The sequence below is a fragment of the Bacteroides sp. HMSC067B03 genome, from assembly GCF_001811315.1.
Classification (GTDB): Bacteria; Bacteroidota; Bacteroidia; order Bacteroidales; family Bacteroidaceae; genus Bacteroides; species Bacteroides faecis.
The window spans coordinates 93,844-151,514 of sequence record NZ_KV804301.1; the positions used below are offsets into that span (position 1 = coordinate 93,844).

The 57,671-nt window shown below is 40.7% G+C and carries 40 protein-coding genes, 1 tRNA gene and 1 pseudogene (1 of these 42 running past the window's edge); 20 read left to right on the plus strand and 22 right to left on the minus strand.

The window, feature by feature from the left end; translation table 11 throughout:
* Positions 1–364: 364 nt before the first annotated feature.
* The 5 genes from HMPREF2794_RS06080 to HMPREF2794_RS06100 all read right to left on the minus strand — a co-directional run bounded on the left by HMPREF2794_RS06080 (position 365) and on the right by HMPREF2794_RS06100 (position 9,132).
* Entirely contained in the window at positions 365–1,546 is a 1,182-nt protein-coding gene (locus HMPREF2794_RS06080) for a DUF1735 and LamG domain-containing protein (RefSeq protein WP_008761679.1), read from the minus strand.
* Positions 1,547–1,564: 18 nt separating this feature from the next.
* On the minus strand, positions 1,565–2,659 hold the full coding sequence (locus HMPREF2794_RS06085; RefSeq protein ID WP_054960643.1) for an endo-beta-N-acetylglucosaminidase family protein: 1,095 nt from the start codon (positions 2,657–2,659) through the stop codon (positions 1,565–1,567).
* A gap of 31 nt (positions 2,660–2,690) precedes the next feature.
* On the minus strand, positions 2,691–4,331 hold the full coding sequence (locus HMPREF2794_RS06090; RefSeq protein WP_010537893.1) for a SusD/RagB family nutrient-binding outer membrane lipoprotein: 1,641 nt from the start codon (positions 4,329–4,331) through the stop codon (positions 2,691–2,693).
* A gap of 20 nt (positions 4,332–4,351) precedes the next feature.
* The gene (locus HMPREF2794_RS06095) at positions 4,352–7,144 is read right to left on the minus strand and encodes a SusC/RagA family TonB-linked outer membrane protein (protein WP_083312018.1); all 2,793 of its coding nucleotides are present in this window, start codon (positions 7,142–7,144) and stop codon (positions 4,352–4,354) included.
* Positions 7,145–7,890: 746 nt separating this feature from the next.
* On the minus strand, positions 7,891–9,132 hold the full coding sequence (locus HMPREF2794_RS06100) for a site-specific integrase (RefSeq protein ID WP_070751155.1): 1,242 nt from the start codon (positions 9,130–9,132) through the stop codon (positions 7,891–7,893).
* Positions 9,133–9,500: 368 nt separating this feature from the next.
* Between HMPREF2794_RS06100 and HMPREF2794_RS06105 the strand changes: the two genes are divergently transcribed.
* The 6 genes from HMPREF2794_RS06105 (at position 9,501) to HMPREF2794_RS06130 (ending at position 20,076) form a co-directional block, all read left to right on the plus strand.
* Complete coding sequence (locus HMPREF2794_RS06105) at positions 9,501–12,803, plus strand: SusC/RagA family TonB-linked outer membrane protein (RefSeq protein ID WP_070751156.1); 3,303 nt, start codon at positions 9,501–9,503, stop codon at positions 12,801–12,803.
* Positions 12,804–12,821: 18 nt separating this feature from the next.
* On the plus strand, positions 12,822–14,363 hold the full coding sequence (locus HMPREF2794_RS06110) for a SusD/RagB family nutrient-binding outer membrane lipoprotein (RefSeq protein ID WP_070751157.1): 1,542 nt from the start codon (positions 12,822–12,824) through the stop codon (positions 14,361–14,363).
* Positions 14,364–14,387: 24 nt separating this feature from the next.
* The gene (locus HMPREF2794_RS06115; protein WP_022301083.1) at positions 14,388–15,515 is read left to right on the plus strand and encodes a glycoside hydrolase family 18; all 1,128 of its coding nucleotides are present in this window, start codon (positions 14,388–14,390) and stop codon (positions 15,513–15,515) included.
* Positions 15,516–15,521: 6 nt separating this feature from the next.
* Positions 15,522–16,703, plus strand: coding sequence for a DUF1735 and LamG domain-containing protein (locus HMPREF2794_RS06120; RefSeq protein WP_010537889.1), 1,182 nt, complete (start codon positions 15,522–15,524; stop codon positions 16,701–16,703).
* Between the two features lie 16 nt (positions 16,704–16,719).
* Positions 16,720–17,628, plus strand: a complete 909-nt coding sequence (locus HMPREF2794_RS06125) for a DUF4999 domain-containing protein (RefSeq protein WP_070751158.1) — start codon at positions 16,720–16,722, stop codon at positions 17,626–17,628.
* A 126-nt stretch (positions 17,629–17,754) separates the two neighbouring features.
* The gene (locus HMPREF2794_RS06130) at positions 17,755–20,076 is read left to right on the plus strand and encodes a glycoside hydrolase family 20 protein (protein WP_070751159.1); all 2,322 of its coding nucleotides are present in this window, start codon (positions 17,755–17,757) and stop codon (positions 20,074–20,076) included.
* A 103-nt stretch (positions 20,077–20,179) separates the two neighbouring features.
* On the opposite strand, the gene HMPREF2794_RS06135 is transcribed toward HMPREF2794_RS06130, so the two are convergent.
* Complete coding sequence (locus HMPREF2794_RS06135) at positions 20,180–21,172, minus strand: FecR family protein (protein WP_070751160.1); 993 nt, start codon at positions 21,170–21,172, stop codon at positions 20,180–20,182.
* Positions 21,173–21,335: 163 nt separating this feature from the next.
* Between HMPREF2794_RS06135 and HMPREF2794_RS06140 the strand changes: the two genes are divergently transcribed.
* Genes HMPREF2794_RS06140 through HMPREF2794_RS06160 form a run of 5 tightly spaced genes read left to right on the plus strand, consistent with a single transcriptional unit; the run spans position 21,336 to position 29,455 of the window.
* The gene (locus tag HMPREF2794_RS06140; protein WP_010537885.1) at positions 21,336–21,944 is read left to right on the plus strand and encodes an RNA polymerase sigma-70 factor; all 609 of its coding nucleotides are present in this window, start codon (positions 21,336–21,338) and stop codon (positions 21,942–21,944) included.
* A gap of 19 nt (positions 21,945–21,963) precedes the next feature.
* Positions 21,964–25,137 carry a UvrD-helicase domain-containing protein gene (locus HMPREF2794_RS06145; RefSeq protein ID WP_070751161.1) on the plus strand — a complete coding sequence of 1,058 codons (3,174 nt, stop codon included), beginning with the start codon at positions 21,964–21,966 and terminating at the stop codon, positions 25,135–25,137.
* Positions 25,137–25,763 carry a radical SAM protein gene (locus HMPREF2794_RS06150; protein WP_010537883.1) on the plus strand — a complete coding sequence of 209 codons (627 nt, stop codon included), beginning with the start codon at positions 25,137–25,139 and terminating at the stop codon, positions 25,761–25,763. Before HMPREF2794_RS06145 ends, HMPREF2794_RS06150 begins: the two co-directional genes overlap by 1 nt.
* Positions 25,760–26,557, plus strand: a complete 798-nt coding sequence (locus HMPREF2794_RS06155) for an energy transducer TonB (protein WP_070751162.1) — start codon at positions 25,760–25,762, stop codon at positions 26,555–26,557. Before HMPREF2794_RS06150 ends, HMPREF2794_RS06155 begins: the two co-directional genes overlap by 4 nt.
* A 33-nt stretch (positions 26,558–26,590) precedes the next feature.
* Positions 26,591–29,455, plus strand: a complete 2,865-nt coding sequence (locus HMPREF2794_RS06160; protein ID WP_070751163.1) for a PD-(D/E)XK nuclease family protein — start codon at positions 26,591–26,593, stop codon at positions 29,453–29,455.
* Positions 29,456–29,838: 383 nt separating this feature from the next.
* Here the strand turns inward: HMPREF2794_RS06160 and HMPREF2794_RS06165 are convergent, their stop codons facing one another.
* Together HMPREF2794_RS06165 and HMPREF2794_RS06170 are read right to left on the minus strand one after the other, a co-directional pair.
* Positions 29,839–30,972: an ATP-binding response regulator gene (locus HMPREF2794_RS06165; protein WP_010537880.1), complete on the minus strand. Its 1,134-nt coding sequence runs from the start codon at positions 30,970–30,972 to the stop codon at positions 29,839–29,841.
* Positions 30,973–30,994: 22 nt separating this feature from the next.
* The gene (locus HMPREF2794_RS06170) at positions 30,995–31,924 is read right to left on the minus strand and encodes a UDP-glucuronic acid decarboxylase family protein (RefSeq protein WP_022301079.1); all 930 of its coding nucleotides are present in this window, start codon (positions 31,922–31,924) and stop codon (positions 30,995–30,997) included.
* A gap of 204 nt (positions 31,925–32,128) precedes the next feature.
* Here HMPREF2794_RS06170 and HMPREF2794_RS06175 point away from each other — a divergent pair, with 204 nt between their 5' ends.
* On the plus strand, positions 32,129–33,088 hold the full coding sequence (locus tag HMPREF2794_RS06175; protein WP_055270691.1) for a hypothetical protein: 960 nt from the start codon (positions 32,129–32,131) through the stop codon (positions 33,086–33,088).
* 239 nt (positions 33,089–33,327) lie between these two features.
* Positions 33,328–34,287 carry a helix-turn-helix domain-containing protein gene (locus HMPREF2794_RS06180; protein ID WP_070751164.1) on the plus strand — a complete coding sequence of 320 codons (960 nt, stop codon included), beginning with the start codon at positions 33,328–33,330 and terminating at the stop codon, positions 34,285–34,287.
* A 106-nt stretch (positions 34,288–34,393) separates the two neighbouring features.
* On the opposite strand, the gene HMPREF2794_RS06185 is transcribed toward HMPREF2794_RS06180, so the two are convergent.
* The 11 genes and pseudogenes from HMPREF2794_RS06185 to HMPREF2794_RS06235 all read right to left on the minus strand — a co-directional run bounded on the left by HMPREF2794_RS06185 (position 34,394) and on the right by HMPREF2794_RS06235 (position 47,797).
* Positions 34,394–35,347, minus strand: a complete 954-nt coding sequence (locus HMPREF2794_RS06185) for a FimB/Mfa2 family fimbrial subunit (RefSeq protein ID WP_070751165.1) — start codon at positions 35,345–35,347, stop codon at positions 34,394–34,396.
* A 220-nt stretch (positions 35,348–35,567) separates the two neighbouring features.
* Entirely contained in the window at positions 35,568–37,265 is a 1,698-nt protein-coding gene (locus tag HMPREF2794_RS06190) for an Mfa1 family fimbria major subunit (RefSeq protein WP_070751166.1), read from the minus strand.
* Positions 37,266–37,301: 36 nt separating this feature from the next.
* Complete coding sequence (locus HMPREF2794_RS06195) at positions 37,302–38,825, minus strand: DUF3868 domain-containing protein (protein ID WP_172680464.1); 1,524 nt, start codon at positions 38,823–38,825, stop codon at positions 37,302–37,304.
* Between the two features lie 6 nt (positions 38,826–38,831).
* Positions 38,832–39,404 (minus strand): DUF3575 domain-containing protein, encoded by a 573-nt coding sequence (locus HMPREF2794_RS06200; protein ID WP_022301077.1) that lies wholly within the window; start codon positions 39,402–39,404, stop codon positions 38,832–38,834.
* Between the two features lie 19 nt (positions 39,405–39,423).
* Positions 39,424–41,250 carry a hypothetical protein gene (locus HMPREF2794_RS06205; RefSeq protein WP_010537872.1) on the minus strand — a complete coding sequence of 609 codons (1,827 nt, stop codon included), beginning with the start codon at positions 41,248–41,250 and terminating at the stop codon, positions 39,424–39,426.
* Positions 41,247–44,078 (minus strand): hypothetical protein, encoded by a 2,832-nt coding sequence (locus HMPREF2794_RS06210; RefSeq protein ID WP_010537871.1) that lies wholly within the window; start codon positions 44,076–44,078, stop codon positions 41,247–41,249. Before HMPREF2794_RS06210 ends, HMPREF2794_RS06205 begins: the two co-directional genes overlap by 4 nt.
* Before the next feature lie 338 nt (positions 44,079–44,416).
* Positions 44,417–44,959, minus strand: coding sequence for an IbrB-like domain-containing protein (locus HMPREF2794_RS06215; RefSeq protein WP_010537870.1), 543 nt, complete (start codon positions 44,957–44,959; stop codon positions 44,417–44,419).
* Entirely contained in the window at positions 44,956–46,260 is a 1,305-nt protein-coding gene (locus HMPREF2794_RS06220; protein ID WP_070612404.1) for a DUF3440 domain-containing protein, read from the minus strand. Before HMPREF2794_RS06220 ends, HMPREF2794_RS06215 begins: the two co-directional genes overlap by 4 nt.
* Positions 46,261–46,263: 3 nt before the next feature.
* Positions 46,264–46,671, minus strand: coding sequence for a hypothetical protein (locus tag HMPREF2794_RS06225; protein WP_029425534.1), 408 nt, complete (start codon positions 46,669–46,671; stop codon positions 46,264–46,266).
* A 662-nt stretch (positions 46,672–47,333) separates the two neighbouring features.
* Positions 47,334–47,486, minus strand: a pseudogene (locus HMPREF2794_RS28410) (Arm DNA-binding domain-containing protein); the annotation flags it as partial.
* Between the two features lie 237 nt (positions 47,487–47,723).
* A tRNA-Asp gene (locus HMPREF2794_RS06235) sits at positions 47,724–47,797 on the minus strand.
* Positions 47,798–47,955: 158 nt separating this feature from the next.
* Between HMPREF2794_RS06235 and HMPREF2794_RS06240 the strand changes: the two genes are divergently transcribed.
* Both HMPREF2794_RS06240 and HMPREF2794_RS06245 read left to right on the plus strand, forming a co-directional pair.
* Positions 47,956–49,272 carry an aminotransferase class I/II-fold pyridoxal phosphate-dependent enzyme gene (locus HMPREF2794_RS06240; RefSeq protein ID WP_070751167.1) on the plus strand — a complete coding sequence of 439 codons (1,317 nt, stop codon included), beginning with the start codon at positions 47,956–47,958 and terminating at the stop codon, positions 49,270–49,272.
* Positions 49,273–49,420: 148 nt separating this feature from the next.
* The gene (locus HMPREF2794_RS06245) at positions 49,421–50,011 is read left to right on the plus strand and encodes a YqgE/AlgH family protein (RefSeq protein ID WP_010537865.1); all 591 of its coding nucleotides are present in this window, start codon (positions 49,421–49,423) and stop codon (positions 50,009–50,011) included.
* Here the strand turns inward: HMPREF2794_RS06245 and HMPREF2794_RS06250 are convergent.
* The 3 genes from HMPREF2794_RS06250 to recR are packed head-to-tail and all read right to left on the minus strand — an operon-like array spanning position 50,008 to position 51,657.
* On the minus strand, positions 50,008–50,547 hold the full coding sequence (locus tag HMPREF2794_RS06250; RefSeq protein WP_010537864.1) for a GNAT family N-acetyltransferase: 540 nt from the start codon (positions 50,545–50,547) through the stop codon (positions 50,008–50,010). The two genes, HMPREF2794_RS06245 and HMPREF2794_RS06250, sit on opposite strands and share 4 nt — an antisense overlap.
* 6 nt (positions 50,548–50,553) lie before the next feature.
* The gene (locus HMPREF2794_RS06255; RefSeq protein WP_010537863.1) at positions 50,554–51,003 is read right to left on the minus strand and encodes a hypothetical protein; all 450 of its coding nucleotides are present in this window, start codon (positions 51,001–51,003) and stop codon (positions 50,554–50,556) included.
* A gap of 36 nt (positions 51,004–51,039) precedes the next feature.
* Positions 51,040–51,657: a recombination mediator RecR gene (recR, locus tag HMPREF2794_RS06260; RefSeq protein WP_022301075.1), complete on the minus strand. Its 618-nt coding sequence runs from the start codon at positions 51,655–51,657 to the stop codon at positions 51,040–51,042.
* A gap of 144 nt (positions 51,658–51,801) precedes the next feature.
* Here recR and HMPREF2794_RS06265 point away from each other — a divergent pair, with 144 nt between their 5' ends.
* From HMPREF2794_RS06265 to HMPREF2794_RS06285, 5 genes are all read left to right on the plus strand, one after another.
* Positions 51,802–53,256, plus strand: a complete 1,455-nt coding sequence (locus HMPREF2794_RS06265; protein WP_010537861.1) for a sodium:solute symporter — start codon at positions 51,802–51,804, stop codon at positions 53,254–53,256.
* Between the two features lie 124 nt (positions 53,257–53,380).
* Entirely contained in the window at positions 53,381–53,989 is a 609-nt protein-coding gene (gene yihA, locus HMPREF2794_RS06270; RefSeq protein ID WP_010537860.1) for a ribosome biogenesis GTP-binding protein YihA/YsxC, read from the plus strand.
* Positions 53,990–53,995: 6 nt separating this feature from the next.
* Positions 53,996–54,595 (plus strand): DUF4923 family protein, encoded by a 600-nt coding sequence (locus tag HMPREF2794_RS06275; RefSeq protein WP_010537859.1) that lies wholly within the window; start codon positions 53,996–53,998, stop codon positions 54,593–54,595.
* Between the two features lie 688 nt (positions 54,596–55,283).
* Positions 55,284–55,691 carry a DUF1573 domain-containing protein gene (locus tag HMPREF2794_RS06280; protein WP_010537858.1) on the plus strand — a complete coding sequence of 136 codons (408 nt, stop codon included), beginning with the start codon at positions 55,284–55,286 and terminating at the stop codon, positions 55,689–55,691.
* Between the two features lie 97 nt (positions 55,692–55,788).
* A protein-coding gene (locus tag HMPREF2794_RS06285; protein WP_010537857.1) for an OPT family oligopeptide transporter crosses the window boundary here: on the plus strand, positions 55,789–57,671 show its 5' portion. 106 nt of this gene lie beyond the right edge of the window; only the first 1,883 of its 1,989 coding nucleotides appear in the window; its start codon is at positions 55,789–55,791; the stop codon falls past the right edge of the window.

Genomic DNA, 57,671 nt, shown 5'->3' on the forward strand with positions numbered 1-57,671 from the left:
CCTTTACTTGCTGTACATTATAACTCAACGCTTTTTGTTCACGTTTGATACCCAACGCAGTAACTACTACTTCGTCTAATGTCTGAGTATCTTCTCCCATCACAACCTTTAGGGGTTGGGCGTTAGCAAGCGTGATTGATTGGGAGATATGCGGAGTAGTATGAGAGAAGAACATCTCATACTAAATATAACCATTAATATTTGTATTTGATAATTCATATATTTGTGTAAATATATGAATTGTTGAGTGGATAGTTCTGTCTCTTTATTTATGTTGTTATTATTTACAATGTATAGTAAAAACAAAGGCTGCCTCATTCCAAAGGCAGCCTTTTCTATATGTACAATTTATTGTAGTTTGTTGCTATTCTTGCGGTGGGAATATAAACCCGTTCCCTTTGTTATCATCAAAAGAATAACTTGATGGCTTGGGTAAATTCTTACCATTCTTACTCCAGTCCCAAAGCAGAGTCTCATCCTCTGTAATTTCTCCGGTAGCACTATCCCTCTTCTTCCCATTCAATGGATAATAAAGCAGTAAATTGTCATCGTCAGGATTTACCATCTTCCATATATTCGAAGCTATCTCTTGCGAAGTTCTGGCCGTTTTCCAAAAACGAACCTCACGAATCAGCTCGTTTGAACCACCAATCCAAAAGCCAATCAATCCATAAGGACCTGTTCTGATTTCCCGGTCAGCAACCAGCACTCCGTTCACGTATACATAATTCTTTTGACCATCATATACGAAAGCTAACATATACCAAGTGTCAGGCTGTGCAGAGAATTTGTCAGCGGGAACATCAATCTGAGAGCTTCCCGTCTTAATTTGTAATTGATTAGGGTTAATAGTTACATCACCGAAACGAGTATAAATCTCATCCATAGGACCAGCATTGGCAACCAATTTAGTTCCACAAATAGAACGATTGTTACTTTTGTAACTAGCCCTATTGACCATAACTTCCATTGTCCATTGATCAACTTTGAAATCGTTAGGGAACATTTTATCATCCTCGCTCCCCGAACCACTTCCACTTGTACTTATCCGGAGCGCTTTTGTATTCACTCTTTGCTCAAGTACAAGTAAAGTCTCTTCTTGCCCTCTGATAATATTCACGTCACCTCCTGTAATACGTATAGGCAAAGCATAGTTACCTTCTAGTGAGAATTTTACATTCTTCAAAGAAATAGGAACATCCATCATTGCATAAAGAGGCATAAATGTTATTTTCTGTGAGATCTCATACATCTCTTTAGGAAGTACTATATAGTTAGTTCCATTTTTAGCATTATAAGCATCTAACTGAGCTTGATTACCAGCCTCCAATGTAACTTTTATTTCTTTAGTATCTTGAACAGCTAAAGCTACTTGCAACCCTTTAATTTCCACATCTTTGCCTTCTTCCACAAAGCTTTGTAATACGCCGTTATTAGCTATATATACTCCTTGCTCACTTTGAAAATCATCCAAAGGATTTTTATATAACTCATTTTGACAACCTGTTAAGAATAACAGAACAGCTAAATAAATATTCTTTTTCATAATAGTCATTCTTTAATATTAATCGAACTTACCAGGATATACCTGATTACCAAAATACAAGGCTTTTCTCAACCATTTGTAAGGAGGGTCATTCGGGTAGTCATACTCCATATGATAAGTACCTATACCACCTATTCTCTTACCACTGGGCAAATCGAGTGTTGCATAGTCAAGAATCTGATTCCCTTCCATACTGTTCAATTCAGGACGCACACTTGTATAATAAGTTATACCACCAGTTTTCCACCCTTGTTCAAATTCTACGGTAATAATTGTTTTACGCTCCCAATCGTCCAGATTCGGTTTATTTATTTTATGAATTACAGAACTAGTACTTGATTCCCAATATGCTTGATAGATATAATGATCAACCAATTTTGAAGTTTCTGTAGATAAGAGATCCGGCTGACCATCCATAACTAACATTCTTCCAGCAGGACGTAGACGGGCACTTAAAGTTTCAATGAAAACCTGCATCTTATTATTGCCGCTAGGACTGATTGTCTGGTAGTTTGCTAAAGTTCCGGAATGTCCATATCCAGGTTCGTAGTCAATATCAAAACCATCAAGATTGTACTTTTCAATACTATCACAAATAGCATTTGCATATGCTTTTACTCCTTCAATGAAGTTTCCTTGTCCCTTTTCTTCTACCCAATATTGCGTTGCATTCAATCCTTTAGGAGTCAACTGATCTCCCAAATCTTGAATAATCCAACATAATAATGCCTTTCCTCCTTTTACTTCTTGGAAGAATTTCAAATCTGCTTTCTGTTCATCAGAAAGGTAACCTCTTGTTCCCCAAAGAGATACAAAATCTACACTATCGGGTAACATCTTCAAATAATTTTGAGCGTTGTTTCCTTTTCCAGTCCAGTTACCAAACCAACCAAAGCCTTTCACATGAGGAGTTTTTCTATATTCTCTTATTTGAGCGAAATATTCACGCATGGTCGGTGTAAGATCTTCTTCGGTTTGGGCTTCTATTAGGGGAATCAGACGGTGCATTCCTTCTTGATTCTCAAAAACCTCTCTTTCTTCAGATGTCCAGTCAGAACAGCTTAGTATACTTAAGGCAGATATACCTATACACAAATACTTTAATAATTTCATAATTTTCTTTTCTTAACAATGAATATCATTATTACTGATTAGGTTGTTTGGGCCTGTTTGAACGTACCCACCATAATTTAGTAGCTCCTATATCTCCACCTCCCAGCAATGTTGGAATTTCAGCCATATTAGGATTGGAATTATAGGCTGTAGGAGCAAATCTAAAGCGTTCAGGAACTCTGCAATCTTCTATTGAGGCGCCAATTCTTCCAGGAGCAGCTTCATCCATAGGTTTCATTAAATATGGGAAACCGGTTCTGCGATATTCGGTCCAAGCTTCCACAGCGTTCGGATATAGTGCCAGATATTTTTGCGTAATAATTTTCTGTAACTGTTCTTCTTGCTTACTCAAATTTCCTGTGTAATCATCCCATTTGGGTGAAGTATTTCCAATGCTTAAATCATGGTTATAAGTGCCATATTTGTAATTACTACCAGTGAGTCCGGTTGGTTTACCTGTTCCTGACAGGTATGTGGCAACTCCACTGACTCCTTGCTCTTGAAATGAAATATTTATTCCTTGTTCATAGAACGTTCTGGGGTCACCACCTATCAAATTGTAGAGAGCAGCTTCTGCTTTCAGAAAATAAGTTTCGGATGCTCTGAACCAATATAAAGGAGAATTGGAGTCTACTTTCGGACGCGATGCAAATTTTGCAGAATATGAGGTTTCCGATTTAGATTTACTATTCGTCGGTGCAACCGGAAAATAACCTGTTTGCGCCCAACTGCCAGATCCATATGTTCCTTCAGTAAAATATGCACTTAACCTAGGGTCTTTATATCCGTCCAAATATCCCCAAATAGTGGCGCCCATTCTTGTTTCGTTATATTCATTGACAGATGCTAACATTGAATTCAGCAATGGCATTTTGTCTGAACTTTTGATCTTTGCTTCACTTGAAATATCTTCGATAACACCGCCATTTTTAGGATCTAATGCTTTCGTAATATATTCTTTAGCCAAAGTCTCATCTATAAAATGTACTCTGACAGCTATTCTCAACATTAATGAGTTAGCCAGTTTTACCCAGTTTTGAACATTGCCATTGTATATCAAATCGTACTGGCCCATCACACTATAAGATATTGTGTTCAGCAATTCTACTGATTTTGACAAATCAGCCAGCATGCTTCTGTAAACAACTTCCTGGCTGTCGAATTTTGGCGCAATACTTCCATCACCTGCTGAGTTATAAGCAATAGGACCAAAAACGTCTGTAGCTCGCAACCATGCTATATTTCTGACAATATTAGCAATCTCCAATATAGCTTGTTCTGATGGGGAATCCGAATCTTTAGCGATTTCATATATTTCATTCCAGGGCAAAAAGATTTGCGAGTAAAAGTTCTGATATGCATAATTCATTCTACTATCTGTAAAATTCCAATTAGCCTCATTATTAAATCCCCAATTATTATTATTGCCAAAATAACCAATATAGTTACCGGAAGATATCAAATCAGTATTTTGTAAATCATTTCCAGGTCCAGTTGTCAAACTAGGTGAACCTATAGGGATCACTCTTTGCTGCATATTCATGAAACGGGCACCATATTTAAGAGGACCTAATTCCCCATCGGAGACACCGTAAGGATTGGTATTGACAGCTTCATAATCACAAGCTGACATAGAACAAAGTGCCAAAAGCAGAATTATATATTTTTTCATATTCAATTCCTTTATTTATTTTAGAATCCAAATTTCAAACTCAATCCATAAGTAGACTGGCTGGGTAACATAAAATAATCGTATCCTTGACCAAAAGTACCAGTGGAAGCTGTTAGTTCAGGATCATAAGGGGCCTTATTGTATATCATCCATAAATTAGTACCGTATACTGACAAGCTCAAATTATTAACAGTTCCTTTAAACCATTTATTGGGGAAAGTATAAGTTAGTCTGGCTTCCTGCAATCTCACATTAGTTGCTGAGTATGTATAGTAGGCATCCAAATTAGAAACTGCATCATAATAAGTTTTTGGATCAACTTTGAAATATCCTAATGATACACCACCTGCATCACGTGCATCTGCTGATGCTTCAGATACTCCATATCTGTCTAACATAGCTTGTGTTTTAGATATTACGATTCCTCCAATACGAGCTGTGAACAACAAGTTAAGATTAAATCCTTTGTAACTAAATCCATGCTGCCATCCCAAATTCCATTTAGGATTCACGCTACCAAGCTTGTAGGGTGTGGTGGCTTCTGTAGTTAATGCTTGACCTGGCTGATAGTCTACATAATTATCACCATCTCTTTTTAGCCATTCATTTGCATATACAGTACCAATTTCTCCTCCTTCTCTCAAACGGAAACGCCCAACCTGAATATCCGTTAAATCTATCAAGGTATTTGTTACCGGATTCAAGACATCGCGTGCCAATTGGATAATTTTATTTTTATTTGTCGTTGCAGTGAACGTTGTACTATAATTAAAATTACCAAATTTCTTGTCAAATCCTAAACTTAATTCAAGTCCTCTATTCTGGACATTACCAGCTTGTACAAACATATATTCAAAATTACTACCCAATGTAGCTTTCAGTAACTGATTATATGTATTTGAATGATAATACGTAACTCCGAAAGTTATTGTATTATTAAACCATTTGGAATCAAGACCTACTTCATAAGAACGAGTTCTTTCAGCTTTCAGATTGGAAATCGGATAATATTTAAAAGGTTTAAAGGTTCCTCCTTCAAGTTCGTGAGTGAGTGTTCCGGGAGTTAATCCTGTATAAGGGATCGGCGAACCTACCTCTGTATATGAAGCTCTGACTTTCAGGAAACCTAAAGTTGGCTCTAATTTTTCTTTAATATTATTGGGTAACAGTTCAGTAATGATGGCAGACAAACCAACTGAAGGATAGAAAATCCACGGATCATCACTGTTTACCAATTGAGAAGGCTTATCGGCTCTCCCTGTCAAGGTTAGGTATAAGGCCGAATTCCATGATACCTCAGCAGAAGCAAATACAGCAAAATTTCTCCTGCGACTGTCTCCACCGGTTTGACTTGCGGTGCTCTGCGTCGGGTCTATATTGCTATATACAAATTTATTCGGTACTAATAGTAACTGTCCTCCATATCCACGTCCTTTTGTATCATATTCTTCGAAAGAAGTTCCTGCATTAATCGTAGCATGATAGATTTCAGCAAACTGTTTATCGAAGTTTACCATTATATCTGCATATTTCTGTCGAAACGTCTCGTTAGAGTATGTATAGCGTCCGTTTGTACTAGCATATGTGTTTATGGTAGATGCATAACGTTTATCTTCCTTTTCAGTATAGGTATTATCTAAACGTACACGACCTGCCACATTCAAATAGTTGGTAATATCGTACTTTAAAGAGGCATATAACATATAACGGTCTTTTACTTCCGGACGAATGTTACGATAGGCAATCCAATATGGATTTTGTATATCCATACCAAAATCTCCGGGACTCCATTGCTGTTGAGAATATCCGAGTTCACTATTATAGCGTTCAAAATACTTCTCTTTCTCAAAATCTTCACCGCGCGGATATAAGTATGCGCCAACAATTGGATTAAAATAAGTTCCATAAGAAATCATATTGTTATAATACTCACGTATATAACTTGCAGATGCATCTAATGTCAGCTTATCATTCAAGAATTTAGCAGTATTTCTCAATGTCACATTGTAACGGTGGTACTTGTTATTGGGGACAATACCATCAGAATTTACAGCAGCAATCGAAAAATAAGTCTGATTCTTATCGTTTCCGGTTGAAAGATTAAATGAATTATTAAAGGTTGTCCCTAATTCAAAGAAGTCTTTAGGATCATACGATGATTGATTTTCCAGTTTATCTCCCCACGAATAATAGTTTCCTGATATTCCATATCTATTTTGGAATTTAGGCATTGTGAGCGGTGTCATAAACTCTACTGAAGAAGATACATCTATACGCATTTTTCCAGCTTCGCCTTTCTTCGTATTGATTAAGATTACTCCATTTGCTGCACTTGCTCCATACAATGCTGCAGCAGACGGTCCAGTCAATACTGACACGCTTTCAATATCATCTGGATTGAAATTGGCGATACCTTCACCTGAAGTTCTGCCACTTCCGAATCCTGTTCCGTCGCCAGTTCTGTCAGCTTGATTACCAATTGGTACACCATCAACTACATATAGAACATTGTTATCTCCGCTAATAGATTTGTTACCACGCATTGTAACACGAGTACTACCTCCTACACCGGAAGCACTACGTTGTATATTCACACCAGCCACTTTTCCGTTTAGACTATTGACGAAGTTAGCATCCTTTACGGAAGTTAAAGCATCATTGTTAACTTTCTGCACATTATAGCTAAGTGCTTTTTCAGAACGTTTGATACCCAAAGCAGTAACAACAACTTCATCCAATTTTTGCGTATCTTCGCCCATTATTATTTTCAGTGGTTGGGCGTTGGCTAACGTGATTGCTTGGGAGTAATGAATTTATAGCTCTTTTCATATTTCTTTATGTTCTATTTTTAAGAATAGCCAAGTGGTCAAAGTCTATGAAATCTAATAAATAGCAAAAAAATGTATAATTTATTGCGAGATTATGCGATGTATTTGCATAAAATAATCGCTTAGTGCATAAAAATGTCATCTTCCATTCCATGAAAGAGCTTTAAAACATATGAACGAGCCAGTCGTTGGTTTAAAAGGAACGGCATTTTGGTTTTAAAGGAAACATCAATTCCTTTAAAACCAAGATAAATATGAGTACTTTGAAAGAACTTTTTCTCTATTTGGTTTATTTTTTCGTCTGATTCTGAAATGACAATATGATTCTACATATTGTTATTTATATTATAATGTCTGTGTTTTGCACGATTTAATAACCATATAATTATTAATAACGTTTATTTAAATCATGCCGTTGAAAATAAATTGAGAATACAAGCTTTATTTCTAATTCTTATATAGTTTAATGTAATATATTACATTATAGGTACATTAAATATGCATTTTTTTAAGAATGTGCTGATTTTACTGATTTCATGTTTTCTATTGTTTATAAAATGCGACATTACAAGATATGATTAGCCGTATGGCTAATCATATCTTGTAATGATATTAGACACAATGAGATTTTTCTATAATTCATCATATTATCGTATACTCATTTATTTTATGCCTATGCAATAAACACAAAAAGTAGCGTTGTGCATACAATTTGCATGCACCATTCAAATTTACATTTTATGATCGAAATTAGTCAGTAGTCGGGCATTTCTAATCCTCTCTTCCTTTTCAAAACATGCTAAATAATTCTCAGTAACAGCTAAATTGGAGTGACCAAGACTTTCGGAAATATAAGAGGTTTTGGCTCCACCACGTTTTAATACTGTCGCAAATGAATGTCTTGCTGTATAAGTGGTCAACTGAGCGATACCTGTACCTTGGGCTATTTTCTTTAACTTTCTATTACATTTAGTAACGATACGACGCACTAATCTGATCTTTTCAAAAGCATCTTCATCCCCTTTGGCATATTTGAAAATGTAGGTCTGCGGACTTACATTGGGGTTTCCCCACTTATGAATGATATCCCACATCTCAGGAGTTATAGTAGCACGTATTTCTTTACTATGTTTAGTTGTCCTGGATGTTTTGGAACGTATAAAACAAATTTCTCCATCTACAATATTTGAGTACTGGAGAAATAACAGATCCATAAAATTAATTCCATTACATAAATAAGAGAAGAACCATAAATCACGAAATTCCTCTAATTCATTGGTAGAATCTTGGAAAGACATGACTCTCTTTATCTCAGGGAGAGTGAGAGCTAGTTTTCGACCATGTCCTTCTGGTATTTCATATTTATTCTTTCCAAAAGGAAATGATGATTCTTTCAATATTCCATCTCGTACAGCACGGTTTAATATGCACTTTAAGGTTCGAAAATAAATACTCACGCTTGAATAGCTTTTACCGTTAGAAATCCAAAAACGTTCACAGTGCTTCAGCCACTCCACTGTTATTCTGTCTAATGGAATATTGATACCACCAAAACTTTCTAAACTCTTCAAGGCACTTCGATAATTTAAATATGTACTTGCCTGCTCATTATCCTCTAATTCCTTCATCTTTAATTCGAAAGCTGTACGCAAATTAATTTCTTTCGTATGCCTTCCAAGTCTAATACTTAATATTTCAAAACTAAATTCTCCTTTTTGGATAAGTTCGCTGACTTGTTGTTTTATAATAGAAAAACTACTTTCTATATCAGCTCTTACCTCCATTAATAACTGACTTTTTGCCTTTAACAATCTATCCCAGTCTTCTTTTGACAATTCTTTCCCCGTAGAATAATATTTCTGTTTTCTCCGAAATACTACCTGAACTTTAACTGGAAATAATCCATTAATTTTAGCTCTTCTGATGTCTAATATGGTCAATACAGAAACTCCATCTTTTGAATATTTGAACATAAAATGATGCTTTATATCTATCTGTTATTTGAATATATGCAAATTGCATGCAAATGTAATAAATTGAATAGTTTTTCAGAATTACTTAATGCTCTATTTATCAAATGATTATGTACTTATTTTTCAAAAAAATGCTTAGCCTAACCATTTTTTACGAAAAAAAATCTTATTTTCGTTTAGTATGGTTGCAGTATTAAATGTATTACTGATGAATAAGCGCTTATGAAAAATCATTTTTAGTGTAACCTTTAAATTTATAAATATGAGAAACAGAGATACATAGATCCTTTGTATGAGTGGCGGTTATATTTATTATCCGCACATGTTTGTTAACTACCTAAAAACTATTTCTAATTAAAAAGAATAAGATGAAAGAAATTATAAAACACAAGTTTCCATACTTGTTATTTTTCCTTTTATTGTTTTCGAGTTTTGCCTCAGCTTATGGGCAGGAACGAATGATTACCCTTAATCTATCGAAGGTACCTCTAAATACTGCATTGAAAGAGATAGAGAAACAAACTTCAATGTCAGTAGTATACAACACAAATGACGTCGATATTAATCGTGTCATATCTATTAAAGTTTCTAAAGAGTCGCTGACTAATGTTATGGGTCAGTTGTTTAAAGGAACAAATATCAGTTATTCAATAGTCGATAAACATATTGTACTTTCTACTAAGAAAGAAGTAGAACAACAGAAAAAAACACCAATCGTTGCAACAGGAACAGTAACAGATGCACAAGGTGAACCTTTGATTGGAGTTAGTATTCTAGTGAAAGGAACCGCTACTGGTGCAATTACTGATATGGATGGAAATTTCAAAATACAAGCAGCCAAAGGTGATGTATTAGAAATCTCCTATATCGGTTATGCCTCCCAATCAATCACATTAGCTAATACACAACCACTAAAAATAGTGATGGGAGAAGATACTCAAACATTAGAAGAAGTAGTTGTAACCGCATTGGGTATTAAGCGTGAACAGAAAGCGTTGAGTTATAATGTACAGCAAGTAAAGGGAGAAGCTTTAACAGCGGTGAAAGATGCCAACTTTATCAATTCGCTTGCAGGTAAAGTAGCCGGTGTGCAGATAAGCAGCGGTGCTACAGGTGCCGGTGGTGCTACACGTGTTGTAATGCGTGGTATGAAGTCATTGACCAAGAATAACAATGCTTTATATGTGATTGACGGTGTACCTATGTTTAACACTGGTTCAAGTGGTGGTGACGGTCAGTACGGATCAATGGGTGGTTCTGATGCAGTAGCAGACTTAAACCCGGACGATATAGAAAGTATAAGTATGATGACCGGACCGTCAGCTGCTGCCCTTTATGGCTCTGCCGCAGCCAATGGAGTAGTCCTGGTTAACACAAAGAAAGGGAAAAAAGAAAAGATATCACTTACTGTTTCCAATAGTACGACCTTCTCCAAGGCATATATTATGCCTGAGATGCAGAACAGATACGGAACAAGTTCAGGCTTGTTCAGCTGGGGAGATCTGACAGATAAAAGATATGATCCGAAAGACTTCTTCAATACCGGTAGTAATATCATAAACTCCATTACATTATCGACAGGAAGCGATAAAAATCAGACTTACTTCTCAGCTTCTACGACAAATTCAGATGGTATTTTGCCCAATAACAGCTACAACCGCTATAACTTTACCGCACGTAATACTACTAACTTCCTGAATGATAAGTTGACACTGGATATCGGTGCACAATACATCATACAGAATAATACCAACATGGTATCTCAGGGACAATACTACAACCCCCTACCCGCTTTGTATCTATTTCCACGCGGAGATAATTTTGATGAAATTCGTCTGTACGAACGTTACGATACAAATTACGGATTCATGAAACAATACTGGCCTTATGGCGACGGTGGATTGTCATTGCAGAATCCATACTGGACTCAAAACCGTATCAGACGTACCTCTGACAAAAAGCGTTATATGTTGAATGCCTCCCTAAAATGGAAAATTACAGACTGGTTAAATATCACCGGACGCGTAAATCTGGATAATTCGGACTATCGTAACAAAACAGAGAAATATGCTTCAACGCTTGCTACTTTCTGTTCTGTTAACGGTGGCTTTGAAGATGCTATGCGCCAGGAACGTTCTTTATATACTGACGTACTGGCTACTGTTGATAAAACATTCGGAGATTTCCGTCTAAATACCAATATCGGTATGTCACTTTATCACACTTCCATGCAGACAATCGGCTTTGCAGGTGACCTGATAATCCCTAACTTCTTTGCACTGAATAATATTAATTACGCTGCAAACTATAAACCACTACCGGACGGATACGATGACGAAGTACAAAGTATATTCGCTAATGTCGAATTAGGATGGAGAAGTCAACTTTACCTCACGTTGACCGGACGTAATGATTGGGATTCCAAACTGGCTTTCTCCAATCAGTCTTCATACTTCTACCCATCTGTCGGCTTATCGGCTGTACTGACAGAAATGTTTGCTCTGCCTAAAATCATATCTTATGCAAAAGTACGTGGGTCTTACACTGTTGTAGCCTCTTCTTTCGACCGTTACCTGACTAACCCGGGATATGAATACAACAGCCAGACTCATAACTGGGCAAACCCGACAGTTTATCCAATGAATAATCTGAAACCTGAAAAGACCAAATCATGGGAAATCGGTTTGAATTTAAAATTTTGGGAAAATCGCTTTAATCTGGACGCAACCTATTATCGTTCCAATACTTTGAACCAAACATTTAAAGTAGATATTCCTTCTTCCTCCGGATATAATAAGGCTATTGTACAAACTGGTAACGTACAAAATCAGGGAATTGAGCTGGCACTTGGCTTTACTGACGAATGGGGAGGATTCAGATGGGCCTCAAATGCTACATTCACCCTAAACCGTAATAAAGTGAAACGTCTGGCAGGTGGTAGCACTAATCCCGTAACAGGCGAACTGATTGACATGCCGAACATGCCTGTAGGATGGCTCGGTAAAGAGAATGTGGCTCCCCGGGTGATCTTAACAGAAGGAGGTACAATGACTGATATCTATGTATACAATGAATTGACCAAAGATAATAACGGAAACATAAAAGTAGATTCTCAAACCGGAGGACTTAGCATGCATACAGCAGAGACTCCTACCAAAGTCGGAAACTTGAATGCCAACTATAATTTAGGATGGACAAACAATTTCACATATAAAGGTATCAATCTGGGAGTCGTTCTTTCCGCACGTGTAGGTGGGTTAGCATATTCAGCCACACAAGGTGTTCTTGACTACTATGGTGTATCAAGTATTACAGCCAATGCGCGTGACAATAAAGGTGTACCAATGAATAACGGAAAAGTCGATACACAGAAATACTTTCAGACTATCGGTACCGGTGAAGGTGGTTATGGAAGATATTATTTATACAGTGCTACCAATGTCCGCCTCCAGGAACTTAGCCTTAGTTATACACTTCCCAAGAAATGGCTGAACAATGTCGCCAACGTGACTTTCGGTCTTGTGGGACGTAACCTGTGGATGATCTATTGTAAAGCACCGTTTGACCCAGAGTTGTCAGCTTCTACGTCAAGTAATTACTATATGAATGTGGATTACTTTATGCAACCGAGCATGCGCAATATAGGATTTAATGTGAAAGTACAGTTCTAAATTAATGAGAAAATTATTATGAAGAAATATCTAAGAAATATAACAGTCGGTACTGCTTTGGCATTAGTTGCCGGGAGTTGTACTGGTAATTTTGAAGAATACAACACCAATCAATTCCAGATTCATGAAGCTGATCCTTCTACTTTGATGAAGTCAATGATTGAGACGATTGTAAACATTCAGCAGAATGACTCACAGATGATGGATCAGATGGTAGGTCAACTAGGAGGCTATCTGACATGTGCGAATGTATGGAGTGGTACTAATTTCGGCACATTCAATCAAAGCGATGCCTGGAATGCAGGTCCCTGGAATACCAATTTCGAGAAAATATACGGTAATTTCTTTCAGATACAGGAAGCAACCAATGAAAGCGGTCATTATTATGCTTTTGCACGTATGATACGGGCCATAACTATGTTGCGTGTTGCCGATTGTTACGGTCCGATGCCTTACAGCCAAGTGAAAAAAGGTAACTTCTATGTAGCTTATGACACAGAAGAACAAGTCTACAAGAATATAATGGAAGACTTTGCAAGTGCTGCAAACGTACTCTACAACTATTATAAAGACACTAATGGTAATGCCCCTCTCGCCAGCAACGACCCCGTATTCAGCGGCAATTATGCCAATTGGGCAAGATTAGCAAATTCTATGCGACTGAGAGTTGCTATCCGCATTAGCACAGCATATCCGGAGATGGCAAAAGAGAACGCAGAAGCTGCTGTAGCTCATGAAGCCGGGTTGATTGAAGCGAATAATGACAATGCTATGATGGATTGCGGCTCACAGACAAACCCATACCAATTGGCTGCTGTAAGTTGGGGTGATTTGCGTGTTAACGCTAATATCGTTGATTACATGAATGGCTACAACGATCCACGTATGTCTAAGTATTTTAATCATTCAACTTTCACTGGTCATACTCAGGAATATGTGGGTATGCGTTCCGGAGAAGATGGTTTTGCCAAAAGTGACGTTGCAGGTTATTCTATACCGGCTATTGCAGGTACTTCCAAGCTACTGGTATTCTGCGCTGCCGAAACTGCATTCCTTCGTGCAGAAGGCAAATTAAAGAACTGGTCTGTAGGCAGCAAATCAGCTAAAGAGTACTATGAAGAAGGAATCAAACTCTCCATGGAACAATACGGAACAACGATGCCTAACAACTATCTGACCAATACGGAAAAACCGGTTGTATCACATAATAATGATCCCAGAGGTCATGCATACACCATCTCCAACACAGTTGCTGTTGCCTGGAATGACAATGAAGAAGAAAATCTTCAACGTATCATTACTCAGAAATGGATAGCCAACTATCCATTGGGACTAGAAGCATGGGCTGAATACCGCCGCACCGGTTATCCAGAGCTCTATCCTTGCATCGATAATCTGTCTCCATCCGGAGTAGATAGCAAACGAGGTATGCGTCGCCTGAGATTCCCTTATACGGAAGTACAGAACAATCATAATAACTACCAGCAAGGTGTCTCGTATCTGAGAAATGGTGGTCCGGACAATGAAGCCACAGATTTGTCATGGGGAAAAACAAATTAATATAACCTCCTAACTAAAGTTAATATGAAAAAGAATTATTTACTATATTTTTTATTGTTAGCATTGAGCACCCCGATATGGGTGAGTTGTAATGACTGGACAGAATCAGAAGCGAAAGATTACTTCGAAGGTCCCTCTGAAGAATATTATGCAGCCTTGCGTGCATATAAAAAGTCTGATCATCCAAAAGCTTTCGGATGGTTCGGCAACTGGACAGGCGAAGGTGCTTCATTGGTTAATAGCATGGCGGGAATACCTGATAGCGTAGACGTTGTATCTATTTGGGGAAACTGGTCGAATATCACAGAAGCACAAAAGAAAGACCTTCAATTCTGCCAGCAGGTAAAAGGAACTCGTTTCACTATGTGCTTTATTATCACTTCCGTAGGTACACAGATCACTCCGCAACATATATATGACAATTGGGAATCAATGGGATTTGCCAGTCAACAGGAGGCTGTGAATGACTTCTGGGGGTGGCCTTCCGATGAGTCCAATAAAGAGGCAGTTGAAGCATCCATCCGCAAATATGCGAGTGCAATTGCTGATACAATCAATAAATATGGATATGACGGTTTTGACATTGACTACGAACCCAATTATGGTAATTCGGGTAACATTGTAGACGATGATGACAGAATGTTCATATTTGTAGACGAACTTGGCAAATACTTCGGTCCTAAATCCGGAACCGGCAAGTTATTGATCATCGACGGCGAACCACAAAGTATAAAGAACAGACCCGATGTAGGTCCTTACTTTGATTACTTTATCATTCAGGCCTATAAACCCGGTAATGACAACAACCTGGACAAACGACTGATTGATGGCGGTGTGGCAGGTCCGGGACTTGTTCAGACCTACGGCAGTGTAATGTCCGAAGAACAAATCACAAAAATGACCATCATGACCGAAAACTTTGAAGCCGTAGATGCTGCAATGGATGGTGGATATCCTTATATCGACCGTTATGGTAACAGCATGAAATCCTTGGAAGGAATGGCACGCTGGCAACCGAAAAACGGTTTCCGTAAAGGCGGAGTAGGAAGCTATCATATGGAAGCGGAGTATCCGACAAACCCGGAATACAAGAATCTACGCAAAGCTATTCAAATTATGAATCCTTCTACCAAACCGTTAATTAAATATTAATTCACTATGAAACAGATTAAGAACATAAGAAACTTCTTGCTGATATCGCTTATTGCAGGCGGTACATGGATTGGCTGTGATGATGCGAATTATAGCACATTGGATACACATGTCTTTTTCGAAGAAGCTTTAACTGCATCAAGCACTAAAGTGACTGTCATGGGCAGCGGTGAAACTAATGTGACTCTGAATGCTCATATCAGCAATACACAACAAAAAGATAACAGCTACAGCCTGACAATAGATCAGGCGGCTCTTGACGCATACAACAAAGCTAATGGTACCAACTATATCGCATTGCCGGAAACTCATTACACCCTTCCGGACAATATAACGATAAAGGCAGGTGCCTATAACGCAGATCCCATTTCCATACACATTAAAGCATTCTCTGAAGAGATGAACGCATCCGGCGAATCATATGCTTTACCTGTGCGTTTGGTAGCTAAACAGGGCAGCATTGACGTAATGCCCGTTACCGGCAGTCTGGTGATCCTGGCCAATAGCATAATGGAATTCTCTGCTCCACAGTTTGTCGGAAGCACAGAACTCGTAGCCAAGAAATTCTCAGAAGCTCCCGAAACTTACAATGAATTTACTGTCGAAGTACGTTTCCAGGTCAGCAATACCGCCAATCGTAACCGTGCAGTATTCAGCACATCCGGTAGCGACGGTAAGAGCTTGTTATTACGTTTCGAAGACCCGCAAAGCGATAATAATGACCACAAGGCTCACTCATTGGTTCAGATTCAGACTCACGAAACCTATCTGAATCCGACCTACTCTTTCGAACCTAATAAGTGGCAACACCTTGCTGTGACATACAATGGTTCCAAATATCGTATCTACATTAACGGTAAAGACGGAGGCTCAAAAGACGTTGCCGGCGGACCTTGTATATTTGGTAGTATGAGTTGGTTTAGTGGCGGTAGCTGGTGGAGCGGATGTAAGATATTGGTGAGCGAAGCTCGTATTTGGTCCGTATGCCGGTCGGAAATTCAGATTCAGAATAACATGACTATCACAAGCCCGAAATCTCCGGGATTAGAAGCTTATTGGAGATTCAATGAAGGTAAAGGTAATGTATTTGAAGATGCTACCGGCAAAGGACATACTATTACCACAACAGTCACTCCAGTGTGGATAGATAAGATTCTGTCTACGGATGAAGCTACTCCATGGAAATAAAATTAATATAATTACTATGAATAAAGTATCTCAATCTATAATCATTGCGCTCATGAGTGCAATGATTCCCTTCTTCTCATCTTGCAGTGATGATGATTCGGTTAATGAATGGGATATGAGTTACGTTTCTTTATTACCGGCAGATTATTTGCAGCCGACTCCTTCATTCACACTGAAACATGTTGAAGAAGAAGGTATTGAAGGCAGTGTTGAGTTTCAGTTTATGGCTACAACACAAAAAGCCATTGCTCAGGATATAAATGTGCGCTACAGTGTTACTTGTGATGGAATTGATGCAGACAAGATCAATCTGAGTGATAAAAATCTAGTGATAAAAGGTGGTTCTACAGCCTCAGAGCCGATTACCTTAAGTATTACAGACTGGAAGTATCTGGAAAGCACCAAAGAAGCCCTTGACTATACGTTGAAAATCAAGATCACAGATATTGAGTCTACATCGTCGGAAGTCGCAAATGCAGCATATTATCAGGAAATCATCCTGAAAATCTCTAAAACTGCAGAAAAGAAAAAAGAAAGTGTATTGCTGACCAATGCCAAAGACTGGATATTCACCTTTATGGAAGGAGTAGAAAATGCAGAATCAAACTCCGTTGCAGGAACAGGAAGCAATGACGTTGCCACGAATGGAGTACCTTTTTGGCTGACAGTTGACTTTAAAGAAGTAAAAACAGTCACAGGTATTCAAACTACCCATTGGGGAGCCGGATATGCTCCTTCAAAAGTGGAAATATTCTCCTCTGAAAATGGAGACAAGTGGACGTCTATCGGACAATGGGACACGAAAGGAAGAAACCAAACCATCACTTTTGATGAACGGATTAAGACACGTTACCTGAAATATCAGATGGTTACTGTTCCCAGCCGTGTAGATATCACAAAATTCTATATCTATGCATGGGAATAAACATGTGGAATAAGTTTTCCATCAATTAAAAAACAGACAAGAGCAAACTTACAAGGAAAATGTATAAGTTTGCTCTTGTTTTATATAGAGCTAAAATCAACCTTTGACAAACATAAATTAGATAAAATGAGAAAACATCATCTATTAGGAGCTATTCTTTTATGCGGTGGGTTATTTTCCTGTTCTTCAGAAGTCATCCAACAGGCAAATTATGAAATCATTCCTCTGCCCCAGGAAATCAAAATCAGTACTGGTAATTTTGTACTGAACGACCGGACTTCTATTGTTTATCCGAAAGGCAACGATGAAATGCAGCAAAATGCCAACCTACTGGCGACATACATTCGTCAGATGTCCGGCAAAAAGCTGAAAGTTATCGATGAACAGATTACATCGAACGTTATTACATTAACAACGGGACTGAATACAGACAATGCTGAAGCATACCAGTTGAAAGTAACTCCGGATAATATAATTATTAGGGGAGCCTCAGAAGCTGGTACTTTTTATGGTATACAGACATTACGAAAGTCACTTCCGGCAACAAACAAAGGAGATATAAGCCTTCCTGGTGTCGAAATTAACGACTATCCACGTTTCTCCTATCGCGGAGTACATTTAGACGTTTCACGCCACTTCTTCCCTATCGACTCCATTAAACGTTTCATTGATATGATGGCCTTACATAATATCAATCGTCTGCACTGGCATCTGACAGATGATCAGGGATGGAGAATCGAAATAAAAAAACGTCCGGAACTCACGACTATAGGTTCCAAACGTTCAGCAACAGTCATCGGGCACAATTCCGGAGAATACGACGACGTTCCCTATAGTGGATTTTACACACAAGACGAAGCCAAAGATATTGTAAGATATGCCCAAGAACGCCATATCACGGTAATACCGGAAATAGATCTTCCGGGGCACATGCAAGCCGCACTTGCTGCTTATCCCGAATTGGGTTGTACAGGCGGTCCTTATGAAGTATGGAAAATGTGGGGAGTATCGGAGGACGTGTTATGTGCGGGAAATGACAAGACTCTGCTATTTATAGAAGACGTTTTAAGTGAAATGGTAGATATCTTCCCTTCCGAATATATTCACGTTGGCGGAGATGAATGCCCGAAGATACGCTGGGAAAAGTGTCCAAAATGTCAGGCACGTATCAAAGAACTAAGATTGAAAGCCGATAAAAATCATACAGCCGAACAGAAACTACAGAGTTACATCATCAATTATGCGGAGCAGTTCCTTAACGGTAAAGGACGTCGGATCATCGGCTGGGAAGAGATACTGGAGGGAGGATTGGCACCTAATGCCACTGTCATGTCATGGAGAGGTATAGAAGGAGGAATTGAAGCTGTAAAACACAAACACGACGCGATCATGACTCCCAGTTTATTCCTGTACTTCGACTACTATCAGACCATGGATACAGACAATGAACCACCTGCCATTGGCGGATATGTACCTTTGGAAAAAGTATATAGCTACGAACCGGTACCTCAGACACTCACTTCCGAAGAAGCAAAATACATCGTAGGAGTACAAGCCAATTTATGGACGGAATATATTCCTACTTACAGCCAAGTAGAATATATGGAATTACCCCGTATGGCTGCATTATCAGAAGTACAATGGACTATGCCGGAGAAGAAAGACTATGCAGATTTCCTGAAACGATTGCCCGGACTGATTACCATCTATGATCTGAACTACTATAATTATGCCAAACATATTTTTCAAGTAAAATCCCAATACATTCCTGACACAAAAGCCAATATACTGAATGTGGTCCTATCTACTATTGATAATGCTCCGATTTATTATACCCTCGATGGCAATGAGCCTACTGCCGGTTCCAACGTATATACAGATACGTTGAGAATTAATCAAAGCTGCACATTGAAAGCAATCACCATCCGTCCAAACGGTACAAGTACAGTGTTGAAAGAGGAAGTTAAATTCAATAAAGCTACTATGAAGCCAGTAACGATGCTACAGCCCATCAATGAAAAGTATAAATTCGAAGGAAAAAACACACTAATTGACGGGTTGGCAGGCAGCAGAAATTATCGTACCGGACGATGGATTGCATTCTATCAGAATGACCTTGAAGCAGTAATTGATTTACAGCAGGAGACTCCGATAAGCAAAGCATGGGTACGCACTTATGCCGAAATAGGAGAAGAAATTCTCGATTTGCGCAAACTTTCCGTAGCCATATCAAACGATGGGAAAGGATACAAAGAAATAAAATCTGAAGTTTACCCTGTTGCCAGTAAGGAAGATAGAAATGGTATTTATACCCATGAACTATCTTTTGATACAGTGCAGGCACATTATGTGAAAATAACAGCCCGACCGGAATATGACATACCGACATGGCACTGGGGAAAAGGAAGACCCGCATTTATATTCGTAGATGAAATAGGGTTGGAATAAAACCTAAGAAAAGAGTTGCTGTTAAAGGATCTCCGATAAGTTCAAATAAAAAAGGTATGCCATTCAGCGACATACCTTTTTTAAACATTCTCTCTATATCTCTTTATTTTTTAGACAATCGAATAATCCGCCCTTCCTTCTTATAACTGAAGTGATTTGTATGCATCAACACATTCAATATCTCGTCTGGAAGATTATCTGTAGAAAATTCGCCGGTAAAACGTTCAACCTTCAAACTCTCGTCATCATACACAAACTTCAAATCATACAGTTTCTCCATGATATTTGTAATCTCCAGCAATGAATGCTGCTTGAATTTCAGCTTTCCGTTAATCCAGAGCAGAACTTCAGTCAGCTCGGCATATTCTATCAATTCAGCCTGATAAGTTGTTGTATTAATGTTCAACGTTTGTCCCGGCTTCAGCAAGTATCCATTATTTACGGTTCGCGGAGATTCCATTCTTACAGAACCTTGCAACAAAGTAGTCACTACCCTATCCTCTTCTTCACGTGCCCGTACATTAAACTTTGTACCCAACACACAGGTCTTAATATGCTTAGTATTAACAATGAAAGGAGCATGCTTATCACGAGCCACCTCAAAATAAGCTTCACCCGACAAATCAATCTGACGATCCGTACTCCAGAAAGAATTACGGTAAATAAGCTTCGTAGATGCATTCAGCCAAACCTTACTACCGTCCGGAAGTACTGTTTGCGCTCTCTGTCCGCCGGTAGTCATCACTGTATAATCAGAAAGTTTATTGGAAAGCAATCCCCACGCAATTCCACCTGCGAAAACAAGACCTGCCAGAAAAGCGGCTGCCGCGGACGCATAACGTCCCCATCGAACCGATATACTTCTTCGCTTGGCTTTTTTCTCCTTTTCACGTACGAGCGACTTAAACTTCGTCAATGAAGCTTCTGTGTCTACAGCATCCATCACTGCCATACGGTCGCCTACAAAAAGGGTATAATAAAGTTGCTCTAGTATTTGTCGGTTTTCCGGTGCTTCTTCACACCACAATTCTACCTGCCGACATTCTTCGTCATTGCTTCCTCCCCGCAAGTAGTTCACCAAGATAGATTCATCCATGTTCAATCATCCTTTTACTATAAAAAAATATAATACCTCTGTTATTAATACAGTTGACAGCGCAAAGATACTAAACTAAAAAAGAAAAAAATATTTTCTCCCGTTTTATTTCGTTTCTTTCATTGCTTTCATTATTTTTGCTCTGCATAAAAAATAATGAAGAATGCAACAACCTCCTATATACCTAGATATTAACAATAATAAATCTATCATCACCGCCTTAAAGGCAGGCGAAGAATATGTATTCGACGCCGTCTACAGGCACTATTTCAGTAGATTATGTGCTTTTTGTTCGCAATATGTCAGCGAACAAGAGGAGATTGAGGAGATTGTACAGGACACAATGATGTGGTTATGGGAAAACCGTTGTAGCCTTCTAGAAGAGCTGACATTGAAAACGCTTCTTTTTACTATCGTGAAAAACAAGGCCCTGAACCGTATTTCGCATTTTGAAATCAAGCGTAAGGTACATCAGGAAATTACAGAGAAATACGAGAAAGAATTCGATAATCCTGACTTTTATCTGGAAAATGAGTTATTCCGTCTTTATGAGAATGCCTTGAAGCAACTTCCCAAAGATTATCGTGAAGCATACGAAATGAATCGTAGTCACCGGTTGACTCATAAAGAAATTGCAGAGAAGTTGAACGTCTCTCCCCAAACAGTCAACTATCGTATCGGACAAGCATTAAAGCTGTTACGTATTGCCTTAAAAGACTATTTGCCTTTATTCATTCTTTATTTCGGGCCTAATATATTCAAACAATCATGAAACAATTCATACTAAAAGCATGAGCGAACTCCTAGTCTATAAAGCCTCGGCAGGTTCAGGCAAAACCTTTACCCTCGCCGTAGAATATATAAAATTGCTGATACTTAATCCACGCGCCTATCGGCAGATACTCGCCGTTACCTTTACCAATAAGGCGACAGCTGAAATGAAGGAACGTATCCTTAGCCAACTATACGGTATTCAGATCGGTGATAAAGATTCCGAAGCCTACTTGAACCGTATCAAAGAAGAAACAGGAAAAACAGAACTGGAAATACGGGAAGCGGCAGGAATTGCTCTCGGATTTATGCTGCATGATTACAGCCGTTTCCGCGTAGAGACCATTGACTCTTTCTTTCAGTCCGTCATGCGCAATCTGGCACGCGAACTGGAACTCAGTCCGAATTTAAACATCGAACTGAACAACGCAGAAGTACTCAGCGATGCAGTGGATAGCATGATTGAGAAATTAGGTCCTACCTCTCCTGTCCTCGCGTGGCTGTTGGACTACATTAATGAACGAATAGCCGATGACAAACGTTGGAATGTATCGGATGAAGTCAAAAACTTTGGACGTAACATCTTCGATGAAGGATATATAGAAAAAGGAGAAGGTCTTCGTCAACGCCTCCGTAATCCGGATACTATCAAAGAATACCGCAAGCAACTGAAAGCTCTTGAAACAGAGATACTGGAGCAGATGAAAGGATTCTACGAGCAGTTTGAAGGAGAGTTAGAAGGGCACGCCCTGACTGCCGATGAATTAAAAAACGGTTCACGGGGAATAGGCAGTTATTTCCGCAAATTGAATAATGGCATTCTAAGCAATGACATTCGTAACGCGACTGTTGAGAAATGTCTGGATGACGCCAAGAACTGGGCGACAGAAACCTCTCCCCGTTATACCGATATTATAGATCTGGCAAATTCCAGTTTGATACAGATACTGGAAGATGCAGAAAAACTACGTTCTAAAAACAATCTTTTATTAAACAGTTGCCGGCTTTCCCTGCAACATCTCAACAAAGTGCAGCTGCTCGCCAATATCGATGAGGAGGTACGCCAACTGAACCATGACAACAACCGATTCCTTCTGTCAGATACCAATGCCTTGTTACATCAACTGGTCAAGGATGGAGATTCTTCCTTCGTATTCGAGAAGATAGGAACCAACATCCGCAATGTCATGATTGACGAGTTTCAGGATACCAGCCGAATGCAATGGGGAAACTTCAAGCTACTGTTGCTTGAAGGTCTTTCACAAGGAGCAGACAGCCTGATAGTAGGAGATGTCAAACAGTCAATCTATCGCTGGCGAAACGGTGACTGGGGAATTCTTAATGGTCTGAATGACCGCATTGAGCACTTTCCTATTAAAGTAAAAACACTGGCTACCAACCGAAGAAGTGAAACCAATGTCATCCGATTCAACAATCATATATTTACTGCCGCTGTAGATTACCTGAACGGTGTCTACAAACAACAATTGGGCAAAGATTGCGATGACTTACAAAAGGCTTATGCCGATGTTGTACAAGAATCCCCCCGAAGTATGCAAAAGGGATATGTCAAAGCTACTTTTCTGGAACCGGACGAAACACACGACTACATCGAACAGACATTAATTAGTCTGGGGGAAGAAGTAGAACACTTACTCTCTTCCGGTATACGACTGAATGACATAGCGATCCTTGTACGAAAGAACAAAAGTATTCCCCGTATCGCAGACTATTTCGACAAAGAGTTACATTATAAAATCGTATCAGACGAAGCCTTTCGCCTCGATGCCTCTCTCGCCATCTGTATGATGATAGACGCATTGCGTTATCTGTCCGATGAAAACAATAAGATAGCCCGGGCCCAACTGGCAATAGCCTACCAAAATGAAGTTTTGCAGAAGAATATGGACTGGAATACGCTCCTGCTTCTTCCAATAGAGAACTATCTGCCATCCGTATTTCTCGAAAAGCAAAGAGAACTCCGTTTCATGCCTCTCTACGAATTACTGGAAGAACTATTCAGCATCTTCGAGATGGGGCACATCAAAGAACAAGATGCCTATCTGTTTGCCTTCTTCGATGCCGTGACGGATTATTTGCAAAGTAATTCCTCTGAGCTTGACAGTTTCATCCGCTACTGGGACGAGACACTATGCAGCAAAACTATTCCCAGCGGTGAAGTGGAAGGTATCCGGATCTTCTCCATCCACAAATCCAAAGGATTGGAATTTCATACAGTACTCCTCCCTTTCTGCGATTGGAAACTGGAAAATGAAACGAATAACCAACTGGTATGGTGTGCTCCTCAAGAGGCTCCGTTTAATGACATGGACATCCTTCCAATCAATTACTCGACACAAATGGCCGAGTCCATTTACGGGAACGATTATTTGCAGGAACGTCTTCAACTGTGGGTGGACAATCTCAACTTGCTTTATGTAGCCTTTACCCGTGCCGGAAAGAATCTTATCATATGGAGTAAAAAAGGTCAAAAAGGCACCATGTCCGAACTGTTAGCCAATACGCTGCCTGTAGTTGCCCTCAAAGAAGGTACTGATTGGGAAGAAGATTGTTATGAGCAAGGAGAACTATGTCCTTCGGAAGAAGAAAAAGCAAAAACTTCGACTAACAAACTAACTCAAAAACCTGAGAAATTACCCGTCCGCATGGAATCTATGCGTCATGATATTGAATTCCGGCAATCCAACCGTTCCGCTGATTTCATTCAGGGAATCGAAGAAGAAGAATCGGACGACCGTTTTATCAACCGGGGGCGTATGCTGCACACACTATTTTCCGCCATTGAAACGGCAGAAGACATTGATCCGGCTATCGAACGTCTGATTTTCGAAGGGGTCATCGGCAGCAACGAAAAAGCAGAAGAAATACGTGAAGTGGCTCACAAAGCTTTTTCTTCTCCGGAAATTCAAGACTGGTATTCAGGGGAATGGACCTTGTTTAACGAATGTGCTATCATTTACAAAGAAAAAGGGGCTTTACAGACCCGACGTCCTGACCGTGTAATGATGAAAGACGAACAAGTAGTGGTAGTTGACTTCAAATTCGGAAAAGAAAACCTCCAATACAATAAACAGGTTAAAGGGTACATGCAGTTACTCACTAAGATGGGATATAAAAATATCACAGGCTATCTGTGGTATGTGGATGAAGGACTAATTGTAAAAGTGAAATAATGAAGACGGCACCGCTCATAGGAATCAGTCGTCATCGGCTCACTACTGATGGTGAGGGAGTTACTACACTTGTGGCTTTCCATGGTTGTCCATTGCGTTGTAAGTATTGCCTCAATCCGCAATCTCTGCATTCGGAAGGCATATGGAAGCACTATGACTGCATGCAGCTTTATGAGGAAGTCAGACTGGATGAATTATACTTTCTCGCCACTCATGGAGGAATCACTTTCGGAGGTGGAGAACCTTGTTTGCAAAGTGATTTTATTTATGAATTCCGTCAGCTCTGTGGACAGGAATGGCAACTTTCCGTAGAATCATCACTCAATGTACCACAAGAGAATATAGAGAAACTATTACCTGTCATTGATTATTATATCATCGATATCAAGGACATCAATAATGATATATACCAGCAATACACCGGAAAAGAAAATGAAAAGGTACTGAATAATCTTCATTATTTAATTGAGCATGGAAAAAATGAGCAAATCATTGTTCGTACCCCCATCATTCCCGTGTATAATTCAGAGAGTGACGTAGACAACAGTATCCGTCTTCTAAAAGAAATGGGTATCACCCAGTTCGATCGGTTTACATATAAAACACTTAATACTTACCAGCCATGAAACGAGGAAAACAAACCTGCAAGATATTAAAGGATATCCGCAGACAAATAGCAGAAGCCAACGATATTGAGTTCATTACTTCCAAGTGTCAATATCAAGGAGATTGTCTGGGCACATGTCCCAAATGCGAAGCAGAAGTACGCTATTTAGAGCAACAACTGGAACGTAAACGGATGGCCGGGAAAGCTATAACTATATTAGGGATATCTGCCGGCTTGGTAGCAATGGCACCGATGACTTCCTGTAGTAGTTCCCCTAATAAAGGAAGTAATCAGGAAACTATCAGTGACTCCGCCAATACAAGTGTAATGTTTGGAGAAGTATGCCCGACTCCTATAGAGGATACTATACCTATGGTAGAGAGAGATACAGTAAACAAACAAGAATTACCTGAGCTACCCCAAGAACAGGGATTAATTGAGATCACTCCTATATCAGGCGATATAATAACAGTAAAAGACTCGCTTGCCGACGTATTGGAAGTGGCTGCTGTCATGCCCGAATTTCCCGGAGGAGCACAAGAACTGATGAAGTTTATCACTAAAAATATAAATTATCCGAAAGAAATAGCTCAAGGAGAATTGGGCGCTCAAGGTCGCGTCATAGTTCAATTTATCGTTGATAAAGAAGGAAATATTATTCAGCCTAAAGTGGTGCGTGGTGTAGATCCCTATTTAGACAAAGAAGCATTACGCATTGTCGGTCTTATGCCTAAATGGAAACCGGGAGAGCTGGATGACGGAACGAAAGTTGCCGTCCGATTCACAATTCCCGTAATGTTCAGGCTACAATAAACAAATATATAAGCTAGAAAATCTATAATTGATATGCAATCATTTCTCCAACTAGTCGCTCACGATTTATATGCCAAGATAGGAAACGACTTATCTCGTACAGTACTCGTATTCCCTAATAAACGTGCCAACTTATTCTTCAACGAATATTTGGCAGGAGAATCCAATCAACCCATCTGGTCACCTGCTGCAATGAGTATCAGCGACCTGTTCCGGAAGTTATCTGTGCAGAAAGCCGGTGATCCTATCCGACTGGTCTGCAAACTATATAAAGTATTCCGCGAAGAGACAGAAAGCCAGGAAACGCTGGACGATTTCTATTTTTGGGGCGAACTGCTGATCAGTGATTTCGACGACGTAGACAAAAATCTCGTTGATGCGGATAAACTTTTCAGCAATTTACAGGACCTGAAGAATCTGATGGACGATTACGAGTTTCTTGATAAAGAACAGGAAGAGGCGATCCGGCAGTTCTTCCAAAATTTCTCTATCGAACGCCGGACAGTGCTGAAAGAGAAATTCATCTCCCTTTGGGACAAACTAGGCACCATCTACCACCGTTACCGTGAAAACTTAGCGGAACTGGGAATAGCCTATGAAGGCATGCTCTACCGCAATGTAATCGAGCAACTGGATACCACCCAATTGAAATACGACAAATATATCTTTGTCGGCTTCAATGTACTCAATAAAGTAGAGACAAAATTCTTCCAACTATTACAAGATGCAGATAAAGCCATGTTCTATTGGGATTACGATATCTTCTACACCAAGCAGATTACCAAACACGAAGCCGGAGAATTCATCAACCGTAACCTGAAACTATTTCCGAATGAATTACCCGAAAGTTGTTTCGACACTTTGCGAAAACCGAAAAATATACGCTACATCTCCGCTTCTACTGAAAATGCACAAGCCCGCTTTCTTCCTGAATGGGCACATAACACTCTTTCCACTACCAACGAAGAGAAAGAGAACGCCGTTGTGCTCTGCAATGAAGCTCTGCTGCTTCCCGTACTCCATTCCATTCCACAAGAAGTGAAGAACGTCAACATCACGATGGGTTTCCCGCTAGCACAAACTCCGGTATACAGTTTTATCAATGCCGCTATGGAATTACAAACCAACGGCTACCGCAGCGATACCGGACGCTTCACCTACGAAACCGTATCTGCTATACTGAAGCACCCTTATACCCGGCAGCTATCCATCAATGCCGAACCTTTAGAACGGGAACTGACCAAGACCAACCGCTTCTACCCGCTCCCTTCGGAACTGAAGATGGATGACTTTCTGGCAAAGCTCTTTACTCCTCGAAACGGCATCAAAGAGTTATGCGATTATTTGACGGAATTAGTCAAAGAAATCTCCCTTCTCTATCGGGAAGAAAGCGAGTATAGCGATATCTTCAACCAACTATACCGGGAATCACTTTTCAAGAGCTATACTACTATCAATCGTCTCTATAGCCTGATAGAAAGCGGAGAACTGAACATACGTACCGACACGTTAAGACGCTTGATCAGCAAGGTTCTGACCGCTTCCAACATTCCTTTCCATGGAGAACCTGCCATTGGCATGCAAGTCATGGGAGTACTGGAAACCCGTAACCTTGATTTCCGCAATATAATCCTTCTTTCGCTCAACGAAGGGCAGCTACCGAAATCCGGAGGAGACTCTTCTTTTATCCCCTACAACCTTCGGAAAGCTTTCGGCATGACCACCATCGAACATAAGAATGCAGTCTACGCCTATTATTTCTACCGACTGATACAACGGGCGGAAAACATTACTTTGCTCTATAACACTTCTTCCAATGGACTGAATCGTGGAGAAGAATCCCGTTTCATGCTTCAACTACTGGTAGAAGGGCCTCACAAAATTGTCCGTGAGTATCTCGAAGCCGGACAATCTCCTCAAAGCACAACAGATATCAGTATAGAGAAAACTCCCGAAGTATTCGAACGACTACGCAGTGCCTATGATTGTTCAAGTCCTCAATCATATATACTTTCTCCTTCAGCCCTCAACGCCTATCTCGATTGCCGGCTGAAATTCTACTACCGTTATGTAGCCAAATTAAAAGCACCGGACGAAGTCAGTGCGGAAATCGACTCCGCATTGTTTGGAACGATCTTCCATCTCTCCGCCCAATTAGCTTACACAGACCTGACCGCTAATGGGAGAATGATACAAAAAGAAGATTTGGAACGCCTGCTACGCAACGAAGTCAAACTGCAAAACTATGTGGATCTGGCTTTCAAGCAAGAACTCTTTAAGGTTCCGGCAGAAGAAAAACCCGAATACAATGGTGTGCAGCTCATCAATTCCAAAGTGATTGTTTCCTATCTGAAACAACTACTGAGAAATGACCTGCAATACGCTCCCTTTGAAATGGTCGCTATGGAAAAGCCAGTTGCCGAGAAAATAACGATCCAAACCGGACAAGGTCCCATCACCCTTCGTCTAGGGGGAACTGTTGACCGCATAGATGCCAAAGACACTACTCTGCGTATCGTAGACTATAAAACCGGAGGAAGTCCCAAGACACCTGCCAACATTGAACAACTGTTTACTCCATCAGAAAGTCGTCCCAACTACATTTTCCAGACTTTTCTGTATGCTGCTATTATGAGCCGGCAGCAATCTCTGAAAGTAGCTCCTTCCCTTCTTTATATCCATCGGGCTGCTTCTGAAAGCTATTCGCCGGTCATTGAAATGGGAGAACCTCGCCAACCGAAAATCCCGGTCAGCAACTTTGCCTTTTTTGAGGATGAATTCCGCGAACATCTGCAAAGACTATTAGAAGAAATATTCGATAAGAATGAGCCTTTCACACAGACAGAAGATACTAAAAAATGTGCTTATTGTGATTTCAAGGCAATCTGTAAAAGATAAAGCCATTCAGCATTCAGCCTTTTCAGTATCTCTCGCAAATCCCCTTCTGTCAGGGCATTTGCGAGAGATACTGAAAAGGCTGAATGCGGTAAGTATCCCGATAATAGTATGAGTAAAACTAGTACATCTTTCATTCAAATGTAGCACATCTTTAACTCAAACGTTGTACATCTTTGACTCAAATATTGTACAAGAATCGGATAACTTAAGTACTTGTCACAAGCAAGTCTTGTGCTCATTAGGAAGTACTCCTATAGAGGGTTATAACAAAGACTGTCTGCCATTCCGGACCGACACCACTTCTATCAAGTAATGCCCGCTCTGAATGACAGGACAGTCTTTTGACTTATCTCGAATTTATATCAACTTTTATCGAACTTATATTAGCTTTCTAACAGCGGAATCGAGAAACTGAATGTAGAGCCTTCCTCTTTCTTCGAAGTAAACCAAAGTTCACCACCATTTTTAGTTACAAAATCTTTGCAGAGCAACAGTCCGAGTCCCGAACCTTCCTCATTATTAGTACCAAAGGTACTAAAATGCGTATCGGTATGCAGCAATTTCTTCTGATTTTCTTCATCAATACCACAACCGCTATCCTTCACGCTCACTACCGCCATATTATCTTCTTCTTTCAGCGATACCAAAACTTCCGATCCTTCATTGCTGAACTTGATGGCATTACTTATCAGATTGCGAATCACCGTTTTAATCATATCAATATCTGCACGTACTTCCACACGTTCATCAGGAATATCCATTGCTATACGGATATTCTTCAAACCAGCTACCATCGTAAAGATCTCGCTGACTCCTTCCACAACTTCTACCATATCGATATTCTGGTAAACAACCTTCAGCTTACCGATCTGGCTCTTCGTCCACTTCAATAAGTTATCGAGTAATGAGAATACATCCTCTGTTGTCTGATTGGCCATCGTCAACAGTTCATACATTTCAGGACCGATCGTTTCACTCGGCAAGTTCAGAATCAGCATATTGAGTACCATCTTGATAGAGCCCATAGGAGAACGCAGGTCATGCGCAATCACAGAGTAAAGTTTATCACGTCCCATGATAGTCCTGCGTAGCTCTTCTGTCTGTGCTATAATAATTCGTTTGGCTGCCACCAGCGAAATCTGATGCGTCACACGAATAATCAGTTCCTCCTTATTGAACGGCTTGGAAATAAAATCGTTGCCACCCACCTGAAATCCTTTTACGATATCCGCCGTGCTATTCAAAGCAGTAAGGAAGATAACAGGAATTTCGCTCATTTCTTCGTCCGCCTTCATTTGCCGGGCTACTTCGAAACCACTGATATCCGGCATCATCACATCCAATAATACAAGATCAGGCTTCTCTTTCTTTACCTGTTCCAAAGCCTGTGTACCATTACCTGCTGTTACAATATTGAACTTCTCATTAGTCAGAAGCACCTTCAGCAGAAGGACATTTGAAATTACATCGTCCACAATAAGTATCTTATATTCGGAAGGATTTATTTCCACATTCATATCATTCTATTTTTATGTTACATCAAACATTTTTAAAATACTCAATCATACGCTTCAATCCGTCTTCCAGTTCGACGGTAGGCTGCCATCCCAGTTTCTCTTTTGCCAGTTTAATATCCGGCTGGCGTTGTTTTGGATCATCCGTCGGCAGAGGCTTAAATACAATCTTCGAAGTAGAGCCCGTCATCCGGATTACTCTCTCCGCCAATTCAAGAACCGGAAATTCATTTGGATTTCCAAGGTTTACAGGACCTGTAAAATCATCCTCCGTATCCATCATCCGCACCATACCTTCTATCAGGTCATCAATATACTGGAAACTGCGTGTCTGTTTTCCATCACCATATATAGTGATGTCTTCATTATTTAGTGCCTGTATGATAAAGTTAGAAACCACACGTCCATCATTAGGTAGCATTCTCGGGCCATAAGTATTAAAGATACGAATAATCTTGATACGTGTCTGATTCTGACGATAGTAATCCATAAACAATGTTTCAGCACATCGTTTTCCTTCATCATAACATGACCGGTACCCCACCGGATTCACATTTCCCCAATAAAATTCCGGCTGGGGATGAACAATCGGATCACCATACACCTCGCTGGTAGAGGCTTGCAGTATTTTCGCATCCAGTCTCATTGCCAGTCCGAGCATATTGATAGCACCCATCACAGATGTTTTGGCTGTTTGAATCGGATCATGTTGATAATGGATAGGAGACGCCGGACAAGCCAGGTTGTATATTTCATCCACCTCGGCAGAATAAGGATAAGTAACGTCGTGTCTTACAACTTCAAAATGATGGTTCCCCATCAAATGCTTTATATTGTCCTTGGAACCTGTAAAGAAGTTATCCAGACATATCACGTCGTGCCCCTCATTTACAAGTCGAGTACAAAGATGAGAGCCTATAAATCCAGCCCCGCCACTTACCAATATTCTTTTCATTTTCTAATATTAACTATTGTTTTTCAGAGAACATAACTTCTCTGTTTTGTTTATAAAGGCAAATGTAAACGATTTGCTCATAATATACAATTTTAGAGATGGATATTTTTTAAGAAAAGCAAAAATAAAATAGTTTCAGTTTTCGAAACAACTTCCCTGCACCAAGTGTTATTAATACCAATAAACCACTAATTCAATAGGATTATGATAATGAATGAACTTAATACAAACCTGATAGAAGCGGCCAAAGAAAGATTCCCAGCAAAAGGACAGCTAGCGAATATATTAATGGATACCCTCTATATGGGCAAAGAAGCTATTTACCGGAGGCTGCGCGGCGAAGTCCCCTTTACATTTCAGGAAGCAGCCGTTATTTCAAAAGAACTGGGGATATCATTGGATAGAATTGCAGGAGTGAGCTTCAGCAATAATGCAATGTTCGATATCAATGTAGTAGATCATAACGAACCCTTTGAGACCTATTATGATTTCCTGAACAAACATGTCAAGTTATTCCACACATTACGGGAAGATACGAGTGCTGTATTAGGAACTGCTTCAAACGTGATTCCCCAAACGCTCTATCTGAAACATGAACTTCTGGCTAAGTTTCGTTTCTTCAAATGGATGTACCAAAATGAACATATCAATTGCAAACATTTTGAGGACCTGAAAATTCCCCAAAAGATTATCAATGCCCAACAAGACTTTGTGAAGTTATCACAGCATATTCATACGACCGATTATATTTGGGACAGTATGATTTTTCTTCATCTCATCAATGACATACAGTACTTCTCCGACATTCACCTTATTTCAGACGAAATGAAGCAAAACATTAAAGAGGAATTACTGAAACTTACGGATGAGTTGGAAAGCATCGCCATGAAAGGAAAAACAGACTTCGGCAATGATGTGCATATCTATGTGTCACAAATCAATTTTGAAGCAACTTACAGCTACCTGGAAACAAACCTGATGCAACTCAGTATGATACGAGTTTATTCCATCAACTCACTAACCACGCTGGATGCTCAAATGTTCCGAAGCTTGAAGGAATGGATTCAATCACTAAAAAAATTCTCTACACTGATTTCACAAAGTGGAGAAATGCAACGCATCCAGTTCTTCAAGCAACAACGTGAAATTATTGATGCTCTTTAATTTTCGCTTAGTTTCGATTATCGAAACTAAGCGAAAATCTTAGTTCTAAATCATGAAAGTAGACAAGCCTCTTGCCTACTTTTTTCATTATACGACCTCCGCACTTAGCTATTCTATCAAATGAGAAAAAGCCATCACCTCTCAGAGCTGTTTTCCCACACAAAACTATCGTTTACATGACTTAATTTTGCATAGAATGTATCATACAGATTATTAACGTATATAAAAGAGAACAAACAATGAAAAATGGTATTGTAAACGAGTTGATTATTGCAATGAAAGAGCGTATCCCCAAAGGACAAAATCTTGCCAATTCTTTGGCAGACATTCTCTATATGGGAAAAGAAGCAGTTTATCGTAGACTTCGTGGCGAAGTGGCTTTTACTATTGACGAAGTAGCCCTGCTATCCAAAAAGCTTGGTATTTCCATTGATCAGATTATAGGTAACCATCTATCCAATAGAGTTACTTTTGACATGAATCTGCTCAATTCACCTAACACCTTGGACAGTTATTATGAGATTATTAATCGGTATCAGCAAATATTCGATTATGTGAAAGGAGACAACACAACGGAAGTCTATACAGCTTCCAATCTTCTCCCTTTCACTCTTTACTCTTCCTTTGAACACATGTCCAAGTTTCGTCTCTGTCGATGGATTTACCAGAACGGGCAAATGAAAACTCCCAATTCATTGGCAGAAATGCAAGTAGATCCGAAAATCGTAAAAGCGCATAAGAAGTTAAGCGAAAGTGTGAAGCAATGTCCGAAAACCTATTTTATTTGGGACAGCAACATATTCCTTTCATTCATCAAGGAAATCAAGTACTTTGCCAGTCTGAATCTGATCACAGAAGACGATGTAGCACACCTGAAAGAAGAGCTATACCAGTTGCTTGCAATCATGGAAACACTTTCTATCAAGGGAGAGTTCAATGAAGGACATAAAGTATATTTCTATCTCTCTAATATTGATTTTGAAGCGACTTACACCTATATAGAGAAGAAAGACTATCAAGTCAGTTTACTTCGGGTGTACTCTATCAATTCTATGGATTCACAGAGCCCGCAAATCTGCCAGATCCAACGAAACTGGATTCAGTCACTAAAACGCCACTCTACTCTGATTTCGGAAAGTGGAGAGGCCCAACGTATTGAGTTTTTGCAAAAACAACTGGCAATCATCGATACTCTGTAAACAATAACAGACCAGATCGTTATTGATCTGGTCTGTCTTCCCTTATTCAGGATGATTCATCCTGTCCCGCTAACAATAGTTCCCCACTATTCTCTTAAATATCTTATTATTGATTTTCTTCCTGAATGCGATGTACCCATCCATTCACAACAATCTGCACGGCCAACCATGACTCAGATAAGAAAAATATAATATGATAGTTGCTTTGTCGATCCAAATATTCTTGTGTACTCAAATTCTTACCTTCCGCATTGGTCATAGCCAAATAATCAATCAGATTTATATCGAATACTTTCTTTCCCGAAGCCTTCTCTGTAAGCACCAAGCGAGTCTTACGATCCGCCATCAACCTCATTGTATTCATATCCACAAAAGCTGTAGCAGGATCTTTCTGCTCCATATAATAAGGACGAAAACTCAGCACATCATCATCCTGCAATGAATTGTCATGTCCCAGGTGTCCATTGGATTCTATAATCTCATAATCGTAATCATTCATATCCAGTGTCCAGGTACCGGTATAAGACTGGAAGCCAAATCTCACTATTTTAGTATCTCTGATCAGATTAATAGTCTCCGTTTGGTGTTCAGTTCCTGTGAAGTTGACACCAATGATTTCACCATACCAAAGCGTTTCCATCTTTTTATTGATAATGAGAGAGGCTTCACGCTTTAGCTTTAACTTCAAGTCAGTAATGGTAGAAACGCCGGGCGTCAATAGAGTAATGTCATATGAATCACGTGCACCGGCCCATGCCATAAACTGATATTGTCCGACGGGCAATTCTACTTCCATCAGATAATTACCGGTTGACAGTGCACTCCCTTCTTCCGCCTGCTTAAACATAAACTTCCCGTCTTTATCGAATATATAAAGCTCCACTTTATCAACCTGAGCATGGAACGCATCTGCAAATTCCATGTTATAGTCATACTTAAACTTCACAAGCAAGCGGCATTCCGGCAAGTCTTCATTAAAGCTGTCGCATGAAACTACTATCCCGGAACCCATCAGAAGAATTCCTAAGACAACGTAACATATAAGGCTTTTTAGATTCATATTTTCCTTTTTTCAATTATATATAGAGGAAAAGAAACTATTTCTTCTCTCGTTATTTCCTAATCCAGAGGATGGAATACCTCAATAATTCCATCAAAAGCTATATCCCGAAGTTTTTTTAAAGTTTTCGGCAACTTTGAAAATGTTGGGAGTAAAGTTGTGGGAGAGTTTCTCCCACAACTTTTTATTTGAAAAATCTATTTCTATTACTAATTCTGAATTACATGATTTCCTCTTGAGTATACCAAGTCCAAGGATTAGGTGTAATTTCAATAGATAACCAGCCTTCGTCGCTTTCGTCCGGAGTATCTGGATCCGGATCTGGAATAGCCGGATATCCCGGGTTATTAAACTTCTTAACATTAATGTCATAAACAGAGTTACGAACTACTCCAAACTCACCTAACTCATTTGTTGCAGCGCTAGTATCATCATGTTTGATCATGATTTTGTAGTAGCTTACTGCACCTACATAATAAGTAAGCCCTGTTACTGTTTTAGCTCTGTCTTTAGCTGCAATAGCTGCCACAAGAGCTTTCGTATTTTTAAAATCGTCAACAAGAGCAGTAATAGCTGTAGCATCGGCTGTAGGAGGAAGCTCAATTGCACCCACACCAACAGCTACTAAATATCTATTGTACGCAGTAGTACGAGCAGTCGGGAATGTAGCAGGTTCTCCATCAGCATATTTAGCTTTCAATTCTGCCTCAATCCACTCCATTAATGTAGCAAAAGTATAGAAACCACCATTAATTAACATCCAGTCACCAGCAAGCGCCGGGTCTGTTTCCTGATCTGTAGATGGAGTACCATCATTAGGTGCAGGTCTACCATATTCAGACGGGATGAATTTAGCTTTCAACAATACATGCGTAGTATAAGCGTGCACATTATGAGTTGCAGTCTGCGTATTTTCAAGACAATATTCAGCAACTTTATTTATCGTAGTTGTAGGATCATTCCAATTAGAAGGAGCTGAAGTACTGCTATAAGAGTTATAGTAGCTCAAGTTTTGAGTACCATAGTTAGGGTCAATTCTGTATGAACCTATCTTATACTGGTCAAACGGAGTAATACACTCACCGCGAGCACCTGGCTTATTAGCCGGAGTTTCATTCCAAGTCAATGTTCTCTTAGATACAGGGAAGTATGTCTTATTAGTAGCATTCAATATCCATCCTGCATCCGAGATTGTTGCTTTAGCATCAGAATCAGCAGTTACATATACACGAACTTTTGCTACAACACGGTCAATTCTGATAGACAATGGATTATTAGTAGCCGCTGTCTCATTTGCATAAAGAGACAAATCGATGGGATCACCAAATGTTGGTGAAGTTTCAACATCATCCGAAGGTTCTAACGATCCTTTGGCGTTAGACATCATAAATTCACCAGCAATTGTCAGATCTGATACAGCATCATCAAGAGCAGCATTAACCGTTGAATATAGCGTTCCAACAGGCCATTTTTGATCTGTCATACTAACAGTCTTTTTTTCAAACTCTGGAGATGGATTCGCAATAATCAATATTCTCTTAGAAGTTGCAGGAACTTTAAAAGCCTTGCCTGCAGTTCCACTTGGTATACCATTGGCATCAAGCCCCGCCTGATCATTAGACAATGTGATATCAGCAGTCACAGTTGCAGCATCCTCATTTGCATTTGCCGTAAAAAATATGGCACGTACTTTAGTGATTTTTGATTCATCTTCAGTTGCAGCTTCCTGATTCGGGTTATGTAATCCACGAGTTTGTACCGGAGTCTTTACTGCTAATGCCACCCATGCGTCTGCATTCGGGTCTGTCACCAAGTCATTATTGTTGCCCGGATTATCCACCGGCACCAAATCTTCGTTACTACAAGCAGCAAAAGCCACAGCAGCAAGCGCTAACATAAGAAAATTCTTCTTTTTCATTGTTCTTACAAATTAATAAAAGCGTTTGTAACTAGTTTATTTATCTCTATTTTTATTTTTCTTTTCAATTTCAGCTGCATTCGTTCTTTTCGTAGCCAATTCCTCCAAATTCTGTCCGGCAGCCTCCAGACCAGCTTCGGCAGCTGCTTTCAAATATTCTTCCGCATGTTCATAATCTCCTTTTAATAACATTAATACACCCATAGCATTGCTATATTCAGGTAATTGCTTATGAGCGTTTACCATTTTCAAATAGCGTTCCGCAGATACCAAGTCATTGCGCGAAAGGGCAGCCATAGCAGCATTGATGCTGGCTATTTCATCCTTAGGATACATCCGTACAGCTGTCTCGAATACATCGATAAACTCTTGCGAGCCCTTCGGATAAGTATTAGCCACCAAGAACATCTCATTCAGACTCAAATTCTGAGGACGTGTCTTAATAATCTCTTTCGCTTCGTCTACATTAAAATTCTTAATCTCATAATTCACTTTACAAATAGCCACACGAAGACTTGGGAAAATATATTTCAACATATATCGATAAGGTACACCACCACGAAGCTGCATCAACTTAGTTTCTCTTCCTTTTTCCAGAGGAACATCTTTGATAATATTCAGTACTTCATCTTTATACTCCATTTCAAACGAATCCAATGCTTTCACCAATCCATCCCAGTTTTCACCGCCGAAGACGATATAATACTGATTTCGTGAGAAATCATATTTTGATGCCAGATAATCACGCAATGCCATTGCACGTCCTTCGGACAGACGCTTGTTATTCGCCAATGATCCTTCAGGTGAAGCATAGCCCACAATATCCAGCTTGTTTACCTTAATACTGGGATCAGACTTCAATTCATCAATCATTGCACGAATTTTGGCCAGCTCCTTCGGATTATTCATGTACTCCGGACGAATATTAATTTTATTCACCTCAAAATCAAGGAAACATTCCGCTTGTATTTCACGGTTCTTCACTTCTTCCGCAGCCGGTTGCAAATAAGCAAGGTGAGGCACTACCACATACGGCACCAGCATACGTTCCAGATCAACGTCACCTAATGGTTCCACACTCATCAATTGAGTTTCACCACAGCCACACTCATCACGTTGTACCTCCACTTGAGCATCATCCATCCACGATTCATAAGGCAATACATATCTATACTTTATCGTATCATTTCTTCTCTTACTACTTTTCTCTACAACATAAGGCTTTTCGTAGAGATTCTTCTCCTTAGTACTCATCAGAGAAAGCCAACGTTCATAAGCCAAGTACTCATTGTGTCCTTTGATTGACACTTTCGGAAGATTAAGATTACGTGTCGGAGCAATCAGCCGTGGAATAAAATCCACTCCATGTGCCGACTTCACCCTTACATCATTCAGGACGAAGTCAATATTTATATAAACCGATTTACCGCGTTGTTCCAGTTGTACCGGCACCACAGAGATAGTTCCATCATAAGAACACGTCTGGGCAACAGCCGAACCTGTATTCTGGCATAAAACCATCAGTACCAATACGATGAGTTGTATACTCCTTTTCATCATTCTATTTTATTTAATTACATAAATAAGTGATACACTCGCTTTTGTAGGACCGAAATAATTTTTGCTCGAATCCTTCAGTTTAGTACCACACGTTGCACAAGGATATTTCTCGTATACAATATGTGCATATCCCACTCCTACCGATGCTTCGATACTCCAACGTTTTCTCAATATCCACGAATGTCCTATCGAAATACCTCCTCCATACAGATGTCCCTGGTAACGGGTATTCTGCATATTCTCACTAATAAACGACCAGTCAGGAAATCCGCCTACATTGAAATCCGCATAATGCCCGTGTACTCCTATAAATGTTCGTCTGAAGCTCTCACAGAACCAATATCGAACCTCCGGTTGTACTCCCCAATGCCGCAAACGTCTGCCATTATCAGGCTTCCAGGGATTATAATTCACAGGAACATCCAATGTCCATTTGCGTGCCAGTCCAAACTCCAAACCGAGATTCATGGTAGTAGTAGCATCATACAGAAGATTGCTTTTCAGAGCTATCTTCTGGGCTTTACTCTCGAAAGCAACGCATCCCAGCATAAGTACTATGAGTATAATAACTTTCTTCATTATATCTTACATTTATAGGTCACCCTTTTTGGGTGATATCAATCTTTATACGCTTCACAGAACTCCCACCTACCGATGATCCATTAGACATAACTGTTGTCAAATATACAGTTCCCCTTCTGCGATTATTAGTAGTATTAGGCAATACTTCAATAAAAATCTGTCCATCTTCTACTATAATCCGTTCCGTATCTTCTCTTTCAACCATTGTCGAAGGGCGCAATTTTATCCAATTTTTAGGATTATCATCGCCATCCTCAACCTGACCGGTAAGACAATGATAGTCCATTAAGTTAGGGTAAGTACCCGGATACGGATAGCTATCAGTAGGTCTATACTCCAGTACAGTTCCACTTGCGTTAATCGCCTGTCTTTGTCTGATATGAACCTGTTTTTCCAAATTTCCAAGTTTTAATGTTATATATGCATTATTTTTCTCAACTCCGTTTTCAAATTGACCGTTTTCAAAATACATCAGCCAGGTATATGTAAAGACCCTCACTGTAGTAATACGAGGGGAAGCAACTCCCCCGGTTACAACAGGTATTTTTCCATCTACGGGAGAACTTAATGAAAAAGCTCCTGATACTTCTCCCCTATTATCTGTTATATTTCTTGTATCAGGAAAAACCTTTGTACAATCTGTTATTAAATCAAAAGCATTATAGATATTATCCACATCTGAGTAAGTAATATAGACCGAATTACTCACCCCCAGATAATAATCATTATTAGCTATAATTTCATACGAATCGCCATCATCCACAATTATTTTGAAATCAAGGTCGACATTCGAAGGTTTAGCCACTTTAGCATCAGCCATTGTGTCGTAACCAGGTCCCTTGGCTTTTATAATGGTAAACGTATAAGACTTGTTACGAGACAAATCTATTGCGTTCAAGTTTTTATCGACGATAGCCATTTTATAATAGTAATCCTTATTATCATACTTTCCCTGAATAATCATATATGTATTATTCAGCGTGTTAGACTCGTATATATATATGGGATTGCTATTTGTACTCTGTCCCTCAGTCACTACACTTGCAGCCACCAAAGGGGTTGAGTAATCTGAAGCTCCCTGATACTCCGTCAAATTAGAAGTATTATTCATGATCGAGTTGCTATAGTTATGCAACTGTCCCTGTCGAGGTACATTGAATAAAGCCATAATTCCATTTAACTCAAAATTGTCTGCTGTATTCACTACTGCTATTCTAGCTACTGCACGAGTGAGTAACAATGCCCCCTTAGACGGATCTGAATTCTGTATTTTAGTATCATTATCTATCTTATTTACTTCCAGCACAGCACTCATCGGAATTATTTCACCAGTTCCGCTATATGGAATTATTGTAAGCGAAGGACTTGCTAATGGTTCAGTCAACAACTTTGAGCATGCATCCGCCAGCGTTACACCACTCAATCTTGTATTAAGATTCGTCTCATTAAATACATATCCATTAGCATTATCATTATTATAATAAAACTTACTCTGAGTATTTGCCAAAATTAGCAACTGACATTTACTACTTTGTTTGGTCAATATTACATATCTTTTTCCTACCATTTCGAAAGCTTGCACTGCCTCTACAAAGGTGGCACTTCCTCCATTTCCCTTAAACACAAGCACCCAAGGTGTCATGCTGATATCATTTTCAGCAGCCCTCGTCGATGGAAGATCGTATGAATGAGCACGAGTAAAAATTTCAATCTGTACTTTATCATCCGAATCATTCCCTCCGCCTTGCTGCTCTGTACTATTGATATCATGCTCGCAGCTTGATATCAACAGTAGCAAGAGCAGATAGAACAGTTTATTTATATGTATTACTATTTTCCTCATTTCTTCACACATCGTATTGAATACCCAAATACATGTCCTGTAGATATCGGGCGTGGCTCTGCATAATTAAGTTGCATCGTCCATATATTTCCATAAGGTGCTCCGGTTTCATTGCCACTAACTACCTTAGTCCACCCCGGTGCAACAGAGGAAGCCCAATAATATCCCGTTTGGCCGGCATATTCCAAACTACCATCCAGATGCCATCTTCTTCCCGCAGCCGGAAAGAAGATAGAAGCACTAGTATTACTGTTATATACTAACACACCACCATAAGCCGCATCAGCGTTGTCCAAACTGACACCTCTATATTTAGTATAACCTAATGTTCCTTCTCCTCTAGTTGTGCCATCAACCATCGTTTTCTCCTTGATCGGACGTCTGTCAAAGAAACCATCAGCATAAAATCCATACATAACTTCAGAAAGCGGCACAGGAGTATATAATTCCGGTTTATATGTCCCATTAGTCGGATATGGACTATCTACCGTATTGGAAGCCGCATCTCCCCGCATAGGATCGGCAAATAAAGACATTCTCCAGTCCGACATATAAACCTGATCGTAATTATAACTATTCACTGCAATCCGATCCTCCGGTCCATCAGTGGGACGAACATACCCGGGAGGACATATTTCATAATAATTCTTCAGGATAGTTCCCGTCGAAGGATTCCAAAAAAGGTTCACACCATTGATACGTTCTATCGGCCACCCTGTTATAGCCCAAGGGGCACTTCCCATATTCACATTCGTAGGATGATATCCTCGGAGTCCCTTAGCAACATTCGCAATGGGCAGTGCCCACTGAAAATGCGCCCCGGCCTGGGTAGGATACTTTACAAAATCAACTTCACCTGCTAGATTACTATAATTTATAGCCTGATACTGAACTGTGGTACCCGGAGTATCCTTAAACGCTTTCATCGTCAAGTTATACGGCGAGAATTTAGCTCCATAATCAGAAGCACCTCTTATACTCCCACTCCGCATCAGATAATCCGGATCGCCTCCCTGACGAACAAATAATTTAGTATCATAAGACGTTACTACATTGTTTTCAGACTTTTCGTAATGAACATTCACAAAACCATATCTAGGGCTTCCTGTTGTATTTTTACTTTTCAATCCTATTCTGAAATAAACACGTCCTTTCCCTGCTACAGAGCTCCCTGTTTCAAATCTAAAAGCATTAGGAACAACCGGATAATCTTCAGCGTCCCCTGGATTATCCGTACCAATATTCGGGTCAAAACTCGGGCTGGCACTTATGACAATAAAATCCCTGTATTCATCAGGCACTGTTACCGTCCAATTCCACCAATAGTCCCATCTTATACCCTTGATCACTCTCTCTCCGACTTCATTATCATCCCAAAAAGCTCCTACATAAGGAGTAGACCACAAATTGTCAGAAGCATTTTTCTCAAAGACATATCGTACACCTTCCTGCTTTACATGCACAATAATTTTCCTTTGGAGGGCATTGGTCCCCGCATGATCTTCTGAAGCTGATAAAGTAAGAGTATATGTTTTATCACCCGCCACATTATCATCGGTATTAGGCCGATCCAACACAATATCCATATATCCCAGTCCTGTTTTCGCATCATACCTGATTCTGAAGTCATCGTTAGGAGCATAGTTTTGAGAAGACAAGGCATTAAATATATTATTCGTCACTTTTTCAGCACCATTCTCATCATATACCACATCCAACACTCTCACAACCGGCATATTTGACCAAAATGCAATTCGTGCTCCATTGAAGTCTGTTATATTAACCTCAATATCAGACACATTCAAGACTCTGGTACCGGAAATCTCCCAGTCTTCTCCAATCTTATCCCATTCTGATGCCTTAATATTCACTTCCAAGGGCTCTTTGATGATACCAAGAAAATCAAGTTTTGTATTTATCGGAAGACTATAACTCACTGTCGGATCACTAGCGGTCTTCAATTGAGTGGAGGGACTATAGTTATTCCCCATGCCTACTATAAGAGTCACTGCTTTACTCGCATCTCCCACTGTCTTCAACTCATTGGCAGGCAGAATAATTCGATTCACTCCTTTTGCCCATGATCTGTCCGAAGCAGTTGGAGTCTCGTCCGAAAAATAACCGGCATCAGCTGCTTTAGTAAAAGTACGTGTTACATTCCTTTCCACTTCACCTGTATAATTATTCGTAAGTGGCACCGCATTGGGAATATTTTCCAATATAATTCCAGTAAAGGTAGCTTCCAGATTATCTTCAGCCTCCAACACAACATCCAAGCGGACGGCTAACCTGTCAAGTCCCAATTGCAGCACATTAACAACCGCGCCACCATTTACCTGAGCTCCCTGACCATTGGGCAATACAGTTATATTCTTAATTTCCTGTATCATTGGAATAATCAAATCAGACGAAAAATATCTCTCCGGATATGCAATATCGTTTAAATCTTCATATTTAGTTATTCCATCCAACTGATCTATAATAAGTGTATTCGCCGGTTCATTCGCCAAAAAAACAAAATCATAACTATCCGGATTAATAGGATGTTGTATAATATCACCATTCGCAGCATTATAGCGAACGTTAGACACACAGTTTTCAGTAACCTTATCAAAAGCCAGAATACGGAGAGTTTCAATAACATAATCATCAGGAGTTGTTCCCGGATGTATACCAACCTTGGCTCCAATCCCTCTGATGGATATATATGAGCTTTTAATCTTATCATCGTTATCAATGAAAGTCTCATCTATACAAGATGAAATAATCAGCAATAACAGGAAAATAATCGGCCCTCTATTGTATATGTTATGTTTAATCTCTCTCATTAAATAGTTGTATTTATTAGACACGCAAAAAACGTTTTAATCAGATATTGCAAATGTCGGTATATTGCATGAGATAAGGAATTTCATCCATTTCTCATACTGACAATGAAAGTTTAAATAAAAGACTAAAAATGCAGGAGAACTCCAATGCGCTTACGAATAATGAAAGGCAATAAGGATCAAATCTTTATTTTGCATTATTCGAATATAAAAAATCCAAAAGTTACGGCATTCGAAACTTTTGAAGTGAATTATTATAAATAAAATCCATATTAAAAAAGGCCCCTGAATGAAATCATCCAAGGGCCTTTTCAAGCTTTATTCTGAGTTGATAACGTCTACAGCGTTTTCCGTTCCATCTCCGTAGGTGCCACCTCATCCGGGATACTGAACTCCCGATTGGCAAATAGATCCGCAAGTCCCGAAATCTGCTTCAGACGCAACAGTTCATCCCGGTCCATACCAATGTTCTTCATGATCCACTGATCAGACATTCCGGCTCTGTCCAGTTCTGCCACAATATTACACATCAGTTCGATATTATGCATTCCACGGGCACGGTTATGCCGGATAGTGGAACTCATTCGGTTCGACAAATCCTTGTCGATCACCACAATCGGAAGCAAACCGTTTTCACGTTTATAAATACGTTTCGAGGTTTTCAGCACCGTATACCGGTGATAACCATCCACCAGGATATAGTTGTCTTCCTCTTTATTATAATAACACACACAAGGCATCGTAAAGCCGTCCTCCCAAATCGAAAGTTCCAGCAACTTCATTTCGGGCGGAGCTACGACATTCGGATTGTAATCGTTCGCATACACTTTTTCTACAGGTACTGCTTTTACCTCGTAGACCGGGCTTTTATCTACACTCATGATACTATAATTCTATATTGTTCCATTACTTGACTTCTTTTACTCATCTCTTCCTTTGTCGGCGAGAATCCCATGTATTTGCAGGCATGATCATTCTTGAGGATACAAACACACATACGCTTGTAAGTAGGTATCTCCCTGAACTCCGGAATATCAATATCATCCTGATACTCCATGCGTACAGGTTTCTTATACGTTTTATAGTTACTGTTATCCATCACGATAATCGGCACTTTGGCATCAATTAATTTTTGGATGGTTGCATCGCTCAGACATCCACCTTTAGTCCGCCAGAAATGTACGCTGACAGACAGTTTTCGCAGATAATTCTTGCGTGCCCGTTCCGGCAAGGTAGACAACAGGAAATACATGAACTCGCGCCAGGTATAGCCTTCGGGCAGTTTCACCGACTGCCAGCCCATCGCATGTGTGCCGCCGTACATACCGGTGAAGTTCACTCCATTCACCCTTCCTATCATCTTTCCCCATGTGTTGGGGTCGAGTACCCGATAGAGGGCCAGACTCTCCTGTGCTTCATTAATGAACGGGCTCGCCACCCGCTGACGTTCCAGGTTCACTCCCGCACGATAATAAAGGTCATACAGGATGTTATAGTCCCATTGGAATTTCCCGTTCGCCGTCCATACATCCGTCGTTTTCCAGTCAAAAATGGGATATGCATTGTAGATGTCATTTCCCACCTTTGAGGTCCATTTATATTTATGATACATTTGAAATTTACGGCTCATGTAGATACAGCGCCAGCGGTTAAAGCTTTCCTGTGTACGGATACCGATCAGGCAGCAAGTGCGCACCGCATCCTTCTTCTGGTGTATCCATTGTGCAAAGCGCATCTGGAATTCATAATCCCACATGGTAGTATTGTAAAAAGGGAAATCCTCTTTCTTCATAGCCTTTTTAGGCATGGAGCGCACCCATATATCCTTTTTATTATCTTCCCAAGGTCGCCAGAAAGACTGGTACATGGACGTACAGGTAGATACCCGGAAAGGAACGCATACCCGGTATACATCCAGAATGTCTTTATTTGCTTCCAGTATTCTGTCCACATAGTCGATGGTCATCTTGTATTGGATTTCATAATCCATGTGAAATACCCCCAAACGTATTTTCAGATTATTCCGCCTGATATAGTCGATACACATATTGAGCAGTACCCCACTATCTTTCCCTCCCGAGAAAGATACATAAATATTATCAAACTCGTTAAATATTACTTTCAGTCGTTCTTGTGCTAATTCATATACATTTTTTGTTCCTGTGATTGTTTTTTTTCCCATAATTCATCTGTTCATTTTTACATAGCGTGTCCACTTTTTGTCCATAGACGTAAACTCGAATTTCTCAAAAGTTTCCTGATCCTGTATCAGCGTGACAGAATCAAGCGTCCACCCTTCAGGTATGAATGCCGTGACTATAGAAGATAGCAGAAGCGACAAGATATCTTTTCTTTGCTCGTCCACTGCAGCTACATAATAATTATTAATGACAGCCTTCTTTCCGCTTTTTTGTTCAATCGGAACGAAACCCACCACTTCTCTATTGTCAATCGCAATGTACCAAACGAAATCCTCGTTTGTTTTGAACGGATAGTTATTATTTGCACGTATTACATCCGGATCCATTACTAGAGGCGCCAAAAGCTGATATAAATGTTTGTCTTTTCCTTTTAATTGTATTACCTGTATCATAGCATTCAAAAATAGACATACAAAAATAGATAAAAAATTTCGCTTGTCGGCACAAATCTGCATAAAACATTTATTAATGAGCGATTATTTTTCATGTTCAGCATTACTTCACTCTGACCTGTCTCACTTTTATCCATACCGCAAACTATGCAATCCATCTAGTTTAAGTCACGACCAAGTTGAATGGAAATAGCATGCTCATTCATACATAGCCCGTTTTATCTTTGTGGAATCCGTTTTTTTCCATTTCATCAGCTCAATGATTTCATTATTTTTCAAGTCCTTTTCTATGTCATACACAATCTATTTTTTATTAATGATTTTATTTTAATCCTATTCTTGTACTAATGAATAAAGATTATTTTTTCAATCCGGTTTCATTATCATTCATGTATCAGCACCATTTCCCCTTCTCCTACCACTTCATTCGTGTGCCGGTTCACTTTCATAAGGCAGATATTATAATCATTTCTTATTGCCTCTTCTATGATATTGATCACCGCCTCCTGCCTCACTTTTATCTGCCTGTTTTCAAACAGAAGAGCCGGAAAAAGCGCATAGCTTCCTACCTTTTTATCTCTTCCGTGCACCATCGCGTTCACCAGGTTCAATCCACAATGCATTTCAAAGGCTACATTACGATCTGTTATACGCTCCTCGTTTTCTACCGGCACACTGCGCTTGATCACAATCTCCGCTTTCCGCTTATCAACGGTGATACGCATACAGACGGGAGCCTCCCCGTTTTTCAGCAGCTTCTGCCGCTTGATGTAAAACAACACACAGAGTGTACTACGTCTTTTTTCAATTCCCATACTTCTTGCATTTTTAGTGGTACAAAGTTAAATCGTATTGTTCCAAATCAGACTATGCAGAATATTGAGAATCAGCGAAAACAAATCTTAATCGTTGAATTTTTCCCCGGAAAGTCCAACAGATAAGCCAGTGCCAACTACGCTATTCCGCTGCTTTTGGGTGGGGGTATTGGATAAAAAGAAAAGTCCTAAAGTATTGTACTTCAGGACTTTTCTTTATTCTGTTTCATAAGAAAGCGGTGCGTACGGGACTCGAACCCGTGACCCCATGCGTGACAGGCATGTATTCTAACCAACTGAACTAACGCACCAAAATTTCTTTTAATAATCCGCATCTCTCTCGATTGCGGATGCAAAGGTAGACATTTTTTTGAAACCTACAATAGGATGAGTATCTTTTTTCTGAAAAAGTGTATTTATTAAGAATTATCATGTACATTTGCAAGCATTACAATAAATAGAAAATAGAATGAAAAATACACCAATCGAACGAAATGTGATTGACGAAACGATCAATGAGTTTCAAATTGTCGACTTTTCAAAGGCTACTATCCGTGAAGTGAAAGCTATCGCTTCGAAAGCGGAAGCAACATCAGGCGTTGAATTTATCAAAATGGAAATGGGTGTTCCGGGGCTGCCGGCTTCCGCTGTGGGAGTGAAAGCGGAAATCGAAGCATTGCAGAACGGAATTGCAAGTCTGTATCCCGACATCAACGGACTGCCGGAACTGAAAAAAGAAGCGTCCAACTTTATCAAGGCATTTATCAATGTAGATTTAAGTCCGGAAGGTTGTGTGCCCGTCACCGGTTCTATGCAGGGAACATTCGCTTCATTCCTGACTTGCAGCCAGTGCGACGAAAAGAAAGACACGATCCTGTTTATCGATCCGGGATTTCCGGTGCAGAAACAGCAGCTGGTAGTGATGGGACAAAAGTATGAAACATTCGATGTGTACGACTACCGTGGCGACAAACTGAAAGAAAAGCTAGAAAGCTATCTGGAAAAAGGAAATATATCGGCTATTATTTATTCGAATCCCAATAATCCGAGCTGGATTTGCCTGAAAGACGAAGAGCTGCGCATTATCGGTGAACTTGCTACCCGATATGACGTAATCGTGCTGGAAGATCTGGCATACTTTGCGATGGATTTCCGTCAGGACCTGAGCACTCCTTATCAAGCTCCGTTCCAACCTTCAGTAGCTCACTACACAGATAATTACGTATTGCTGATTTCCGGTTCCAAAGCCTTCAGCTATGCTGGGCAACGTATCGGTGTGAGCTGCATCTCCGATAAGTTGTATCACCGCAGTTATCCCGGACTGACCAAACGTTATGGCGGGGGAACATTCGGTACGGTCTTTATCCACCGCGTACTCTATGCGCTTTCTTCCGGAACAAGCCATTCGGCACAGTTTGCTATGGCTGCCATGCTGAAAGCTGCCAATGAAGGTCAATACAACTTCCTCAACGAAGTAAAAGTATATGGCGACAGGGCGCAGAAGTTAAAGGAAATTTTCCTCCGTCACGGATTTTACCTGGTATATGACAACGATTTGGGTGATCCGATTGCCGACGGATTCTACTTCACTATCGGCTATCCGGGAATGACAAGCGGCGAACTAGCCAAAGAACTGATGTACTACGGAGTGAGCGCCATTTCACTGGTCACCACCGGAAGCCATCAAGAAGGATTGCGCGCATGTACCTCTTTTATTAAAGATCATCAGTACGCTCAGCTCGACGAAAGGATGAAATTGTTTGCCCAACATCACCCGGTTGCCTGACAGCCGAATAACAGATTTGCACGGATATTTATATTCACATCAGGTGACAGATTCATAAAAGCTGCTCTTAAAACAAAAAAAATGGGAAAGTATGGCTATTATTCCATTTATTTTCTTATATTAGTGGCACGAATATCAATCTGATGGCATGGATATAGACTCTGACATATTTAAAATTCAATCAAATAATGTATTGCCATCACGAGGAAAGATTCTCATCTCCGAGCCTTTCCTTCGTGATGCCACATTCGGCAGGTCCGTAATTCTGCTTATCGATCATACTGATGAAGGCACGATGGGGCTGATTATCAACAAGCCATTACCGATATTCGTCAATGACATTATCAAAGAGTTCAAATATATCAACGACATACCCTTATACAAAGGTGGCCCCGTTGCCACAGATACCCTGTTCTACCTTCATACCTTGGCAAATATCTCCGGCGCAATACCCGTCAGCAAAGGTCTGTATCTGAACGGAGACTTTGATGAGATAAAGAAATACATCCTGCAAGGCAATAAAGTAGATCAGCACATCCGCTTCTTCCTGGGATACTGCGGCTGGGAAGGCGAACAACTGAATGACGAGCTCAAAGAGAACACATGGCTCGTCTCTAAAGAAGATAAGGACTACCTGATGAACAGTGACACCAAGGATATGTGGAAAGAAGCCTTGGAAAAACTGGGCAGCAAGTATGAAGCCTGGTCCCGCTTTCCACGAGTGCCGACTTTCAATTAATGTTTCTTCGGATTCAGATACTGGAAAATAGCAGCATCTTTGTAACATCCCCCGACTTGCAACCAGTTCTTCAATAGTCCGCATTGAACGAAGCCACATGAAGTAAACAGCTTCATGCAGATTTCATTGTCCGTAGCCACATGAGCATAAAGCTGAGTCAGCGACAAGAAATCAAAGGCATATTCACACAACAACCGCAATGCATCCGAAGCATATCCCTGCTGACGGTCAGCCTTAGAAACGGCAATCCCTACCTCGCCACGAGCATGAAGAGGTACAAAATCAGTGATATCAATCGTCCCCAGCACACGGTGATCAGACCTGCTTATTATCATCAGGCGTAACTGCTTGTCGGCGAATACGTCGCACTGTGAACCTTCTATATATTGCCGCAATACGTAGCGGGAATAAGGGACTGTAAAATTACTGATGTCCCACATGGAAGGATCGTTCTCCATCTCATACATGACATCCAGATCTTCCGGTTCTACCGCCCGGAGATAGATGCGGTCGTTGTTCAAAAAAGACTGTTTCATACCGGCCTACTCTTTATTAATATGAAGTTCGTTACGAAGCCTTTTCTCGCTGGGCAGACAGAAAAGGGAAGCGGTCAGGCCGATCAGCATACAGAGGTTTCCGGTGTTGCTGAGAGTCAGATAATAGCACAATACGTTGAGGATGATAGCCGCTTCGAGCAATCCGAGGCGTACCATGCTCCACTGTACATAACGTTTTAATGCAAGGGGAATGGTCATGTAGTCTATTTTCTTTTTCAGTACCAGGCTGAATAGCTTCAATGCAAGCGGCACGCATAAAGCGGTCAGCAGAATGCCAATAGTCTCAAAATAATAGGTAGCCTGCACATTGTCAACCAAAGCTCCCACAGGAAGGAGGTCGAACTCCCCTGCCCCGAGCAAGAATGCGGGAAGCACCCAAAAGAAAACATAACTGATATTCAAGTTTCTCACTGCGCGTTTTATCTGTTCTTCCATGTTAGTTACGATATTCGTTCAAATAATTAATTCAGGTTATACGGTTCCGGTAAAAAGAGTCCGGTTGACAATACTGCGTCCCAGAGTGATTTCGTCGGCATATTCCAGTTCGTCGCCAACGGATATGCCACGTGCGATTACGCTCAGTCTGACTCCCATCTTCTCCAGTTTACGGTAGATATAGAAGTTGGTGGTATCTCCTTCCATCGTAGTGCTCAAAGCGAGGATGACCTCTTTGATCCCGCCTTCGGATACCCGCTGTACCAGACTCTCAATTTGCAGGTCACTCGGTCCTACCCCGTCCATCGGAGAGATCACTCCGCCCAGTACGTGATAAAGTCCCCGATACTGCTGGGTAGCCTCTACCGCCATCACGTCGCGGATGTTCTCTACCACGCAGACAGTGGAAGCATCACGCTGCGGATTGGCACAAATCTGGCAAGTTTCAGTATCCGATATATTATGGCATATTCTACAATACTTCACTTCACGTTTCAGCGTAATAATGGAGTTGCCGAATGCCTCCACAGTGGCTGTATCCTGCCGGAGCAGATGCAATACAAGCCGCATCGCCGTCTTACGCCCGATGCCCGGAAGTTTGGAAAATTCGCCTACTGCTTTTTCGAGCAGGACGGAAGGATATTGTTGGTTCATATAGACTACAAATGAAATTCGATCTGTTTCGAGCGCAAAGATACGGATTATTGTTTTTTTATACCTATATCAAACGGAATTTGTCGATAAATAGTGCTATTTGATATATAAAAAGGAGCTAAAAGTGTTACCTTTGCAGCCGATATGATGATACTTGTCACTATTGTATGCTATTTTGCAGGGTTATTGTTGATAGCCCACATCACCGGACACAAAGGCGGATCAAATGCAGCGTTCTTTAAAGGAGAAAACAAATCACCTTGGTATGTAGTCTCTTTTGGCATGATTGGCGCTTCTATTTCCGGCGTGACGTTCGTATCCGTACCGGGCATGGTACGGGGAATGGACATGACGTACATGCAAACGGTGCTCGGCTTCTTTTTCGGCTACATGATCGTAGCGCATGTATTGCTGCCGCTATACTACAAGCTAAACCTGACAAGCATCTACGGATATCTCGGCACACGTATCGGCGTACACACTTACCGCACCGGTTCTTTCTTCTTCCTGCTCTCCCGTATGCTGGGAACAGCAGCCAAACTGTATCTCGTCTGTCTGATCCTGCACACTCATGTGTTTCAGGAGATGCATATTCCTTTCTGGGTGATTGCTGTCGGCTCCGTAACCCTCGTATGGATATACACCCACAAAAGTGGAATCAAAACGATTGTATGGACAGATACCCTGCAAACGTTCTGCCTGATCGCAGCCCTGCTTTTCATTATCTACTTCACGATACAGAAGCTGGATACAGGCTTTGACGGCATCGTACAAACCATCCGCAACAGCGAACATAGCCGGATTTTCGTATTCGACGACTGGATTTCCCGCCAAAACTTCTTCAAACAATTCTTTAGCGGAATCTTTATCGTGATCGTAATGACCGGACTCGACCAAGATATGATGCAAAAGAACCTCTCCTGCCGCAACCTGCGCGAGGCCAAAAAGAATATGTACTGCTACGGATTCTCATTCATCCCGCTGAATTTCCTGTTTTTGTGTCTGGGCATCCTGCTGCTTGCCTTAGCCGGGCAAATGCAACTGGAACTGCCGGCTATGAATGATGATATCCTTCCCATGTTTGCCACACAAGGATATCTGGGACATTCGGTACTGATTCTTTTTACGATCGGCATCATCGCCGCAGCTTTCAGCAATTCGGATTCCGCCCTGACTGCCATGACCACCAGCGTATGCATAGACCTGCTAAACACAGAGAAGGACACGGAAGAAGTGGCCCGCCGCAAAAGAAAGAGAGTGCATCTGCTCCTCTCCGTCCTGCTGGCTTTCTTCATCTGTCTGGTGGAAATGCTGAACAACAAAAGCGTGATTGACGCGATCTACATCATCGCATCCTACACATACGGACCTTTACTGGGCATGTTCGCCTTCGGATTATTCACCCGCCGGCAGACAAACGACCGGCTGGTCCCGCTCATCGCCATCGCCTCTCCGGTGCTCTGCTACGCTCTGGACTGGTGGATCAGCAAAGAAACCGGATATAAATTTGGCTATGAATTGCTAATGTTAAACGGAAGCCTTACCTTTGCGGGGATCATGTTGCTGTCCGGAAAAGAGAAAGCGGTAAAAACCCCTTAAAAACAGGTGTTCCAACGTTTATAATAAATAATGATAGAATTTATTATAAACGACGCAATAGTTTATTAGAAATGACAAGAGAGTTTATTAGAAGTAGAAAAACAAAGAAATAAATGACAATAAAATGGAAATAACAAGTGCAGAATTTGTGATTAGCAACACGGACGTAAGGAAATGTCCGACAGGAGTATTTCCCGAATACGCCTTCATTGGCCGTTCGAATGTAGGAAAGTCGAGCCTTATCAATATGCTGACTGCCCGCAAAGGACTGGCAATGACCTCAGCCACACCGGGTAAAACAATGCTTATCAATCACTTCCTGATTAACCAAAGCTGGTATTTGGTCGATCTTCCCGGATACGGCTACGCCAGACGCGGACAAAAAGGCAAAGACCAGATACGTACCATCATCGAAGACTATATCCTCGAACGGGAACAGATGACAAACCTGTTTGTACTGATAGACAGTCGTCTGGAGCCTCAGAAAATAGATCTGGAATTTATGGAATGGTTAGGCGAAAACGGCATCCCTTTCTCTATCATCTTCACCAAAGCAGACAAGTTGAAAGGCGGACGTCTGAAAATGAATATCAACGCTTATCTGCGCGAACTGGGCAAGCAATGGGAAGAACTCCCTCCTTATTTCGTCTCTTCCTCGGAAGACCGCACAGGGCGTACCGAAATCCTCGACTATATAGAAAACATCAGTAAAGAACTCTATAAAAATAAGTAAACGCAAATGAAAAAGAACATTTTATTTATTGCATGGATTGCAATATTCTCATTGACAGCAAGCAACAGTCAGGCACAATCATTAAAAGATTTGCTCAATAAAGACAACATTTCCAAAGTAGTAAACGCCATCACCGGAACACCCGAAACGATAGACATGACAGGCACATGGACTTACAGCGGATCGGCAGTAGAATTTGAATCGGACAATCTGCTGATGAAAGCAGGAGGAGCCGCAGCCGCCACGATGGCAGAAAACAAGTTGAACGAACAACTAACCAAAGTGGGCATCAAAGAAGGACAAATGAGTTTCACTTTCAACGCCGACAGCACCTTTACAAGCACTGTTGGAAAAAAGAAACTGAGTGGTACCTATTCATATAACGCTTCTACCAAACAGGTAGACTTGAAATACCTGAAACTCCTGAACCTGCACGCGAAAGTGAACTGCACCTCCAACTCTATGGACCTGCTGTTCAACTCCGACAAACTACTCAAATTAATGACATTCCTCGGCAGCAAGACAAACAGCACCGCACTGAAAACAGTAAGCTCACTTGCTGAAAACTACGACGGGATGATGCTGGGATTCGGATTAAAGAAATAGTCTTCATTTAGTTCATTCGGCTGGAGAAAATCAGATGAAAAACATGGCGGAAAAAATGGCTTAATAAAAAAACCTAAGCTCTGAAACGCCCATGAATAGGGCGCAAAAACCCAATCAAAACCAGTAGAGAAGAGAAGAGTAGAGAATTCTATTCTAAAGAAATAGAATTATTAAGAAAGAAAAGAAAGAATTTCGCCGCCGCCGATTTGCTTTCGAATCGGAAAAGAATATATTTAGGCACGGATTACGCGGATGAACACGGTTGTTTTTTACGTAATCATAGCACTAAAACCGTGAAATCCGTGTAATCCGTGCCTAATCCTCAATTTATAATTTTGTTCATTTCCGATTTGAAATGAAGAATGAAGAATTACTTTGCAGCGTGATAGCGCAGCCAATTCTTCATTCAAAACCATTCGGAAAGAAATTAATCGGGCAAACAGAGTTATTCGTCCCGGTACTCAGTTCGATTCGCCTCGGTGCTTAACCCTGCCCACTTCGGTGCTTAATCATTCTCACCTCGCTGGTCAGGTTTATTAAGCTCGGCGGTCAAGGTTACCAAGCCGGGAGCTCAACGACAAGCCGAAGTATTTTATTCCCTTTTTTCGATTAAATTAACTCTGCCAACGGGATACTTTCCGGAAAAAGCAGTACCTTTGTCATTCGTAATCAATAAAAAGAAGGAAGAATGAAAAAGATACTTTTTTTAATGACCTTGTTAGTGGTAGGAGTAAGTTTCGCTTTTGCCCAGACTAACGCTGATATCAAGTTTGACAAAACAACACACGATTTTGGAAAATTCTCTGAAAACAGTCCGGTAGTAAGCTGCGTATTCACTTTCACTAATATCGGTGACGCTCCTTTAGTAATTCATCAGGCAGTAGCATCTTGCGGATGTACAGTGCCGGAATATACCAAAGAACCGATCCAGCCGGGAAAGAAAGGTACAATCAAAGTAACTTATAACGGAACAGGCAAATATCCGGGACACTTCAAAAAATCAATTACCCTGCGTACCAATGCAAAAACAGAGATGGTACGACTCTATATTGAAGGCGATATGACCCCGAAAGATGAGAAGAAAGATGAGAAGTAAGAAAAAATAGACCATAAAACGTAAAGGAGAATCTTTTGGTTCTCCTTTTTTTTTGTTTACTTTGAAGTCTTAAAGCATAAACTACTAAAAATATAATATGAAACAAGAAGAAGACAAATTCACCGGACTACCTGAAAACGCGTTCAGAGAGTTAAAACCGGGGGAAGTGTACAATCCCCTGATGAGTCCTTCCAAGAATTATCCGGAAGTAAATTTTTGGTCAGTAACGTGGGGTATCGCCATGGCAATCCTTTTCTCGGCAGCAGCCGCCTATTTGGGGCTGAAAGTGGGACAAGTGTTCGAGGCAGCTATTCCAATCGCCATCATCGCCGTAGGAGTCTCTGGAGCAGCTAAAAGAAAAAATGCGTTAGGAGAAAATGTAATTATCCAGTCCATCGGGGCATGTTCCGGTGTCATCGTAGCCGGAGCCATCTTCACCCTTCCCGCCCTCTATATCCTTCAAGTCAAATATCCCGAAATGACGGTCAGCTTTATGCAGGTATTTATCAGTTCATTGCTGGGTGGTGTATTGGGTATCCTGTTCCTGATTCCTTTCCGTAAATACTTCGTCAGCGATATGCACGGCAAATATCCTTTCCCGGAAGCGACTGCTACAACGCAGGTACTGGTATCCGGCGAAAAAGGCGGCAGTCAGGCTAAACCGTTACTGATGGCAGGAATGATCGGTGGATTGTATGACTTCATCGTAGCCACTTTCGGCTGGTGGAACGAGAACTTCACTACCCGTGTATGCGGCGCCGGAGAAATGCTGGCAGAGAAAGCGAAACTGGTATTTAAAGTAAATACAGGAGCTGCCGTACTCGGCCTGGGCTACATCGTCGGACTGAAATATGCTTCCATCATCTGTGCCGGATCACTGGCAGTGTGGTGGATCATCATTCCCGGAATGTCTGCCATCTGGGGAGACAGCGTATTGAACGCATGGAATCCTGAGATCACCTCTACGGTAGGCATGATGAGCCCCGAAGAAATCTTCAAGTATTATGCCAAAAGCATCGGTATCGGCGGTATTGCCATGGCAGGTGTCATCGGTATCATCCGCTCATGGGGAATCATCAAGAGCGCTGTCGGACTGGCTGCCAAAGAAATGGGTGGCAAGGGCAACGTAGAAAAAAATATCATGCGTACACAGCGCGACCTTTCAATGAAAATCATCGCTATCGGTTCTATCATTACGCTGATTCTGATTGTACTGTTCTTCTACTTCGACATCATGCAGGGAAATATAGTACATACACTGGTAGCGATTGCACTCGTAGCAGGTATTTCGTTCCTGTTTACTACCGTAGCCGCCAATGCGATCGCCATCGTAGGAACCAATCCGGTATCGGGAATGACGCTGATGACACTGATTCTGGCTTCCGTAGTGATGGTGGCTGTCGGACTGAAAGGTCCTTCGGGCATGGTTGCCGCGCTCGTTATGGGTGGTGTGGTATGTACGGCACTTTCAATGGCAGGCGGTTTCATCACTGACCTGAAAATTGGTTATTGGCTGGGTAGCACACCTGCCAAACAGGAAACATGGAAATTCTTGGGAACAATCGTTTCAGCAGCTACAGTAGGCGGTGTCATGATTATCCTGAACAAGACATACGGATTCACCAGTGGCGCACTGGCTGCACCGCAGGCCAATGCGATGGCTGCCGTGATAGAGCCGTTGATGAGCGGTGTAGGCGCACCTTGGTTGCTGTACGGTATCGGTGCTGTACTGGCCATTGTACTGACATTCTTCAAAATTCCCGCACTGGCATTCGCACTGGGTATGTTTATTCCATTGGAACTGAACGTGCCGTTGGTAGTGGGTGGTGCCGTCAACTGGTACGTTACGAGCCGCAGCAAAGATACAGCGCTCAATACGGAACGAGGTGAAAAGGGAACACTGCTGGCATCCGGCTTCATTGCTGGAGGCGCTCTGATGGGCGTAGTCAGTGCGGCAATGCGTTTCGGCGGCGTCAATCT

What these genes read in the sequence shown, in the direction of transcription:
- HMPREF2794_RS06080 (WP_008761679.1), bottom strand. Translation starts at nt 1,546, where the DNA reads ATGAAAAAGAATATTTATTTAGCTGTTCTGTTATTCTTAACAGGTTGT.
- HMPREF2794_RS06085 (WP_054960643.1), bottom strand. Translation starts at nt 2,659, where the DNA reads ATGAAATTATTAAAGTATTTGTGTATAGGTATATCTGCCTTAAGTATA.
- HMPREF2794_RS06090 (WP_010537893.1), bottom strand. Translation starts at nt 4,331, where the DNA reads ATGAAAAAATATATAATTCTGCTTTTGGCACTTTGTTCTATGTCAGCT.
- HMPREF2794_RS06100 (WP_070751155.1), bottom strand. Translation starts at nt 9,132, where the DNA reads ATGTTCAAATATTCAAAAGATGGAGTTTCTGTATTGACCATATTAGAC.
- HMPREF2794_RS06105 (WP_070751156.1), top strand. Translation starts at nt 9,501, where the DNA reads ATGAAAGAAATTATAAAACACAAGTTTCCATACTTGTTATTTTTCCTT.
- HMPREF2794_RS06110 (WP_070751157.1), top strand. Translation starts at nt 12,822, where the DNA reads ATGAAGAAATATCTAAGAAATATAACAGTCGGTACTGCTTTGGCATTA.
- HMPREF2794_RS06115 (WP_022301083.1), top strand. Translation starts at nt 14,388, where the DNA reads ATGAAAAAGAATTATTTACTATATTTTTTATTGTTAGCATTGAGCACC.
- HMPREF2794_RS06120 (WP_010537889.1), top strand. Translation starts at nt 15,522, where the DNA reads ATGAAACAGATTAAGAACATAAGAAACTTCTTGCTGATATCGCTTATT.
- HMPREF2794_RS06125 (WP_070751158.1), top strand. Translation starts at nt 16,720, where the DNA reads ATGAATAAAGTATCTCAATCTATAATCATTGCGCTCATGAGTGCAATG.
- HMPREF2794_RS06130 (WP_070751159.1), top strand. Translation starts at nt 17,755, where the DNA reads ATGAGAAAACATCATCTATTAGGAGCTATTCTTTTATGCGGTGGGTTA.
- HMPREF2794_RS06135 (WP_070751160.1), bottom strand. Translation starts at nt 21,172, where the DNA reads ATGGATGAATCTATCTTGGTGAACTACTTGCGGGGAGGAAGCAATGAC.
- HMPREF2794_RS06140 (WP_010537885.1), top strand. Translation starts at nt 21,336, where the DNA reads ATGCAACAACCTCCTATATACCTAGATATTAACAATAATAAATCTATC.
- HMPREF2794_RS06145 (WP_070751161.1), top strand. Translation starts at nt 21,964, where the DNA reads ATGAGCGAACTCCTAGTCTATAAAGCCTCGGCAGGTTCAGGCAAAACC.
- HMPREF2794_RS06150 (WP_010537883.1), top strand. Translation starts at nt 25,137, where the DNA reads ATGAAGACGGCACCGCTCATAGGAATCAGTCGTCATCGGCTCACTACT.
- HMPREF2794_RS06155 (WP_070751162.1), top strand. Translation starts at nt 25,760, where the DNA reads ATGAAACGAGGAAAACAAACCTGCAAGATATTAAAGGATATCCGCAGA.
- HMPREF2794_RS06160 (WP_070751163.1), top strand. Translation starts at nt 26,591, where the DNA reads ATGCAATCATTTCTCCAACTAGTCGCTCACGATTTATATGCCAAGATA.
- HMPREF2794_RS06165 (WP_010537880.1), bottom strand. Translation starts at nt 30,972, where the DNA reads ATGAATGTGGAAATAAATCCTTCCGAATATAAGATACTTATTGTGGAC.
- HMPREF2794_RS06170 (WP_022301079.1), bottom strand. Translation starts at nt 31,924, where the DNA reads ATGAAAAGAATATTGGTAAGTGGCGGGGCTGGATTTATAGGCTCTCAT.
- HMPREF2794_RS06175 (WP_055270691.1), top strand. Translation starts at nt 32,129, where the DNA reads ATGATAATGAATGAACTTAATACAAACCTGATAGAAGCGGCCAAAGAA.
- HMPREF2794_RS06180 (WP_070751164.1), top strand. Translation starts at nt 33,328, where the DNA reads ATGAAAAATGGTATTGTAAACGAGTTGATTATTGCAATGAAAGAGCGT.
- HMPREF2794_RS06185 (WP_070751165.1), bottom strand. Translation starts at nt 35,347, where the DNA reads ATGAATCTAAAAAGCCTTATATGTTACGTTGTCTTAGGAATTCTTCTG.
- HMPREF2794_RS06190 (WP_070751166.1), bottom strand. Translation starts at nt 37,265, where the DNA reads ATGAAAAAGAAGAATTTTCTTATGTTAGCGCTTGCTGCTGTGGCTTTT.
- HMPREF2794_RS06195 (WP_172680464.1), bottom strand. Translation starts at nt 38,825, where the DNA reads ATGATGAAAAGGAGTATACAACTCATCGTATTGGTACTGATGGTTTTA.
- HMPREF2794_RS06200 (WP_022301077.1), bottom strand. Translation starts at nt 39,404, where the DNA reads ATGAAGAAAGTTATTATACTCATAGTACTTATGCTGGGATGCGTTGCT.
- HMPREF2794_RS06205 (WP_010537872.1), bottom strand. Translation starts at nt 41,250, where the DNA reads ATGAGGAAAATAGTAATACATATAAATAAACTGTTCTATCTGCTCTTG.
- HMPREF2794_RS06210 (WP_010537871.1), bottom strand. Translation starts at nt 44,078, where the DNA reads ATGAGAGAGATTAAACATAACATATACAATAGAGGGCCGATTATTTTC.
- HMPREF2794_RS06215 (WP_010537870.1), bottom strand. Translation starts at nt 44,959, where the DNA reads ATGAGTGTAGATAAAAGCCCGGTCTACGAGGTAAAAGCAGTACCTGTA.
- HMPREF2794_RS06220 (WP_070612404.1), bottom strand. Translation starts at nt 46,260, where the DNA reads ATGGGAAAAAAAACAATCACAGGAACAAAAAATGTATATGAATTAGCA.
- HMPREF2794_RS06225 (WP_029425534.1), bottom strand. Translation starts at nt 46,671, where the DNA reads ATGATACAGGTAATACAATTAAAAGGAAAAGACAAACATTTATATCAG.
- HMPREF2794_RS06240 (WP_070751167.1), top strand. Translation starts at nt 47,956, where the DNA reads ATGAAAAATACACCAATCGAACGAAATGTGATTGACGAAACGATCAAT.
- HMPREF2794_RS06245 (WP_010537865.1), top strand. Translation starts at nt 49,421, where the DNA reads ATGGATATAGACTCTGACATATTTAAAATTCAATCAAATAATGTATTG.
- HMPREF2794_RS06250 (WP_010537864.1), bottom strand. Translation starts at nt 50,547, where the DNA reads ATGAAACAGTCTTTTTTGAACAACGACCGCATCTATCTCCGGGCGGTA.
- HMPREF2794_RS06255 (WP_010537863.1), bottom strand. Translation starts at nt 51,003, where the DNA reads ATGGAAGAACAGATAAAACGCGCAGTGAGAAACTTGAATATCAGTTAT.
- recR (WP_022301075.1), bottom strand. Translation starts at nt 51,657, where the DNA reads ATGAACCAACAATATCCTTCCGTCCTGCTCGAAAAAGCAGTAGGCGAA.
- HMPREF2794_RS06265 (WP_010537861.1), top strand. Translation starts at nt 51,802, where the DNA reads ATGATGATACTTGTCACTATTGTATGCTATTTTGCAGGGTTATTGTTG.
- yihA (WP_010537860.1), top strand. Translation starts at nt 53,381, where the DNA reads ATGGAAATAACAAGTGCAGAATTTGTGATTAGCAACACGGACGTAAGG.
- HMPREF2794_RS06275 (WP_010537859.1), top strand. Translation starts at nt 53,996, where the DNA reads ATGAAAAAGAACATTTTATTTATTGCATGGATTGCAATATTCTCATTG.
- HMPREF2794_RS06280 (WP_010537858.1), top strand. Translation starts at nt 55,284, where the DNA reads ATGAAAAAGATACTTTTTTTAATGACCTTGTTAGTGGTAGGAGTAAGT.